This window comes from Thermobaculum sp. T2p, assembly GCF_059335935.1.
On the sequence record NZ_JANZYQ010000002.1, the window covers coordinates 114,715 to 161,966 of the forward strand.

Sequence of the window (47,252 nt, forward strand, 5' to 3'; positions counted from 1 at the left end):
TTCCTGGGCTTTGGGGAGTATTTTAGGGCGAGTGGCAGTCATCTGGATCACGGTGCAACCCAGATATTGAGACAACGTGGTGATAGTCTCGTGCACTAAGCTCCATTGCTCATAGGGTATGCTCTGGATCTCATCGAGGATGATAATGCTGCCAGCGATGTTGTGCAGCTTCTTCAGTCTACGGTTGGAGTTGGTCACCAGGGACTCAAGTAGCTGGACAAAAGTGGTGACTATTATCTCAGAGTCCCAGGACTCCACCAGGAGCAGCTGCTCCTCCGTGGGTACGTCCTCCTCCGAGCCACTGCGCTGCTGGATGGTGGCTAGGTGATGATGCTTGATTAGGTACCTCATGGGGTCCTTTGAGTACTCCGGCAGCTCACTGAGCACCTTTTGGATCACCTCGTGGTTCTGCTCGATGATGTTCGTGAACGGTAGGGCGTAGATGATCCTTGGTGTCCATCCAGTTGTATCCCGGACGCGCTCCCGCAGCTTGAGGGCAGCTCCCAGCACTGCCAACGTCTTGCCCGAGCCAGTGGGCGCTGTGAGACTGAATAGACCAGGAAAGAGATTCTCTAGGGGAGTTTCCTCGAAGAAGCGCGTGCTCTCCTGGAACACGCCGTCCCTGATCTTGAGCAACTCGGCTCGAGCCACACCCTGGTTCTCCTGCCGCATGCGCTGCACATATCGCTCAACCAAGTGGTAGGGGATATCGTAACGGGGCGCCTCTCGCAAGCCAATTCGCGAGGAGATATGCTTATCAGCATCTATCAGGGCCGAGAACAGCAGCAGTGCGTGCCAGTAGGTGCGCATCGTCTGCGGATCCTCTGAGGCAAAGAATAGCTCCATATAGGCCCCGTACAGATCTCTCATCAAGCCGGAGATCACATCTCCAGATAGGAAGTCTTCCACCTCAGGAACTCCCAGAGCACGCATCTCGGAGATTATCTGGTCCTTGTGCTCTCCTCGCATGTTGGCTATCTGGGCAGCTATCGCCTCGTACTCAACCTTTATGCCCCCGATCATGCGCCTGTAGAAGGGGTTATCCCGCAGCTGGCGTTTATCCGGTAGGAGGATGTCAGGATTTACTAGAGCACCGTGATGCCTCCATACCGCCAGAAAAGCCAACAGGGCCGCCATGGAGTCCTCTGGCCACCGCTGTCGACAAACGTAGGCGCCGAGCAGAGCGGAGACCGGTGCATGGTGGGTGTACTCGGGCTTGGGGGGAGTCTTCTCAAGGGGAGGAAGCTTCTCTTGAAAGAACGTAGTATACTTGCCAAAGTCGTGGGTAGCACCCGCTACCCACGCCATCTGTGAGAGCTTGTCGGACTCAGGCCAAGGCCCTATAAGGTAATCTCGAGCAGCCTCAGCCACCACCCTTAGATGGTCTGCTAGGAGCTCCTCTGAATACTCCCTACCTCCTCTGATCTCAGCTGGCCTGGCTATGAACTTCATTCTGACATAAATACTCCATGCTCTGTGAGTTGCCCTCCATCGAGGTCGGTGTAAGTGACGGTGAATACTGGCACGGACACCTTAGCATTGATGGGCCTGTTGTGACGTTGCTCGTACACGAAGTTGCCTATCTGCAGCAACCTTCTGTCGTTGTCCAGGGCGATCGGCATGCGCTCCTTGACGATCTGCATATCGGGCTCCGGCAGCGGCAGCTCCAGGATCTTCTCGGCGTTGATCACGGTCGAGATGGGTAGTACCTGCTCTCGAACCTCAAATTCCCAATTCTCGACCTCCGCTATAGGCTCGATCACCGCCGGGCATTCCGTCATCCCTAGGTATGGGGGGTACACTGCTCCTGAGCGCAAGTGGCCTGCAAAGCGCTCCAGCCAACCTTCATCGCGGTGCGTGAGGTACACGCGGTAGCGCAGCTGGGGTCTTCCTGACACCGGGAAGACCCACTCCACCGGAGTCAGGGTACGTTCCCTGCTGCCATCGAATCCTCCGGCGTTCTTGGACCACACGTTGCCCTCCGTCATCACGTAGTTGACGGTCTGCATCACACGACGCACTGGCACGCGCACCGACAGCGCTATGTCCGCCACACCAGGCGCCAAGTGATCAGCGTAAGTGTTCCTGTGATCCTGCCTCTCGTATCCCATGACCCCGGCGATTAGGCCCGCCAGCACGGTCCGCGGCGGGAAGGGATACGACAGGGACGAAGAATTGGTATAGAACTTGCGGAACATCGCATATGCACCGACTAGGTCGAATATGATCATCTTGTTGGGCAACTTTCCGTCCCTCTATGAGAGTGTTTGTAGCTTGTCTCCAAGCACCCCTGTCAGACGATCCAGCCCCCGGAACGTCACATCTGGATGTATGTAGAGCCTGGCTCCAGCTATACCATCCAGTCTGCCGGCGATTCGATCAGCTGCTCGCTCCAGGTTGATAACGTAATCCCTCACGTCGCGCAGCGTGTCCAAGGTCTTGCCCTGGATTGGCTCTAAAACCACATCCTCGCGTAGATCACCGACCCTATAGGGATAGCCCTCGCTGTACTCGAGACGCAGGTAGAAGCGAGGTGTCTGCCCTATCTTACTTCTGGAGGTGGCTTCTGCTGGGATAGCCTCCAGCATAGCCCTATCCAACGCTTCTAGGTCGCTCTCCCGCATGTCCGTATGCCTGGCTCTGTTGCGACTGATTATGCCATGAAAGCCTATGAGCGAATACAGCACGCGCCAATCTTTGCCGAACGTACCGTAGTCGCCTTTTTCTCCGGTATCCCTGCCGGCGAAGTGACTAGATATGGTCGCGGAGTTGTTGATCTCTACCCTGTGAAGGGAGTATCCCCAGCTGAACTGCACTGGTCCTGTGAAGGTGATGGAGCTGTTTTCCATAGGCATTGTGGCACCAAACAAGCGCACATCCATCAGACGATCGAGCAACCAGGAACGGAAATCGGCGCTGTTGCGCGCATCCTTTGTCGACAGCTTCTGCCCACTAGTCCGGGTGTACTCCTCCAACAGGGTGCTCATCCTGCCCTTGGCGTCGGTGGTGGTACCATCCTCGTTCTTGCGCACCCATATGTCGTTGCCTCCGTCCAGCCAGTAGTCTCGGATGTAACGTTTGAGCCGAACATCCGATACCAGGTTCCTTCCCGTGACGGAGTCCATGCGTGGCCGGTTCTCGTCGTCCGGATCGCCATTGGGATTAGTCAGTTTAGCATCGTATAGATAAAGGATGTCGCTGTCTAGTATAGGCATCTGTGCTTACTCCTCGTTAGTAGATGTAGTAGTAGCTAGCGCCTCCTCCCTTGTCTGGGATCGGGCATGCTTCATGGCCTGCAGGGTAGAGTGGCTGTAACCACTGAGGATGTAGTACACGTTCTCGGCGGGGGTGAGAGTCCAACGAGGGGCATGCTCGCTCAGGAGTTTCTGTGCCTCAGCGAAGGCCCTCTCGTTCCAGGAAGTTAGCCTCTTGTACTGTCGCATCTTGTCGAACAGCTCGACCGCTAGGCGCTGTACTCGTTGTAGGGTCATGCCCTCGTAGTTAAGCTTATTTAGGATGACCTTCTCCCCAGAACCGTTCCCACCTCCCATGGTAGCCTGTTCTCTCGCTATGTCGGCGATGATCGTGCCCAACAAGTAGAGTGCTGTCTGTTGAGGAGTGTACCTCAGCCTCGACAGGAACTCTCTCTGCTCATCCGAGAGCATGAGGTCTTGTAAGTAATCTTGATTCATCTCTTCCTCCTTCAACTGGCCCATGCTCCTCAGAAAGGCCAGCAGTACGTTCGTTTGTGCTAGATATCTCAGTATCGTCCGATCTTGCTCGCCTTCTTTAGGTAGGGTAACTTGGTAATTAGGATTACCAAACATGTAGACCCGCACGAGTTCCAGGAACGCTTCCACTAGCTCCCGTCTCTCCAACATCCCGCCTTCTATAATTGAGGAGTAGAAATCGAGCATGGACTTGACCAGCAGGTCAGTGCCGCTCTTGCGTACTGGCAACAGCCATCCAATGTTGCTCAGCGTCAGGCCGTAGCGGAAACCGTATAGCTCAAGGAACAGCTCAGAGATATCATCCAAGGCGCGTCTGATCTCCTGCAGCCTGTATTCCGGCACGTCCTGTATGAGGCGGAGCACCTTGAAGTTTTCCTTGCTCTGTTTGTAAAAGAGGAGGTTGATCATGTAGTTGCCCTCCTGAGCCTCCTGCCATATGGCGCGATCCACCTGCTCCTGCAGCCCTAGCTCGTAGTCCACCCGGCTCTTGAGGTCGCGGATGGAGATCAGCAGGTTGCGTGCGTATCTGTCTGATAGGTCGCCGGTAAATATATCCGGAATCAAATAACCATTGGTCCCGATGCTCTGCAACCTAAACCCTAGATGCCTTTGTATAAACCTCTCGCCCACGAGCAGCGATATATAGGCTTCTTTGCCTATGGCTAGATTAGATATAAATCCCTTTTTGGTGGCTCCAGATGCAAATCCAGGCTTATCGGTGATATAGTACTTGAACTTAAACTTGGTCATATCGGTAGTTACCTGTCCTCTATTGCCTGTCAGATAACATACACCCTCTACAGAGTTCTCGAAAGCCCCCTCCACATAGGACCGTTCTAAATAAGCTTGATAATCAGGATCATCAACTACCAACTCATCTTCTATAGAGAGTGTGAATAGAACGACGGTATTATCAATGTCAAAGGCCTTCATTACAGCCTCGGCTACCACATCCGGTAGCACCTTAGCATCACCTTTCTGCTTAGTAATCTCTCGTAGAGCCTCTCTATCTGGACCCTCTTTGCCCATCTTGCTTAGATCCCATAGCCTTCTATATCTGCGATAGTTGGACTCCGCGGGTATTCCCAGATCATAGGCATCGCCGACATCTAGATAGAAGGTGTCTAGCAGCTGCTTCAGTTTATCTCGCAAAGGACAGGGATCAGGCAACCTGTTTCCTAAAAGGAGATTAGGGATTACCTGAGATACTAAGTACTTGAGGTCCTTAGTGGTTACCCTGTCCTGGTCGTTCATCCCAGAAGCGTTACCTATCCAGAGGTACCTCTGAGGAGTTTCTTGACTAGCTTCCCTCAGATCTAATCGGACCTGCCCGGATCGGAGATCGAAATTGAATATGGCTATATGCGGCTTGCCTTTCCTGGGCTGTGGCACCTCGACGGCCAGCGACTCCAGGAAAGCGCGCGTGCCTTCCCCCTCCTTACGTACCGCTTCCCCTATCTGATATACACTCTCGATCAAAGGACTCTCCTATCCCCAGCAAGGAGCTGGAAATGCTGCGACCTAAGATGTCACATCGATCACCCCTAAATATAAGTTCCTTTTGGAATAGTGTCAATATACATGAATAAATTGTCATCTTAGTACTTATGTTAAATTAGGGATCAAGCTTGATCGAGGCTATCGAGGCTCAGGTAGACTGCCTAAGACCACCAGGTGGTGTCTAGCACGCGAGAAAGCTACGTACAGCACCTGTGAGACTTTCTCCCTATGGACGTGATAAGTCTCCACCACGATCGCCACATCAGCTTCAAGCCCCTTGTAGGCGTAGATGTTCCTGATCGCTACCTGTTGGGAGTTGGGACGTCCCCAGGTGAGCCTCAGCCCGTGGCCCACGTCGGTGCCCTCCCTAAAGTCGCTGTGCCTGGAGCTGCGAGGCGTGAGCACCACTATTTGGGAAGGCGAGATTCCCTGATCGCGGAGCTCTATGATCTCCCGACGCAGTGCTGCGACCTGTTCGCTAGGCTTGCACTCCACCACCTTCGGTGGCAGTCCTTCGGGACCCAAACAGCTAAGGCTTTCTGGATCGGAATGATACTTGGCCGCGAGGGAGTGAATAGCTTGGGTGTTGCGGCAGTTTTGATTAAGCATGAGGTGTGGCCTGGGAATGGGAAAGTCAACCTCCGGTACGAACAGGTTCTGGTTGCTGTCGTAGAATATGTATAATCGGCCCTCCTTGGAATCCTTCAGCAGCCCTAGCAGAGGCTCCCAGCGAAGAATGTGGAAGTCTTGCGCCTCGTCGACCACCACGGCATCGAACTTCTCCTGCTGGGGCATACGCCTGATAGCAGTATCCAGTAGCTCCGGCAGGGTCTCTCGGTAAAACTCAGCCTTCTGCCCCTCGGGCAGCTCCTCAGGATCAGGCGCCGAAACGCCATGGCGCCTACATAACTCCAGGGCCACGCCGTCGAACTCGTCCACGTGCAGGTTATCGGGTAAACCACCTAAAGTCTCAGCAAGGCTCTCGCGTACCCAATCGGCAAGAGCTCTGTTGTGACAGGTGAAAAGCACCCTGAGTCCCTGGCCCACCAGCCGGTAGGCCTGCTCCATCGCCAGGAAGGTCTTGCCCGAGCCCGCACATCCTGCAACCGCTAGCCTCTTGTACTCCGACATAGCTAAAAGGATATTCCTCTGGCCCTGCGTAAGCTCCTCGAACCTCCTGTTCTGCGCCTTGATCAGCGCTAGAAGCCCAAGCTGCGGGGGCTCCGAGGAGGCAGATAGCAGCCGTACCAACGCCGCCCGAGCCTCGGCCGAAAGCTGCCAGCGTGTGTCGGGTCGCCCCAGCGCCTTGTGCACCCAGGATGCTAGGTCGCCCAGGCCGCTCGAGTCCAGCACCTTATGCCTGGGCAGTGGCAGTACGTCCACTATATCCGGTAGAAGATAGCAATCGGGGAACGCTACTGCGTACTCAAACCGATAGGACCCTGCCCATCGAGCCGTGGTGTTTGCTGTCCTCACCCTCTGCATTAGAGAATACATATTGGACTTTGCCTGGTCGAAGGGACTCTCATCAAGAAGGTTTTCGTTGCTGTAATATCGGCCCGTATCGGGATCGCGCCACACCTGACCACCCTTCACCTCTAGCACGAGGATCCCACGTGATGGGTCCAGTATCACGAAGTCAGCCTCTCGGTCGCGGCTCAGCCCCCTACCATCCATCGGCGAGTCCTGCCAGCAGACGCTGTGGAACACCATGATCTCGTCCGGCAGCTGCTGCTTGAGCTCTTCAAAAAGCAGCCTCTCTGCAGCGCTAGTGGTGCTCCGCTTGATCTCCCTGGGGTACATCCGCGCCATGATCATCACCTGCCTATCAAGATATGTGTATTATAAACCTAGCCAGTACGACCCGATCTGTAGGCCGTTCCATAATAAGCTCTTGCCAGCCCATTGCCCCTGCTTGGCCTCCAGGTCCGGTGGTCCTCAAAGTAGCCCGTGAGGCTTACACCAGAGAGCACACACAACCGAGGGCAAGCAAGCATATCCTCAGTGCCTATCACGCCGTATGCTCTCAGGCATGTACGCAACTGGATGGGCTCGTCGGAGTGTGCCACCAGCATCAGTCACTGAAGACTCCTTGCCTAACCTCCGTCGGGGAGGGATCTAAGCTACGCCCGACCTCACCGCCTTCCACACCTCGCCCCAAGCGGGTGTGAGGGCCGCGGCCAGCTCGATCGCCCTGACCATGCTCTCCTCGCTGGCCATGCCCTTGCCAGCGATGTCGAACGCGGTACCATGGTCCACCGATGTACGCACCACCGGCAACCCCACAGTTATGTTTACTCCACGATCGAAGTAGATACTCTTGAAGGGCACATGTCCTTGGTCGTGGTACATCATTACCACGAAGCGATATCTTCCCTGCACGGCCTTGGGAAATAGCGCGTCGGCCGGCAGGGGACCCTCCACGCCAATCCCCTTCCCCTTAGCGGTCTCGACCGCAGGACGGATAACCTCCTCGTCCTCGCGCCCGAAGAGTCCCCCCTCACCCGCATGGGGATTCAGCCCCGCCACTGCGATCGTCTCCCCGCTCCTACCCAGGGCGGATGCAAAGCTGTGCGCCAGCTCGATCGTTCCCAGCACCCTGTCGACGGTAAGCAGCTCGATGGCCTCCCGCAGTGACACGTGGGTTGTCACGTGGAACACGAAGAGCTGGCCGGTGGTAAGCACGAGGGAGTACTTCCTAACGCCAAAGAACTCAGCCAACAGCTCGGTGTGACCTGGATAGTTGTACCCTGCCAGGTGCATCGCCGCCTTGTTAAGAGGAGCCGTGACGATGGCATCCACTTGGCCATCGCGCGCCAGAGTGGCCGCAACCCGCACGCACTCCACAGCCGCCGTGCCGGCATCGGCCGAAAGCTGCCCAGGTCGCACTCCTGAGACGTCCGTGGCTATCTGGAGCACATCCAGCGTCCCGTACTCGTAGGCGGCTTCCTTGGGAGCATCTACTCGATGGACAGCCTTCAGCTCTGAAGAGAACTGCAGGTGTCGCTCGAGAATAGCCGTATCCCCCACCACGAGCGGTCTACACAGATCGTACAGCTCCCGGTGCGACAGCGCCTTCGCTATCACCTCGGGACCTATGCCCGCCGGATCTCCCATAGTTATTGCAAGCAACGGCCTATCTCTCACCAGCCATCTCCTCCAGTTTGATAATTGCCCTCCACAGGGCCTCGGCATCACCAAAGCTGCCGGCCTTCGTCGCCACCGGCATACCCTCGTAATCCCCGCCGACCAGGCGTCCGTAGGGCAAGCCCGGCAAAGCCTCACCCAGCAGCGCCACTCCTGAGGCCCCAATGGCCTCTAGCACTGCCCTCGCCGAGTCTCCGCCAGTGACGACCATCCCGGACACCCGGCACGAGCGCACCACCTGCGCGGCTCGCTTCGCCAGCTCTCCAACATGATCCCCCTCCATGCCCTCATCTGGAGTAAGGAGCACAATCACCCTGCTGGAGTCATCTGGGCGCTCATCATTGCCAGTGCGCACCAGCGCGCAGGGCTCCCTCTCCAGAAGCAGGCGCACCTGTGCCCGAGCGGCAGGATGCAGCGAGCCCACCACCACGAGCACTTGAGGCGGTGGTAGCTCCCCGGCCCAGTGAGGGGCTAGCGCGGAGATCAGGCCCGCGGAGCCAGCAAGCAGGCAGCTGCGGCCCAGGACACGTGCTCCGTCGGCTATGGCCGAGAGGTCCTCACCGGAACAGGCATCGGCCACGACGATCATAGCTCCCGAGCGCCCCAACGCCTTCAGCTCCCGTACGATCGCATCAGGGCCACTGCGCACGGTCTCCAAGGGCAGCAGCCCCACCGCCAGCGAGGTCTGCACCCTAAGGATCTTGGGGACGTAGCTGGTCATACCCACCTCACGTCCCAGGGGTGTGGCGCTCACGGGTGCACCGTTCACTAGGAGGTGGCCACCGACTACCGTCCTGCCCTGCTCAGGGAAGGACGGGCAGAGCAGGGCGAGCTCGGCGCCGGCCGCTCGCATGGCGGCCTCTAGCTCGGCGCCCACGTTCCCCCTGAGGACTGAGTCCACCTTCTTGTACACCTCCATGGCCCCCATCTTCAGGCAGCGCTTCACAACCCCGGCGACGACCTCAGCAGCTGTCGCCGGGGGCATGTGACGAGTGGCAGCGTCTAGCGCCTCCACATCGTACCAAGCCGAGGCCCCGCCGCCCAGCGACACCCGTGCCCTCAGCCCCGCTGAGAGGCACCGCGCTGCGGAGTCGGCGGCACCAGTCAGATCATCAGCTACCACGGTGTAGTGCATACTCTACCTCTTCGTACCATCGTATTAGGTATTATGCCTGTTACGCCTCACTCGTCAACCGTAACCCTTGCATAAATGACGATATAATCCAGCACAAGGTCGTGTTGGTCGATAATAGGGAGCGATGTGGAAGCATCTGGATAGCAGACAGGGCAAAGAGGCTCATGGAGGCCAGGGCTGAGAATCGAGGCCGGCGTAAGGATCCTGATGGTACTGGATGAACCCCGCGGCCACGTCCTGGGGACCACTCGAGGGGATTTCCTGCGGCCACATCGTGGTCGTGGTGGCGGGCAACCTCTGCCCGAACACACCAACGACCTGTGGAGGCTAGGCATAGGGACCACGTTGATAGCTCCACCGATAGAGGCGATGGAGAACCTACTTCGCGCACGTCCGCAGCGGACAAAGGTTCCAGTCAAGCTCATCTCGTCGGGGATCTACGCGCTGGGGCACGTTACTGCCGGTGGGCCACCAACTGAATTCGATCGAGGGGTAGTAGTTACCATGGGTACTTCAGTATCTTAGGTCTCCGCTCCTTGCGGAGGATGCATCCGGCCACTACACTGGAAGGGACATCTCGCACAAGGGGGTGCATATGCGCGCATATGAGCTTAGGGACCCGCAAGGGAGGATGCCAACGCTCGTCGAGCGGCCTACGCCATCTCCAGGGCCTGGGCAGGTGCTGGTGAGGATGCATGCCGCGAGCCTCAACTACCGCGACCTGCTCGTAGCCCGCGGGAGCTACAGAAGGGGATCCCCACGCCTGCCGCTGGTACCGCTGTCCGACGGCGCCGGCGAAGTGGTACAGGTTGGAGAGGGTGTGACTCGACTTCGACCGGGAGACAGAGTAGCGAGCGCCTTCTTCCAGAGCTGGGTGGATGGACCTCCAGATGAATCCAAGACATCCTCAGCACTAGGAGGAGATCTAGACGGTGTGCTGGCGGAGTACGTCGTGCTCGCGGAGACGGGGGTCGCTAGAATCCCGGATCTGCTGTCTTTTGAGGAAGCGGCAACGCTGCCCTGTGCCGGCGTCACGGCCTGGGTGAGCCTGATGGTGCTGGGCAAGATTGCGCCTGGGCAGACGGTGCTTGTGCTGGGTACGGGCGGTGTGAGCATCTTCGCGCTCCAGATCGCCAAGCATGTGGGTGCCAAGGTCATAGTGACCTCCAGCAGCGACGACAAGCTAGAGCGAGCACGGGAGCTGGGTGCTGATGCGGGCATCAACTATCGGGAGCACCCCGACTGGGACCAAGAAGTGCTCGAGCTCACCGACGGCCTGGGTGTTGACCACGTGGTAGAGGTGGGAGGTGCCGGGACGCTGCCCAAGTCGCTCAGGGCCACGCGCGCGGGAGGCCACATCACGCTGGTGGGGTTGCTGAGCGGCGCCCCTGGGAACCTAGAAGAAGCTGGGAGGAACGACAAGGGCGTCCGCGTGGACTCCGTCTACGTTGGCAGCCTGCGACACCTCGAGGAGATGATCGAGGCGATCGAACGCTGGCAGCTGCATCCGGTAATCGACCGGGTGTTCCCTTTCGAGAACGCCCCAGAGGCCTACAGCTACCTCGAGAGCGGGAAGCACCTTGGCAAAGTCGTGATCAGGATCTAGCTCTCTGCTGAGTCTGTGTGCACCACCTCGCCGTCGTGCCAGACAGGGTCTGCTGTCAGCAGCGCCCGAATCATCTGGTACTCCTCGTCTTGTTCTGGACTATCGGCGTTGCGCGTATAGGTCTCCTTATCCTGGAATATAGCTACCAGCCAATACTCATCGGGATCAGCGTCGGAGCGGAAGACCCAGGACATCAGGTATCCTGGGATCTCGTGATGTCTTGCCCTCTGTCGATCGACGATCTCTGCCAGCGCATCCTCCATGCCCGCCCGCACATGCATCTCAGCTATGGTACCGTACATCCGTTTCCTCCTTGGCCCTACATGCCTGACCCTGCAAGCATACACCCCGGCCAAACCGGAATGGTTGACCGGGGGTATAGGGAGGGTAGAGAAAAGGTGGGCACCCGGCTAGCTATGCTCGTGCACCGCCTCTTGAGAACGGGTCTCAGTCGCGCGCAGGGAGGCTATCACGGAGGCGCCCACCAAGATGGCTATCACCGCTAGGGAGATCCAGATGGGCACCTTGTAAACGTCGCTTAGGAGCATCTTGGCTCCCACGAACACCAGGATGCCTGCCAGGCCGTATTTCAGGTACACAAACCGATGCATCATCCCCGCAAGGAGGAAGTAGAGCGCCCTTAGACCAAGGATCGCGAAGGCGTTGGATGTGAACACCAGAAACGGCTCCTGAGTGACGGCAAAGATCGCTGGGATGGAGTCGATCGCGAATATCACGTCCGTGGTCTCCACCACTATCAGCACGGCCAACAAGGGCGTGGCCCACAGCTTACCCCCCTCCCGCACGAAGAAGCGCTGCCCTCTGTACTCGGAGAGCATGGGGATGAAGCGGCGCGCCAGGCGCAGCAGGGGGTTCCTCTCTGGATGTACCTCGTCATGACTCCGACTGGCCATCCTCACGCCGGTGACCACGAGCAGCGCACCGAAGATGTATATGATCCAGTGGAAGGTCTCCAGCAGGGCCGCGCCCGCAGCGATGAACGCGGCGCGCATGAGGATGGCGCCCACCACTCCCCAGAACAGCACCCTGTGCTGATAGGCGGCGGGCACCGCGAAGTAGGAGAAGATCAGCGCGAACACGAAGACGTTGTCCACCGATAGGCTCTTCTCTATAAGGTAACCTGCTAGGTACTCGCCCGCGGCCGTGGGACCAAACCAGAACCAGACAAATGCACCGAAAGCTAAGCCCAAAGCTATCCAAACCACGCTCCAGGTTGCGGCCTCGCGCATGGAGACCACATGCGCCTCGCGGTGGAACACGAAGAGGTCGAGCAGCAGGAAGAAGGCTATAGCCCCTAGGAATATAGCCCATATCCAAAGGTCAACAGACATGAAAAAACCTCCAGCTAATTTCTAGCTGAAGGTCTCTCTTGGCCTCATCCAGCCGGCGGCACCGGGCCTTGCGGCCGTACTGACGATGACGCCTGACTAAGATACTCCCCCTCAGTCGTTGAAAGTCTAGCAAATCGCTAGAGAAATGTCAACCCCCCAGCGATCCATCGGCTTATCTGCCGGTGGCAGAGAAGTGCTGGTAGTCCTTGGGATCCGACCAGTAACCGCCCCACTTCCAGCCGATGCGCGCGAACGCACTGACAACTACGTCGTTTGGATGGATCATCCCGGGTAGGTCCTGCGTACGATCCAGGTAGCGCTGGCCGGCAGAGGGCAACACCACGCCATTAGCTGTGACGTAGGGATTCTGCACGGGGTTGATATCGATCGCCCAGCCGTAGGAGTGCTCAGACCACACACCAGGACGCCCTGTCACGGAACGGCAGTTGAATGCCGAGGTGTTGTTGGCGGCCATAGACCTGTCGTCGTCCCCGCCGTAGACGTCCACGAGCTGCATCCTCTCTATGGGATACCTAGCATCGTACAGCTCGTGCATCACCTGCACTATGGCGTAGGCGTATCGCTCGTGGATCACTAGCTCCCCCATATGCGGCTTACCATCGAACCCCCAGTAGCTGACCGTCACGAGCCTCAGCTCTTGCAGGGATACGGGACACCCCGGCCTCCAGGAGTAGCGCATGCGGTCGCGAGTGTTGGCGTCTATGCGCTGCACGTAGCCAACGAAGCCGTCGCGAGTGGGAGTAGCCGTCGGCGTAGGCGTCGGCGGTACAGGCGTTGGAGTCGGCGTTGGTGGCAGAGGCGTGGGCGTGGGGACCTGCGTAGGGGTGGGTCTAGGAGTGGGCGTGGGAGGCACCTTAGGCATCCTGCTCTCCCTATGCTTCCTCCTGGCGCGTGCGTAAGCCTTGTTCCCCAGAGAAGCTGCTTGCGTGGCCTTGGAAGCTCTAGCCGGAGCCTCTGTGGGTTTTGGTTCCTGGAAGGGCGTTGGGAGGGATGTTGGGGCCTCCGTCGGCAATACGCTGGTGGCTACGAGTGCCGGGGGGCTTGTGCTCCCCTCTGATCCCGTCGTGGTGGCTTCCCTCTGAGCTCCCGACCCTCTGGTCACTATATACCCTGCCAAGGTCACCGCCAAGAGTGCTGCCGATAGCAGCAACCATCCCGACAGCCGCCTGCGATCCTGCTTCCCTCTTCTTCTAACGTACAGCTCCCTCATACACGCACTATAATCCCAAGATGGCCCCTTTGCCACATCTGCCTTGGGCTTGTACGCAAAGTTGCATAATTATGTTAAACTCCGATTGGTGTCACAGGAGGTAAGGTTATGGATAGGCCAGCGCGGCTGGAGGAGCCCAAGCTATCGGCGAACGCCCTGATCGTGCTCGAGGAGAGGTACCTGCGACGCAATGCCAAACTGGAGATCATCGAGACACCGGCCGAGATGTTTTGGCGCGTGGCCAGGGCGGTCGCGGACGCCGATGCGCTCTACGGTCCGCGATCGCAAGTAGCCGACACTGCTGAGAGGTTCTACCAAGCGATGGCGCGCCTGGAGTTTCTGCCCAACAGCCCCACTCTCATGAACGCGGGCACACCTTCCTCTCAGTGCATGGCCTGCTTCGTACTGCCGATAGAGGACTCGCTGGAGGGAATATTCGACACGCTCAAGCTCGCGGCGCTGATCCAGCAGACCGGGGGAGGCACGGGATTCTCCTTCTCCCGTCTGCGGCCGCGCGGGGATGTAGTCCACTCCACCGGGGGTATTTCCTCCGGTGCGGTATCCTTCATGATGCTCTACAACGCCATGACTGAGACGATCAAGCAGGGGAGCAAGCGCAGAGGCGCCAACATGGGGATCCTGCGCGTGGACCATCCCGACGTAAGGGAATTCATCACGAGCAAGCGGGACAGGCGGGCCCTCAACAACTTCAATATCTCGGTCGGTATCACCGACGAGTTCATGCACGCCGTTGAGAAAGGCGAGAAGTATCCGCTAGTCAACCCGCGCGATCACTCGGTGTGGGAGCGCGAGGACGCCAGGAGGATCTGGGAGCTCATCGTCCAGGAGGCGTGGGACAGCGGCGAGCCTGGCTTGGTAGCGCTGGACACGATCAACAGGCAGAACCCCACCAAGCATCTGGGAGAGATCGAGGCGACCAACCCTTGCGCGGAGGAGCCTCTCCATCCTTACGAGGCCTGTTGCCTGGGCTCGATCAACCTCAACGCGGTAGTGACGGGCCCTCCGGAGCGCCGACAACTGGACTGGCGCAAGCTAGGGGAGCTGGTGGATCTCGGAGTGCACTTCCTGGATAACGTCATAGATATCAATCACTACCCCGACCCAAGGATCGAGGATATATGTCGCCGCAACCGCAGGATAGGGCTAGGAGTAATGGGCTGGGCGGACCTGCTCTTCCAGTTAGGCGTGCCCTACGACTCGGAGGAGGCCCTATCGTTGGCCGAAGAGCTTATGGGCTTCGTGGAGGATAGAGTGGTAGAGGCCTCGATCAAGCTCGCCGAGAGGCGCGGGGTCTTCCCTAACTACCCAGGGAGCGACTACGACCGTCGGGGTGGACCAAGAATGCGTAACGCCACTACCCGCACCATAGCGCCCACCGGCACGATCGGCATCATCGCGGACTGCTCTGCGGGCATAGAGCCCCTCTTCGCGCTCACCTACACGCGCCGTGCTCTGGGAGGCAGGGAGCTCAAGCAGGAGATACACCCCGTATTTCTCGAGGAGGCCCGCAGGCGAGGTGTGCTAGACGACCATCTCAGGGAGCACGTAATAGCCACCGGCAGGGTGAGGGACCTACCGACTCTGCCAGAGGACCTGCGGCGAGTGTTTGCCACGGCGCTAGAGATATCTCCGGAGTGGCACGTGCGGATGCAGGCCACCTTCCAGAGACATGTCGACAACGGCGTAAGCAAGACGATCAACCTGCCACAAGAGGCGACACCCGAGGACGTGGAGTCTGCCTACAGGTTGGCGTACGAGCTGGGGTGCAAGGGGATCACCGTCTATCGTTACGGTAGCCGCCCCGAGCAGGTGCTCAGCCTAGAAGGGTATTGCCTGACCTGCGCACGGGAGGACGGCCTCCCCACGGAGGAGCCCGTGGTGGATCTGCCATTGCATGGTTAGCAGCAGTGCAGGAGGGCTTAGTCCCGGCTCATCAGCGCGCGCATGATACTCTCCACCTGTGGGCCCCGAATCTCCGCCAGTGCCCGCACACCATCAGAAGTCGCGAGCATCGCCCTAAGCTTGCGCTTGCAGCCGCAGCGGGCGCACCAGCATAGCTTGCCACCAGCCAGACGCAACATCTCCAGGTGATCCACATGGTAGCCCCCGCAGTTGGCGCACAACTTCTCCATAATCCCTCCGTGCTCTCAATGCGCGTTCACCTTATAGGGACACCCCAAAAACCTTGGCGTTACAGCCAAGGCCAACCAATCCGAAGGCAAGTTCGTAGCGCTAGTCTAGTAGGGTGCGCATAACCTTGTCGGCCGTGCGCGGCGTCGTCCCCGAGGCTACGACGAGGTACACTCGGTCTCCCCGGCGCGCCAGGCGCACGCTGCTATCCGCACCGTCCAGATAGAACACCCCGTTGCGGGTGATGGGATCTCGACCGAACACATCGTCGTTGAGAGCTATCTGCTGCTGTCTGAGCGCATCCTCCGCTTCACGGGCGTCCTTAGTGGTATCCCAAACCGACTCCCACACCAACACTTTGCCCTCACCATATTGGTATATACGATAGCGGTCACCGTCCCAGCCGCTCGCTGCCTTCCTCGCTGCATCACTTCCTTGAGGAAGGAACATCGCCAGCACCTGGAGCTCCCCCATGGTGTTCTCGGTGACCTGCTGCCACATGGGCCCGAGGGCGCTGTCCAGCCGAGGCAGCTCTACCCACGTCGGTTGGTCGCGCCTAAGGTACTTTTCGGGGTGGAGCACCTGTTCGGTGGACTGTGGGGGATCGGCGTACGCACGGTCGACCGCGGCCCAGCCCCCTTTCCTGTACAGCTGTCCTACCCAAGACGCACCTTGTAGGTAGGGGAAAAGGGTCTTGAGTGCCAGCACAGCAGGACCGCTGGAGATGCTGGTGAAGGTGGTGCCGTCCTGGCGAGCAGCCACCTGGGCCTTGGACTCGTCGATCTTGGTATCCCCCACGTAGAGCATCTCGGCTAGGGTGGCGTCGCCCTCCACGAGCGCTCGGAGGGCCAGCTCCGCGTCCTCGTTGTCGCGAGCTCGCTCATACATGGATTGGATACGGAAGTGCTGATCCTGCAGAGCGTGTGTGAGCTCGTGAGCTAAGGTCACCTTGTTGGCCGGATCTAGATCGTTGGGTCGTCCGATAATGAACATACGCTTGCTGGCGAGCTCATAGAAACCCAGGATGGAGTCGCTGGGGTCATCTTCCAACACGCGGTTGATATTAAATGAAGGGGATGCCAGGCCGAACATGATGAGTGTATCCTCCTGAGCCTGACGCTGGGCCTGTGGCCACTCTCTAGCGAGCATGGCACGATAGTAAACCCTAAAATCGGCAGAGGTGAGGAAGCGGGGAGAGATGTGGCGCTCAAAGCGCAGGCCTCGCACCCGCTCTACATCCGCCATCAACGCGTTTACTTGCTTCTGCAGCGACGGTCGTATGGGCACTCCTTGAGGTACACGCACCTTGCTGACCGGCGTGGCTGTGGGATCCGGCAACACGCGAGCGATCTCTGTGCCCCTGACGGGCGGCAGCTTGACGAAGGGCAGCGCACGGTTGGTATCGTGCATCCAGGCGGCGTAGAGAGCCACAGCCATCATGAGTGTCAGCAGCATCCAGCGCAAGGAGCTTCCTTCCTGTTCTATCTTAGGATTACCCTTCTATCTTATTTGCTGGCCATGAACAACCAATGAGAGCCAAGTCAGGAATCCATGAAAGTTCTGTCATGCTACACCACAACTCAGGAGGATAGCTCTGGTCTGGGTGGCAAGCGGACGCCCCAAGTGCACGGGTGCATGGTCCAACATAGACCTTCGACTTAGTCCCAGGGCTTTACACTTACCGCTAGCAGAGGGACCCGCACGGGTCCCCGGCATCTAGATACCAGATTGCTCAGCAGCGTATGCCTCGGGGTTCTGATCGAACGTCTGCTTGCATCCGGGCGAGCAGAAGTAGTAGGTCTGGCCACCATATTCGCTGGTGAGGCCTGAGGTCTCTGCCTGCTCCTCATCGACCTGCATGCCACAGACTACATCAGTTGCTGCCATTTTATGCCTCCTACCGGCTGTACAACAAGCGACGCTCCCCACATCGCAAGAAGGATACCACCTTATTAGCTATTGCCCATACCATTGCTACCTCTTAGGAGCTTGGTATGCTTGTTGCTCAATGGGTCACTGGGAGATCCGTATGAGGAGGTGATCGCATGGCCAAAGATATACTGGGGGTAGCGGTGAAGGCGTTTGAGAGCCAGCAGTTGGCTCTGGACGCCTTGCGCGCCCTCATCGACGGAGGCTTCAGCACCGAACAGATCAGTGTCGTTGTGCCCCATCCCGCAGACCCGGAGCAGATACCTTCCGAGGAGGAGATGGAGGTGAGCCGCATGGGCTCGCTCGAGGTGGTGACCGATGAGAACGTTCCGTTTGGAGAGGGGATCAGCGTGGGCAGCACCGGCATCCTAGTGCCAGGTCTTGGTGCCGTCGTGGGTGGCCCGCTGGCGGTGTCCTATGCGCACCAGCCGGATGCGGCCATAGACGAGTTGCTGGAGGATCTCGGCGCCACAGATGAGGAGATAGACGAGGTTGAGGGGGCGATCGCCCAAGGGCTGACGGTGGTGGTTGTGGCCGCCGGCTCCTCTCGTGATGAGGCTCAGGGGATACTCAACAAGGCAGGTGCCTAGCCTAATTGACTATATCCTGGTCGTCCCTCAGCTCGCGCCTGCGAAGTGTTAGGTACCGGAGCTGATTACGGGTGTCGGAGATCAGCAGGTAGCGGCGTATGCTCGATAGCTCCTCCTCTAGTCTCAGCATCATCTGCTCGTACTGTGCGCACCGAGGACATCCTTGAGAGGGTTCCAGCCCCTCATCGCGCAGTAGATGGTGCCAGATCGGTGGGTCATCGGAGTGTTCCATGATGTTCTCCTTGCTTGCCCTTACATAATACAACAATTAGTGCCAGATGGGTTAATATTTGGTTAGACATTGGCAAGCGATTTGACGACGCCTGAGCTTTGGTGTAAGTTTCTTACATCCAAGGGGTTGGTCGCCTTGATAAGCGACCTGGAGAGAAAGGAGATCATGGTGCGGGAAGGTGACGACGGGCTGGATGTCTACCCGGGAGAGCGGCGGATCACGCCCACCAGCCTGGCTGACTTCGTACGCGTGGGTCAGTGCGAGCGCTTCCTGAGGTTGCGCTTACATGACCAGGGTAACACCAACGACTTCCTGCGCAGATGTGGTCTGTCACCTCACAAGGTACCACCGATGCTCACCTCCGCCGGCAACGTCTTTGAGCAGGAGATAATCCGCAAGATCGGGGAGCACTACCGATTGGAGTCCTTCTCAACCTTCCGGGGGAATGCCGATCACAGCGCTTATATCATCGAGTACATCCAGGAGCTCACGCCCACCGAAGTGTGCGTGCTCTACCAGCCTGGGATGATATTCTCCCAAGGCGATGGAGGATGGGAGATACCGGGCAGGCCCGACCTGCTGCGTCTGGAACGTGATCCTAACGGGGAGCTGCATATCCTGATAGCCGATATCAAGTACTCGGCGGTGGTCACAATAGACCATCGGCTGCAGCTGGCCTGCTACGAGCGGATGGTACGGCAGCTGTTGGATAGCGCAGGTATCAAGGCCAAATCTCTGTGCATGGGCATCCTCTATAGATGCGCGGAGACGGACGAGTCGCTGGATGAGGAGGCCAGGAGGCAACTTGAGAGGGAGAGAGAGCAGGCACTCCAGCTCTTTGGGCTCGAGGATGCCTGCCTACAGATCATGGAAGACCCCGACGTCTTCGCACAGATGCTGGACAGCCTCCTGCTTGGGGAGGACTCCAGGGCTGAGAGGGTGCTGGCCTCTCGCTTTGAGGATGTCTTCTTCCACCTGAACGCCAGCTGTGACGCATGCATCTACTCCCGCTTCTGCCTCAAATGGGCCTACGAGCACGATGACCTCTCCATGATCCCGTTCATTTCCACCACCGAGAAGTCAGCCCTGCTGGATGCAGGGCTGACGAAGGTCCATCAGGTAGCGAACCTCAAGAACATCGTAAACGGCCGACTGCAGACGCCCCCAGAGCAGAGGGAGCGAGTACGTAGCCTGCGGAGGTCCTGGGCTCTTGCTCCTCGGCTCGACGAGCTCATATACCGCGCCAAGCGATACGTGCGTCACAGGTACAAGGAAGGGGAGAGGGTGCGATCCGATATCCCAGACAGCGGGTACTCGTCCCTGCCGACCTGCTCCCCGGAGATGCATCCCAACCTGGTAATGATCTACATCGACTCCCAGTACGACTACATGCAGGACTGCATCTACATGCTGGGGGCGCGCATCGTCGCTCACAAAGGTGGTATGAAGCATAGGGCGGGCAACGTCGTGCGCATCACCCAGGAGCCACCCAACCTGGGTAGCGAGCGGAAGCTTTTCCTCGACTGGGTGCAGGCCCTCCTGGTGGCGCTCGACCAGCTCGCCGTGCGCAACGAGAAAGGTGAGGTGCCTATACACCTGGTGTTCTACGACCGAGAGGATCAGCGGCACCTGCTGGAGAGCCTTGGGCGTCACTTGGATGCCATTTTGGGAGCCACCAACTTACATGACTTCATCACTCAGGTGGCGGCTTTCGACTCGCCCATGGTCACCTCCCTGAGCGAGGAGATCAGGCGATTCAAGAACCTGCCGTTCCACTGCCAGAGCTTGTACATGGTAGCTAGCGATCTAAGGGTCAATGGCAAGCACTTCCGATGGGACGGGGATCCGAATTTCAAGGAGATCTTCAGGGTGGGCATATTTGACTGCTGGGGAAAGCTCTCAGACCAGGAGGACTCGTCATGGTACATGTCACGCCCGCGCTTCGGCAGCGATATCCCCTTGGAGTACGCCTATGCTGCCTGGGGTAGACTGGATCCCCCGGAGTACTTCCAGGGGAGGGGAGATCCTTACGCGGGATACAGAAAAGGCATCACGCTAGAGCTGCTGCGGGCGTTCGAGATCAAGCGCCTGGAGGCGATAGAGTACATCGCCTCCTCGCTGGAGCCCAACAAGTACACCACGAAGAGGGGATTTCGGCTGCCCGAGCTGACGGACGTGGAGTCGGCCCACACCCTAGCGGATGCCCTGGAGGAGTTCCTTACTATGGAGCGCATGGTGGAGCTATCCACATGGAAGGAGAACGTGCAGAGGCGACCCGAGGACCGGGTGCTCGCAGGCGCCTCGCTGATCGTGCGCTACGAGGAGAGCTTCCAGCCACCCGAGATGCTCGCAGAGCAACAGGAGATGCTGGCCGAGGGCAAGCGCCCAGCCCGCTACAGGCTGAAGGTCGACAACTCCGACCTCGACCTCAGTGTGGACGAGATACTGGCGCTGGTCGACATCGAGGAGGGTTCCCAGGTCATCATCTCCCCACGATGGACACGCGACACGCGCCCCGATGCTCCTAACAAAGAGCCCTTCGCCCCGACCTTCCGGCAGATCCTGTACGGTCTGGGAGCCAGGATCGACCACATCGAGACGTTGGGTGACGAGCAGGGGCAAGTGCGCGAGGCTTACATCGACGTGACGGTGAGCGAGAGGCGCAGCTCCAAGGATTGCGAGATCAAGCACTACGTGTTCGCTACCAACGGCCAGTCTGATATGGCTGCCCCCCTGCAGGACGGTCAGCAGTACGTGCTCGATCAAGATCCCAACGACTGGTACGGCCTGTACTGCGCGCTCGTCGTGCGTGGGCTGCGCGAGGGCAGGAACGCCCTGTATGAGCGGCTGGTGGCCCCGGGCAGGCAGAGGATGTGCTGGCCACAGGAGGCCGCTCAGGCGCAGGCGCGTTTCCTGCAGGGACTGGAGTGGCTGGCGAGCATCGGACACCTGGACGAGATGGAGCCCTCCAAGCGGGAGTACGTAGGGCAGCTCGGGGAAGCCCCTCTGCTGCTCGTACAGGGACCTCCGGGCACCGGCAAGAGCACCACTACCGCATACGCCGTGCTGGCACGCATCCAAGGAGCTATGGCAGCGGGCATGCGTCTCAGGGTGCTCCTATCTTGCAAGACGCACGCCGCCACCGACGTGCTCCTTGGCAAGGTAGCGGAGGTGCTCGACCAACTGGAGGGCATCAGGTCAGAGCTGTCAGTCGCCGATCGGGAGCGCTTCTCCGAGTACTTTGACGAGCGGCTGTGGAACCTGCCGATGATGCGGGTGACCACCAAGGAAGACAGTTCCTCCCTCAAGCACTCACGCATCAAGCTCTACACGAGCAAAAAAGATTGCCGGAACGCTGCTCGGGAGCTCGAAGCCCTCATGTGGGCCGTGGTTGGGGCCACGCCGGCGTCCATCAGGCGCATGATATTCGAGCGCTGGGGATGCAAGCTGGGGAATCCCGGATGCCTCTTTGGCCATCAGCTCTTCGAGTGCCTGGTGCTGGATGAGGCATCGCAGATGAACATTCCAGAGGCGATAATGGCCGCGCTGCCCCTAAGGCTAGATGGCCAGCTGATCGTGGTGGGCGACCACCGCCAGATGCCTCCCATCGTCCAGCACGACTGGGAGGGCGAGCTCCGTCGCACGTTCCAGCAGTTCAAGACCTACCGCTCCCTGTTCCAGACGCTCGCAGAGATGCAGCCCAGGCCGAAGATGATCAAGTTCGAACGCAGCTATCGCCTGCACAAGGACATCGCGCGGTTCCTCTCCGACCAGATCTACAGGCGGTACGACGACCTCAACTTCTACTCTCAGCGCCAGGACGTCCTCCCGCCACTGGATGTGGACGATCCCTTCGTGCGGGCCGTACTCTCACCCGAGCATCCGTTGACGGTCGTGATGCATGACGAGAGCAGCAGCCAAACGCGCAACGAGTTCGAGTGTAGGCTGTTGGAACCCGTACTACAGGTCCTCTCATCTCCACCGCTGGAGCTTGATGTGAACACTGGTCTGGGCGTAGTCGTGCCTCACAGGATGCAGAGAATGGACCTCAGAGAGCACGTGCCCTACTTGGTACGGCGGGATCCGGAGACCGGACAGATCCTTAGGTCTGCGGTCGACACCGTCGAGCGCTTCCAAGGGGATGAGCGGGACGTCATCATCGTCAGCGCCACCGAGAGCGATCCCGCCTACCTGCTGCAGCGCAGCGACTTCATCCTGGACGCGCGCAGGCTCAACGTCGCCCTCAGCCGTGCACGCAAGAAGCTCATCCTGCTGGCATCCCGCTCGGTGTTCAATCTGCTACCCCCCGAAGAGGAGCTGTTCGAGCAATCGCTGCTGTGGAAGGCGCTCCTACGCCCGAGCTATACGCGGCTCATATGGGCCGGAGAGCGCCACGGGCATACGGTAGAGGTCTACGGCAGCGTGCCGCCAGCAGGCCCTTGCCCCCACGAGCACCTGCCCTAGCCATGGGCAAGAGCTGAAATGGACGTATCCATCACCTGGACGCATGATCTTCCCTAGCAGGAAAACGCCCTCAACTTCCAGGACGTTCCGATACCGTAACTCAACCTAACCTACGCGGTCTCCACATATATCGGGCGTAACATCACTAGGTCGTAGCCTAACGTGTGTTCGACCCACAGGGTAGACGCTGTTAGCGTTGCCCCCAAAGTCCTATCTCTCCGCTAGGCCTAACGCCCAGATCACGAGGGGTGATAAAGGAGGTGATATGCACTCAGCATCCGACCTTAGGTCAATATTCCATAAGGAGTACGTAATATGCCAGGTAACAAGTATGTTTTGCATAGGCTATTTATAATCACCCTGCTTCTGATAGTATTGGCGTCACCTATAGGTCATGCCCAGGCTGCCACTATGACGGTCATAGCCAGCGGGCTGAACAACCCCCGCCACCTGACGATCGGCGCAGATGGGGCAATCTACGTGGCTGAGGCTGGCAAAGGAGGCACCGGTCCTTGTGCCAACGCGCCAGAGGGCAAACTCTGTTACGGTACTACGGGCGCGATCACCAAGGTCTGGACCGGCCACCAGGTAAGGATCGTCAAGGGGCTTCCCTCTGCTGCGAATCCCGATGGCTCGTTTGCCCTCGGTCCGCACGATGTATCCACTACCTGGTCAGCTGTTAGGGTAGATGGCCACCACGCACTCGACTACTTCGTGCTCGTTGGTGGGAGCAACCTCAGGCCAGCACTGGGCAACAAGGGCATCAACTTCGGCAGGCTGCTCAAGATCAGGCCGGATGGTGTGATGCGAAGCAAGGCTGACCTATGGGCCTACGAGAAACGGCATGACCCCGCACACGACGGCATCGACAGCAACCCCTACGCATTGCTGACGCTCCCGGGAAGACACATCGTAGTTGACGCGGGCGGGAACTCCTTGTTGAAGATAAGGCGCTCAGATGGGCGTATATCTACCCTGGCAACTTTCCCCAAGAGGATGGTCCCGGGGCCAAACGGCAGCCTGGTGAGGATGGATCCGGTACCAACCTCCGTGGACCAGGGCCCCGACAGAGCTTATTACGTAGGCGAGCTTACGGGGTTCCCGTTCCCCAAGTATGGTGCTAGGGTGTACAAGGTAAGATACGGCCACGAGCTCGGGATCTACGCACGCCGCTTCACCAACATCATAGATGTGGCATGGGGGCCGGACGGTAGCCTCTACGTGCTCGAGATGTTCAAGAACAGCCTAGCCAACGCCAACCCTCAAGATCCTTCAACCCTACAGGGACGGTTAGTACGCATTCGGCCTGATGGCACTAGAACGACGGTGATATCCGATGGATTATATGCCCCAGGGGGGCTGGCCATCGCCAAGGACGGCACCATCTACGTGACCAACTGGGCCATACTATCGGGGAAGGGAGAGGTGCTGCGCATCCAGCGCTAGCCCGCGATCCTGTATGAGCGGTGGGAGTCTCTCCCACCGCCATCTGCCTGCACACAGCGTACCCTATGTAACCTTTTGCCACACATCCTAACTGGTTTGTGCCATCATTATATGTCCTAAGCCCTATGGCACGCCTGGCGCTAGATGACTGTCGATCCCGCAACAAAGGCATGAGCGGGTTATGTATAAAACAGCAAAGACCTAAGACAGCCTTATGTACAATGGCTCAAGAAGGGGCCATGGCTCTGTGAGGCATGTCTTGCGAACTTTTCAGTCCACCACGAGTTGGATGCTGCATCTAGATATCTACCATGCTTCCCTGCCGTATATGGGAGCTCGGCGACACCCTATCTACGGGCAGGAAGCCAGAGCTCCAAAGCGAACTATCTCTATGTCCACTAGAGAACGGTGAGTAAGCCTGGTGCCAACGACGATAAGGGTTTTGTACCCACCGTCCCATGTAAGCCATTCTTAGGTGGGCCATATGTGGACGTACGTATCGGCCTATGGCGGCGACCACGAAACCGTGATGCCTCTGACCTGCACTTTAATGCAGGTCAGAGGCATCCAAAAACTACACTTTGGAGGATTGTGCGAGCACCTATCGGGAAGTAAACTCAGCACATTACGGCTGGTGCTTTGCCGGCAGGAGGAGGATGTCGATATGGAAAGGTTTCCAAGGGAACTCATACATGGTTCTGGTGCCTCCATGGTTCTGGATCCCACTCATCTATTGGTGGCCTTCAGGGAGCCAAGGCCTATGGAGGAGGTGGAGGAACGGGTGAGGGAGTTTGGGTTCGCTCTAGAGAGCGGACAGCTAGCTTCACCCCCGGGATTTGAGCGGGGTTTAGAGCGTCTACCCCGTCCCAGCAGCCCCTTCGAGGTAGTCAACCACACCGACCGTCTTTACTGGCTGCGATCACAAGCTGGTCAGCCCGTCGAGCAGGAGAGGTTCACGGCGTTACGGAACGCACTTGGAGAGCTCCTAGAGTGGATAGGGCCGGTGTATAGGTTGGGCAACGTGCCTGGTTTGGGAGGACTGGTCTGTCCTCTGCCACACGTGCTGCTATTACGGTTGCGGCAGCCCGAGGAGGAAGTGCAGCGCAACCTCGATCGCAGGCTGAAGCGTTATGGGCTCTCCGAGGCACGTGAGAAATCCCAGTATCTGGGAGATTACAAGTACTACCTGATCGATCGTCCGGAGGAACGTAACGCCTATGAGTTGCAGAGGATGATTCTGGAAAGTGAGCGAGAATGGGTCAGCGAAGCGCAGTTCGAGACCATGCCTATGATCAAGCCGCTGACGGTAGTCCCTAACGATCCGTTCTTCCCTCAACAGTGGAATATGACACGCATCCAGGCTGGTGGCCCGGGCACCACGGGATGGGATCTCTCCACCGGCGCGGCAGGGACGATCGTCTGCGTGCTCGATCAGGGCTGCGACCTGACCCATCCAGATCTGCAGTTTGCTCCCGGCGCAGCCGGGCAGGGCATCAACCTGGGGACGATGACTCCACCGGGATCTCCCACAGGTCCGCACGGCACGGCGTGTGCAGGCATAGTTCTAGGGCGCTTCAACAACTCCGCGGGCGTGGCGGGGGTCGCGGGAAACTGCAGCCTGATGCCCGTGGCGTTCCAGAATTGGACGGATGCGGAGTGCGCCGCGGGCATCAACTGGGCGGCCAACAACGGCGCGCGCGTGATCAGCATGAGCTTCGGTGTCTACGCCCCAGGTGACGGCTTCGGTCCCACTGGGTGGAACTTCGCGATAATCGATCCAGCGATCAACAACGCCGTCAACACCAGAGGATGCGTGCTGGTGGCGGCCACCGGCAACGAGAACACCGGCGTGATCAACCGCTATCCGGCCCGCAATCCCCTGGTGATAGCTGTAGGGGGATCAGACCAGGCGGATAACCGCAAGAACCCTATGAGCGCTGACGGCGAGTGCTGGGGCGCTAATTTTGGTCCAGGCATATCCGTCGTGGCCCCCTGCGTGCAGATCCCCACGACGGATATCCAGGGAGCGGGGGGATACAACACCAACAACGGTGGTCCTCGGATGGTAGCGTGCGTGAACTACCCCAGCTGCGGAGATGCCGCTGGCGACTACTTCTTCCAGTTCAACGGCACTTCATCAGCAACCCCGCACGTGGCTGGACTTGCGGGAGCCATCCGTAGCCTCTACACCTCCCTGACCCCTCAGCAAGTGCGCGATGTCATAGAGCGCACGGCGGACAAGGTCGGAGGTGCCTATGCAGATGCGCCCGGCTTTCCAAACGGCACGCGCAACAACCAGATGGGGTACGGGCGGATCAACATGTTGCGCGCACTCGACTTCTCCGACGTGTTCATCAAAGACTGGACTGGAGATGCTGGGGTTGAACCCTCTACCCCTCCTGGCGGTAACTTCTGGACTTTCTCCGACATCGTCGTGCGCATCATGGACGACAACGTGTTCGATCCCGGCGATCCCAGCAGGTCGAGCAACGTGGAGCGTGGACAGACAAACTATCTGTACGTAAGGGTGACGAACAACGGCCCGCGCGATGCTCGTAACGTGACCGTGAGCGCGCGCATCACCCCCTACGTGGGATTGGAGTTCGTCTACCCAGCCGACTGGACATCGGTAGATGCTACGCACGTAGCTCCTACGCCAGTTACTGCCACTTTCCCCTCCATCCCCGCCGGAGGATCGGCGATTGCTAAGTTCACGATATCCTCCTCACAAGTGGATACTTTGTGGGGATGGATCAGCGGCATGAGCTGGCATCCCTGCTTGCTGGCGATGGTGAACGCCGATAACGACTATGCCTTCGCAACTGTGAGCACCGCGGGAGGGGGACTTGTCGTCAGGCGCAACAACCTGGCACAACGCAACCTCTCGGTAATCGACGTGCTCTCAGCAACGACGCTTGCCTTCCCGTTCCTTGCGGGCAACCTATTCAACTCCGAGCGCACTATGGAGATCCTGGTGGATCGGAGCCGGCTACCGATGACGATTCCCCTCTACCTGGGGCTTGATGAGGACGGCAAGGCTTTCCCGCAGGTGGACCTGACTTCCAAAACTTCGGGTGATGAGCAGAGGGAGGGGGGCTTAGTGTTCATTGAGCGCACACGCGTGGAAGCCATGCTCGGTTGCTGTCGCGGTATCCTCACCTTGGAGAAGGGATCGAGGTTCGACTGCCCATCGGTAACGGGTATCGGGGAGGTAAGCGTGAAGGGAGGAGAGGTGATCATCCGCGGTGGCAAGCGGTTGGTGGAAGTACGGGAAGAGCAAGCGGTTATCTGCGTGGAGAAGCAGCCTAACCAGCTTCACCCGATGGCGCTGCGGTTGGAAGTACCACGCGAAGCACAAGGTGGCGAGGAGTATCTCGTGAGCGTCGCGCAGCGCAACGAGGCGGGGCAGACCGTAGGTGGCGCGAGCGCGGTCTACAGAGTCAGGTAAGCGGCGACGCCTCAGCTCTTACACCTGGAAGGAGGCCGCTGTGAGGGTTCGGGGAGATGTTCCCGGGCCCTCTTTACATGACCCCGGTTGGGTACCATGGGCTCCCGCCTAGGCCAGCTTTGCGCGGCCAGAGTTGGAGCAGCATATTTATATCTATAACACTTGAAGTAACAGTGCTTTTGGGCCTGTACATCTTGTATTTAACCGTATAACTCTGTTATCCTGCACGCCATGGACGTGATCCAACAAGTTTTGCAGGAGGTCAATCAAATGGTAGGCAGAAGGTTGTGGTATCTAGGCCTAGCGCTCGTCGTGGTGTTAGTGTCTGTAGCCTACGGCTCATCAGGTGTGGACGCGCGCTCAGGGCAGGAGAAGAACCTGCGCCGGGCTATCGCTTCCTATGAGGCGATGCAACGCTACTTGTACTTGCCCGACGTCAAGCTCTACAAGGAGCAGTACCCGGAGCAGCCCGGACAGAACCCTTATTCTTACGTGTGGCCGTTCTCCCAAGCGATGGCTGCAACGATCGACCTGGCTGGTATCCGTAAGATAGGCACCCAGTACAAGGACGCCGTAAGCGACAGGCTGGAGGGGGTAGAGCTCTACTGGAACAACACCACTACCCCGCCAGGCTACGACTCCTACGTGCGCCCACCGCTCGGAGGTGGTGGGGACAAATTCTACGACGACAACGAGTGGATCGCTCTGGAGCAGGTGCAATGGTACAGGATGACCGGCGACCAGCAGGCACTAGCACGCGCCAAGCAGGTCTTCGACCTGGTGGTGTACGGTTGGGATAACGATCCCACGCACCCCTGCCCAGGAGGGGTCTTCTGGACGCAGGCTTCCTGGAGCCGAGACCGTAACACCGTGAGCAACGCCCCTGGGGCTGAGCTTGGACTGCACCTCTACGAGATCACCGGCGACCGCTACTACCTTCAGTGGGCCAAGCGCATGTATGACTGGGTGAACACCTGCCTGCTGGCACCTAACGGCCTGTACTGGGACCACATAGACCTGGCCGGCAACATCGAGAGGACCCAGTGGTCCTACAATCAGGGCACCATGATCGGTGCCAGCGTGCTGCTCTACAGGATCACCGGTGAGAGGCGATACCTGCAGAGGGCTGAGTCGATCGCCAACGCGGCTCTGGAGTACTATGGAGGTGCTGGCAGGCTCTATAGGCAGGACCCGCCCTTCAACGCTATCTTCTTCAAGAACCTGCTGCTGCTGGAGTCGGTCAACCACGACAAGCGCTACCGCAAGATGATGCAGGACTATGCCGATGAGATGTGGCGGTCCGCGCGTGACCCAGAGACCGGTCTGTTCGTGTTCGACGCCACCAAGCCCACCTCGCTGCTATACCAAGCAGCCATGGTGCAGATATATGCTGCTCTAGCTTGGTCGCCACGGGACTACGACCTGATGGCTTAGAGCGCTCAGTCGCCCCTGGGAGAACTTGCCGAGACCTCTCAGGGGCGGTACAATCCTCGAGAGGTGAGGCAATGCGCTACAGGTGCCGGAGCTGTGGTCATGTGTTCTCAGCGAGAGCTGCCAAGTGGAACAGGTGGGGTGACGCCGTGTGCCCGGTATGTGTCAGCCCCAACATAGAGCGGGAGACAAGTAGGCTCCGCGAGATCATCCGCACTTATGTGCTCTTCAACGCCATATGAGGAGCACCCCAGGCGTGTCAGGTCGACACCAGCAACCACATCCTCAGGTCCACCATAGATGATCTGGGATAATGAGATCCATGCCGCTCATACCCAATGCCTGCATAGCGACCGTCATCCGCGGCAGCAACTTGCCCCTAGCGCCAGGTCTGGAACGACCGCAGGTTCACGACCTCGCCCCAGAGGACAGGGTATAGGTACCAGCACCCGCACGGATACCCATTCATCCCATCGTCCCGAGGTCCCTATAGGGTGGGCAAGAGCGCCCTATCGCCCTAGGTAGCCGGGAGAGCCCTTATCGGTGTACTGCCCAGGATCGGGGCCTCTCTCCTCCGAGCCCTCCGTTTGGCTTCCTCCTGGCTCGTCATCGAAGGTCGCCTTCTCAGTTGCCTTACGGCTCTTCTCCTCAGCGGTGTTCCTTTCAGGTTGGCTTTCTGGCCTCTTATCCTTGCGCGACATATCGTATCACCTCCAATAGCGGATTGCGCAAGGATCACGCCAAGGGCTACTCCCATTTGAAGGCGGACACGGCTGCCCCAGGAGCAAGGATCGTCCAGAAGAGGAGGATCGCTATGTTGAGGGGGCTAGGCCTGCCACCCGCTGAGAGGGACTGCCGCAACAGCTCCGCCAGCGCCGCCGTGGGCAGGAACCTGACGACCGAGGCGATGGCATCTGGCAGCCTGCTCAGAGGCACGACCACTCCCCCAAGCAGCATGAGCACCAGGTACAGTGCGTTGGCTATCGCCAAAGTTGCCTCCGCCCGCAGGGCTCCAGCCATCCAGAGGCCCACGCCCACGAACACCGCAAGGCCCAGGAGCAGCCAGACCGCGACCAGCCACACCTCACCATGGGGACGCCAGCCAAAGGCCCACCAGCCCACCATCCACAACAGGAACACCTGACAGCACACCGTCAGCAGGGTGGTCAACCCCTTGGCCAGCAGCAGCTGTGGGCGGGTCAGGGGAGTTGCTCCCAGCCTCTTGAGAAAGCCGTACTGCCGCTCGAAGGCTGTTGCTATCCCCAAGCTCACCATGCCGGTGGACATCACCGCCAGCGCCAGCAGCCCGGGCATGACCTCCGCGACGCGCCGGCTGCGATCGGGCGAGAAGAACGGGACGCTACCCAGGAACACCAACAGGAGCAGGGGAATGAAGATCGTCACCAGCAACCCCTCTCCCCGGCGGAGTGCCAGCTTGAGCTCGAACTTGAACTGCGCCCACGTGGCCCTCATAGCTCAGCCTCCTCCTCGCCCGTGAGCTCCAAGAACGCCTCCTCGAGGGATGCACTGCCGGCGCGCATCTCCAGCAGGAGCACGCCCTGCAGCGCCAGATCCTCAGCTAGTACCCTGATCGTCTCCGGCGTCGCCTCTATATGCGCGATGTACCAGCCATCTGCACCCGGCTCAAGTGGCACCCGTACACACGCAAGATCCAACGGTCGGTCGGTGCGACAGGCTATTCGACTCTTGGAGCCCGCCCTCAGCGCCCCCGGAGTATCCACCGCTACTAGCCTGCCTCGATCGATGATCGCCACCCGATCAGCCAGCTGCTCGGCCTCCTCTATGTAGTGAGTGGTGAGCATGATCGTCGTACCCTCGGACCTAAGCTCTCTGAGCATATCCCACGTTGAGCGCCTGGTGTGGGGATCCAGCCCAGCGGTGGGCTCGTCCAGGAACAGCACCGCCGGCCTACCCATCAGGGCGAGCGCCAGCGAGAGGCGCTGGCGCTGTCCACCGCTCAGCCGTCGGATCGGCGTGCGGAGGAACTCACCTAGGTCCAGCCGCTCCGCCACTGATTCTGGTCTCTCGGCGTTGGGATAGAACTCGTAAAACAGCTGCAGCAGGTCGATCGGCCTAGCGGTGGGGTAGAGTCCCCCCTCCTGCAGCATCACCCCCACCCGCCGGTACAGCCGCCGCTTGTCACGGATGGGGTCCATGCCCATCACACGGACCTGCCCGCTATCCGGGCGCCTGAAGCCCTCCAGCGTCTCGATCGTTGTGGTCTTGCCCGCACCGTTGGGGCCAAGCAGCGCGAAGAACTCTCCCTCACGCACCTGGAACGAGAGATCGTCCACGACCAGCCTGGGGCCGTAGCGCTTGGAGAAGTGCGTCACCTCGATAGCATAGCTCATGACTCGCCCTCCAGCAGCTCGCGCAGGACCTCGGCGTTGCTGTGCTCGACGTCCCTAGTAGACGTGAGTAGCACCAGGCGACCATCCCTGGCCTTCTGCCTGAGACGCTCAAGTACCTGTGAGTGGTCCCTCGACAGCAGTTCCTCTTGGTACCTGCGCCTGAACTCCTCCCACTTCCCAATGTCGTGGCCGTACCAGCGGCGCAGCTCGTCACTCGGCGCCAGATCCCTAAGCCACTCGTCCAGCGGCAGGGAGGATTTCTTCACCCCTCGCGGCCACAGACGGTCCACGAGCACCCTGTAACCATCCTTAGGTTCGTCGTACACCCTGCATATCACGACCATAGCCTTCAGGTACCTCCTTCCATAGCTAGTATATACCCTTGCACACCGATGGGAGCCTTGTGAGATACTAGCTCTATACCAGTCCGCGAAGGAGGCGATATGGTAGCTTTCTCTTCACCCGAAAGGGTAGCAGATGGCTTAGGTTTCCCCGAGGGCATCAACTTTGGCCCTGACGGCACTCTCTACTGCGTTGACATCTACCGAGGCAACGTCTGCATCATGCCCCCGAGAGGCGAACTTGAGGTGCTGGTGCACACCGGTGGTGGGCCCAACGGCTCGCGCTTTGGCCCTGATGGCAAGCTCTACGTGGCGGATAAGGGCCTTAGGGCCATCCTGCGCGTTGATCCCCAAACTGGCTCCTGGGAGCTCGTAGCGGACGGATACGAGGGCAGGCCGTTCCTGGGTCCCAACGACCTGTGCTTCGATGCCGACGGGACCCTGTACTTCACCGATCCCATGGGGTCAAACCCTTCCAACCCCATAGGATGCGTCTACTCGCTCTCTCCACGAGGAGAGCTGAGGCGTGTGGCCGCGGGGCTGGCTTTCCCCAACGGTATAGCCGTCACCCCGGGCGGAGGGGAGCTCCTGGTGGCGGAAACCCACACAGGCATCCTCCATCGCTACTCCCTACAGCAGGACGGAACCGTGCTGGAGGTCGAACCACTAGCCAAGCTGTCGCCCGCGTCCGATGAGAGCTCAGGGCAAGAGTGTGGCCCAGACGGCATCCGCTTCGGTCCCGACGGCCTGCTGTACGTGGCCCACTTCGGAGCCGGTGTGGTGAGAGTCCTAACTCAAGAGGGGGAACTCGTCTGCAGCATCCCATCGGGAGGGCCCACGCCCACCAATCTGGCATTCTGGGGAGAAGACCTCTATGTAACCGATGGTACAGCGGGCTCTATCTTCCGCATCCATATGCTTTGGAGCTAGGTATCTATATGCCCCCGGAGAGATACCTACCTATGACAACAGGAAGGAGGTTGCCCCCTAGCTCTCGCCACTCACCTGGGCATGCCCAAAGATCAAGTACCCCCACAACGTGATGTACAACAGCTCCCGCGCTATCTCCAGTGTCCCTTCATCGGTCAAGAACAGCCCCAGGATCTGCCCAGCAAACAGGTACACTCCCAACACCAGCAGCCCTCCTATGGCATAGTTGAGCCCCACACCACTGCGCAGCACCCTGCGCAGCCTCTCCAGCTTGCCTGCTCCTATCGCCTGGGCCCCAAAGATCGATACCGTGATCCCCAAACTAATGGCCGCATGGTTTTAACGAGGGCTGCCTATATGATAAGGAAGCGCGTTGATGCTATACTGCCAACTATCCTGCTAGGGAGAGGTAGATGCGGCACATAAAGTGGCTCTTGATAACAGCTTGCATACTGCTGGCTGCCTGTGGGGGCAGCGCACCCACGAGCACAGCACTGTTTCCCACACCCACGGTCCCTAGGAAGGGGGGTAACATGAGCACATCGACAGGGAATTTCACCAACCCGGTGTACGACAGCAACTTCCCGGATCCGTTCGTCCTCAAAGAGGGAGATACTTACTATGCCTTCTCGACCACTTCGGGAGGCAAGCACTACCCCACTCTTATATCAAAGGATCTCGTGCATTGGGAAGAGGGCCCGGATGCGATGCCCGAGATGGCCGATTGGACGGCTGGCAACACCTGGGCACCCGAGGTGCTCAAGCTGCACGATGGTCTGTACCTCATGTACTACACGGCGGAGTGGATCGAGGTCGGGCTGCAGTGTATCGGCATAGCGGAGAGTCGCAGACCACTAGGGCCCTACGTGGATCGTAACAAGAGGCCATTCATCTGTCAGCAGGATGAGGGCGGGTCTATAGACGCAGACCCATTCCGAGATGACGATGGCAGTCTGTACCTCTACTGGAAGAACGATGGCAACAGGATAGGGCTGAACACCTACATCTACGGCGTGAGGCTCTCACCCAACGGCCGTAGGATGGTCGGCAAGCCCAAGCGCCTGCTAGCTGGAGAGCCCAACTGGGAGATAAATTGGATCGAGGCGCCTTTCATGTGGAAGCACGAGGGGCGCTACTACCTCTTTTACTCCGCCAATGCCTACAACACCCCGGACTACGCAGTGGGATACGCCATCTGTGAGGGCCCACTAGGGCCCTGCAGGAAGGGACCCGAGAACCCCATACTAAGGTCCAAGTGCGCAGCCGCTGGCCCAGGCCACAACTCCGTCACGGTAGACAAGCACGGCCGCCCTTGGTTCGTCTACCACGCTTGGCACCCTGACGCTATAGGTTCGATAGAGCCCGGGAGGGTGCTCTGGATCGACAGGCTAGTTGTAGAGCACGGCAAGGCCAAGGTGTTGGGGCCCACATGTCACCCGCAGCCCATCCCCTAAGCGTGCTCGGGGTCATCCCTCACTATCCTGCCGGATCCTAAGTCGTACCTGTAGCCCCGTGGGATCCGTCCTACCGCTATAGATTGGACTATACTTGGCAGCAAGCTAACATCTCCCGAATAGTTGAATCCCGCACGACTTAATGCTGAACCTTGCTTCAGTGCCACATCATAACGCTTGATGCTTGAAGCGAGACATGAGCAGAGATGCCATTTGTAGAAGTAGATCATCTGTTGAGGGCGCGTATCCCTCATTCTGCCCCGTGGCTATTTCCACCGTGGGTACAACCTGGATCACGCGGTGACCATCCTCTTCAAGGCGCTTCTTGTTCCTTTGAAAAGCTGGTTTATTCCACATCAACTGGTTCATTGCTGGAGCAAAGACTATAGGTCTGGGGTAAGTCAGTATAGTGGTGGACAACAGGTCATCTGCGATGCCATTGGCCGCCTTAGCGATGATGCCGGCTGTGGCCGGTATCACGACAAACAGATCTGCCCAACTACTTAGTTGCACATGAGCTACTTTGTCTATAGAATCTGAGGTGTCCCAAAGGTTGACGAAGACACGATCACCTGTATGTATCTCCAGGGACTCAATACTGATACCATTACGTACTAGCAAATCGGCAGCGTTTGTCGTGAGGATTATTTTTATATCACACTTTAGAGAGCTCTTGAACAGATCAATATACCAATGAATGCTCGTGGCATATATCGAACCTGTAACCCCGACCAATAGATTGCAGCGACTAGAGATGTCCATACCCTCGCCCTTTTGTAAGCGCTCTTAGCGCTGCATCCGCCACCTCATCGACTCCTAGGCCAGTCAAGCAGTCTCGAGTAGCACATCCCAAGGGGTTACCGATCTCATGGTCTCTAAAGAAGCAAGGCATGCACGATAAGTTCCGGTGCACGACCGTTACCCGCTCTGTATCGGGTTCATCACCTAGATAGGGGCCCCAAGCTCGATGGTTAGATAACCCGAATATCGCTACCGTAGGCGTTCCAGCGGCAACCGCTAGGTGCATAGGACCCGAATCGTTGCCTATGAACAGATCCACAGAGCCCAACAGGGCCGTAGTTACCCTTACACCACATGCTCCTGCCAGGCTCGTCCTGGGCATATTAGTGCACATCAACTCAAAGATGCGCGCATGCAGGTCGGCTTCCTCCATACCTCCCAGCAGCAACAAATGCCCACCTACTCTTTGATATAAAGTGTCGGCTAAGGCTGCAAACTTGTCCTCTGGCCATCTTCTCGCGTGGCTGATGGGCCCAGATCCAGGGTGCATAGCTATGAGAGGTCGTACAGCCCCAATCGTGCCCAATAGCTCTCCGGCCTGCTCGGCCTCGGCGTCAGTGAGGGGTACTACCAAGCGTCGGCTCTCTACCTGCGCGCCAAGTGCTTCCACTAAGGCTATAAAGTAATCTGCCTCATGCTTGGCGCCGTATCCATGGTCCTCTACCCTCACATTGAGAAAGTCTTGATTCCCGTTGTCCAGACCCACTCGCCAGCGGGCGCAAGTGGACCTTACTATGTGGCGAAGCTTGAAAGTTGTGATGGGTTCGAAGAGGTGTGCGAACACAATCACAGCATCGTATTCTCGGCATCTCAGGAGGTTGCTTAGAGGAGGCTTGGAGTTCGGCTTACCGTCTCCGTCGCTGGGGAGATATCTCTCCAGCTCTATGATGTCGTCCAGAACTTCCCAGCCAACAAGCAATTGAGCAGCACGTGAAGATGCTAGCAAATCTATGTGGGCCCTTGGGTACGTCCTTCGTAACCCTGCTAGAGCTGGCGTGGTGAGTAGGAGAGTTCCCATAGAGTAAATTTGGACCCCCAATATGCGGGCTTCCGGCGGTAGCAATACCTGCTTGTGACCGTTTCTCTCACCACCCAAAGCATGATAATTCATCGCGACCATGCCCCCTAAGTTTAAGCTCGCTTTCCGCTACCTATACCTCCTGGCCTGTAGCTCAAAGAGCCCGGCGTAAACTCCCCCTCTCCCCACCAGCTCCACGTGAGATCCCACCTCCACCACTCTGCCACCATCCAGTACCACTATCTGGTCGGCGCTCTTGACCAACGATAGCCTGTGGCTGATCACCAGCACTGTTCTCCCAATCATCAGTTCCCTCATACATCGCAACACCATTTCCTCCGCCTCCGCATCTAAGGCACTGGTGGGTTCATCTAGCAGCACCACCAGTGCCCCAAGCTCCACCCTCAACACCCCCCTGGACAGAGCCACCCTCTGCCACTGTCCTCCAGATAACTCGAGCCCTCCCTCAAACATTCTTCCCATAGGCGTGTCGTACCCAGACGCCAGCCCCTTGGCCAACTCCTCCACACCAGCAAGCCTGCCAGCATGCTCTATCATCTCCCTGGGTACACTCACGGGGTCTCCACCCCCCACACCTATATTCTCACCCAGAGTGAGGGCAAAACGCGCATGATCCTGGTAGACTACAGCTAGTCCCCTCCTGTAGGCCTCCAGATCGTACTTCCAGATGGGCACCCTATCTAGCAGGATCTCCCCATCAGTGGGATCGTACATACGGCTTAGGAGCTTGATGATAGTGGACTTTCCTGCTCCGTTAGATCCCACCAAGGCCGTGATCTTACCTGAGGGTATCGTAAAGCTCACCTCTGAGAGCACGGGCTTGGTGCTCCCAGGATAGGTGAAGGTGACGTTCCTGAGCTCCAGCCCGGCCCGGAGCCTTGCCGGCATGGGCAGACCCTTGCCCTCCCCAGCCATCTTGATCCTCGGCCTAGCCCCGTCCAGCATCGCAAAAAAGTCCTGCATGTGGAGCAGCGTTTGATAAGTACTTCTAAGGCCATCTGGAAGCTGATGCAACAGCATCTGGGCTTGCACTACGCTATTGACGTACAGTCCCACATCTCCAATCGTCAGGCCGCCACTGCCTGCCTGTGTGGCCACATACCATAATCCTCCACCCACTGCCAAAGCGTAGAGGATATTGAGCCCGAACGAGAGAGACAGTTGCCTCAGGCGGATGGATGTCATCTCCTTCAAGGCTCGCCAAGAGCGGTCCCGAAAGCGTCCCAAGAAATACTCACCCAGGCCGAATACCCTCAGCTCCTTGGCGCTCGACGGCTCGGTGACCACCCTTAGGCAGTAGTCCATCTCACGTGCTGCCCGTGAGTGTTGGAACATGGTCCAATACAACAGCTTTATTGAGCGCACCTCCAGCATGATGCGGGGCACGGTGAGGGCTGCAAGGAGGATGGGTAACAGTGGATTCAGGGAGACCAGCAGCGCGAGCAGCCCTATGAATGTGACCAACGAGCCTACGACAGTTCGGAAGTCGGAGATCATCCTAGGTAGAAGCCCAGGTATCTCCTGCGTCATCCGCAGCTGATCGTGGAACGATGGTTGTTCCAACTTCTCAAGGTCTACCAGGTTCATTCCTGCCCTCATCAACCGCAGATCGACCTCCGCAGTAGCCCTTGCTTCCAGCCAGGACGATAGAGCTTGTTGCACGGGATCCAGCCCCAGGGGTAGGACGATCGTGACCGCATACAGCAGTGCTGCCAGCAGCGCCGCCTCATACTGCGCTGCTAAGAGGTCGAGCATTACCTTGAAGATCCAGGCTCCCAACACTGGCAGGAGGCTGGAGAGAAGTACGAGCAGGAAGTAGGCTATCGCCGCGGAGGGTGCTGGAGACGTCAGCAGGGCGATGGACCGTCGAAGGAGAGCAGCGCCCCTAACCCACGTCGACCACATGTTGCTCACTCTAGACACTGTCTACATCCTCTTCCAGGTACCTACTTGCCTGCAAAGTGTACATCCGGGCGTACCTACCTCCCATCCTCATCAACTCGTCATGAGAGCCCGCCTCCACCACTCTGCCTCCCTCCAACAGGAATATCCTGTCGGCCATCCTCACGGTGCTCAACCTGTGGCTGATTAGCACAACCGTCCTGCCCTCTCGCAGCTCTCCAAACCGCCTGTACACCTCATACTCCGTTTTCACGTCCAAAGCAGCGGTCGGCTCGTCTAGCATCAACAACTGTGCCTCCCTCATGCAAGCCCTGGAGAGAGCCAACCTCTGCCACTCTCCTCCTGATAGCTCCCTACCCCCAAAATTCCTCCCCAGAAGCGTCTCCAACCCCTGTGGCAGACTCCGCACCACCTCCCATCCACCTCCCTCCCTAGCAGCCTCTGCTACCTTCCTATCATCCCACAGCCTTCCTACATCCCCCAGACCTATGTTCTCCCTGGCGGTCAGCTCGTAGCGCACGTAATCCTGAAAGATCACGCTGTACTCCTTCCGTAGCTGCTCTGGATCATACTCCCTGAGGTCTACCCCATCCAGCAGGATATTCCCTTTGGTGGGATCGTACAGCCGTAGCAGCAGCTTGATCAGAGTAGTCTTGCCTGCTCCGTTGTGCCCTACAAGCGCCACGCACTCTCCAGGACGAATCTGCAGTGACACCCCCCGCAACACGTACTCTCCTTCCTGGTACTTAAACCACACATCCCGAAGCTCTATCCCCTGCCTAATAGGCCTGGGCACAGCTCTGGGCCTCTGGGGTAGCGTCAGGTCAGGGGGCGGCTTCAGCACCCTCGCCACACTGGGCAGGTACACAAGGTTCATCGGCAGCATGCCCAGGCTCAAGGCGATGGATCTTAGCTCCGCGAACAAGGAAGTAGCTGCGCCCCCATACAGAACGACATCGCCGATCGACGTCTCCCCTCCTACCGCCCTCCACACTATATAGACGTAGAGCAGGCCAATTGTGCCCATCGAGAGCATTCCAGACAACGACACCTTCAGGGCAAGCTTCCTCCGCTCCTTATCGACCCTCCCAACGGAGCGCTGGAAGGTGTCCTTATACATCCTCAACAGGAAGTTCCCCAGCCCATAGAGGCGTACATCCTTGGCAGGCTCGGGGGACAGCATCAGCTCGCGGTAGTACCACAACTTGCGGGACTCAGGCAGTAAGAAATACAGATGGGTTCCCATCTGGAAGAGGTAGCCCCAGTAGCTCCTTATGAAGGGCACCGCCATCAAGATCAACAGTAGCGGCGCCAAAGGATGGAGGCCCAGAAGCAACAAGCATAAGCCCAAGGCGGTCAGTACCGACAGGCAAGCCTGTGCGCCGTTCACTATCAGTTCCACCCCAGCTAACTGAGCTCGCTCTCGGATCACCCTTAGGTCGTCTGCCAGCTTGGGGTCCTCAAGACGCTCTAATCCCTGCCAGCGGTTGACAGCCTCTATCACGTTCTCTGAAAGGTGCTTGGTCACCCTGTCGCTTACAAGACCACGTAGGGCATCCAGCACGGACTGCAGCAGCGGGGCAAGAGAGAAAACCGCTGCCGCCATCGCGATCAAGGCCCACAACGGCAGCCCTTCGAACATATTCCTCGAAGCTACACCCAGGCGAGCCTCCAGGGCTATCTTATCCACTACCGCTCTGGACAACACCAGCTGGATAGGGGACGTAACTGCCTGCACCAGTAGAGCTATCACCATGAAGGTGGTAAGCCACGGGCTTGAATGCCAGGTTAGCTCCAAAGCTAGATACAACAGTTTCAACTTCGAGTAAATCGTTTCTTTACTCATGTATTAAGCATGATAAACAATATGTGTACGTATACCTACAGATATTGTAAACCCTCGACTTCTCCCGGCGGCCACTACTACGGCCGCCGGGCTGGGTGGGGCAGCGCTGTCTAGTGGTATTCTACTCTGTTAGCAGGTCGGTGGATATCCCGAACCACCGTTGTAATCTCGGATCCAATTGCCTCCGCTTTTGACAAGTTCTAGGGCTCGGCCAATATAAATGAGTTGTGGCCGGGTGTAAGGGCTATCGTAACCTTGCTCTGCCCTCTCCTGCTCTTTACGCACTTCATCGTTCTTCATAGTTACTCCTCCTTTTACCTGTTCTATCTCAGACAAAGTGCACTAGGTCCATTTGACGCACTTCCCACCCAAGCTTACGTGAACTCACATTCGTCTGACGTAACCATGATTCCGTTGACAACAGAGAACACATCTGTGGCAAGAAATCCCATATCCCGATCTGCCATGACTTGATGAATTGTTCCAATCTGCATTGCTCTACGTAACCACGATCTACAACTTCCCAAGTCCTACTATTCAACAGCTTGAGTAACTCACAACGTAGGCTCAACGCCAGATCACCACCAAAGTTCGCCCTATCCCTTCTTGTCCTGATAGCTTCAGGCAAGATACCATGCATTGCCTCCCTCAAGATAATCTTTGTTACCACAGTGCCGTCGGTATCAAATCCCTTCTTCCACTGAGATGGAATCATAAGAGCCAGCTCAATGAAGCGTTTGTCCATAAAGGGCATGCGGGTTTCGCATCCCTTAGGCATAAATACATAATTGTCCAACCATAGACTAAAGTTATTCTGACGCAACCATGCTAGTTGCTGTGCCCTAGAAGGGAGGGAAGTATAGTGCTCTGGAAACTCCTTCCATACTCTATCGAACACCCCTAGCTTGATACATCTTTGCACAGAAAGCCAAGGGGGAACTTGAGGGTTACACCACTCCGTCTCAGAATCCCAAGGACTGTTGCCTCGCTTATTAATGCCGAGCCTCAGAAACGGGGTAGGCATTATCGGTAGTATTCCGTACCTAAGTATTGAGGAAAATATATTCAGGTTGGGGACACGAGATTCAGACCAGATTCCACTTATCAAATCCTTTATCTTTAGCTGCCTCAGGTAATCACCTAAGTAGTAAGGGGTACCTTGCATTAGCTCGTCGCCCCCAAATCCAAAGATCAAGACATTACAACCGAAGCGCCAAGCTATATCAGCACACATCTGCATCTTAGCGCTCATTAGGTACTCTCCAAAGGGTTCGTCAGCTTCTAGAGAGGTATCATCCTTCAGGTCATCTGCACTTCCCTGGTAATCTCTGGAGAACTCTGTCAGCTCCAGGTTGTACATATCTATCACAGCTCTTCGGAAAAATGCTTCGTCTGCAGATGTGCCTGTCTTGTAGGTCTCAGATATACACCTAAAGTTCTCACACAGTAAACCTGACTCACTCTGCAACAGCGCAGCCATGCACGCTATACTTGATGAATCTAAGCCACCGCTAAGTGTAGACATTACTGTAGCGCAGGAACGAGATTGACTCCTTACAACCTCTTTGAAAGTAGCACGTACTCGCTCGATTATCTCCGGTCGAGGACTTGAATATAGTACTGGGAGCTCTTCCGGTCTCCAATAACGAGTTGTGTGTTGACGACCATCGATGTCAATCGTAATCACATGACCAGGTAAAAGCCTTCTTATGCTGGTGTAGGGTGTCAATGATGTAGGATGCGGCAGGGTGGACTGAAGGCATAAATTGGCCATGATAAAGGTATCATCGATCTCACCGGATGTGTTGGGTGTCTGCAAGATCTGCTTTATGGTTGATGCGATGGCAAACTTCTCAGTGCTCAGACTGTAGAACAGGGGACGAGTAGCCAGGTGGTCCACAGCACATAACATGCTCTTGACCCTATCATCCCAAATGATAATTGCAAAGTTACCCACCAATTTTTCAAAGCAACGCTCTCCCCAACGTTGATAGGCCATAGCCGTAAGCTGGCAGTCTGAGATGCTACTTTGTTTGGGCTTAACTGCCAGGAGGTCTAGCAACTCATCTCGGTTATCTAGCCTACCATCCATGACCACCCAGGAAAGTCCACCATCAATGCTTAATGGTTGACCATTTTGGAAGTCCTCACGTGTTATCTTCAGCTCTGCACACCCTAGCGCAACCTGCCCCATATACTTAGCCGTTGCTATATGTCCGCCCCGGTGCATCCCGCTGACAACCATACGTTTTAGCAGGTCAATGGACAAGGGATCAGTAAATGCGATAAGTCCAACAATAGCGCTCATAGTTTCAACCCAAACACCTGTCAAGTCTTGGACGGTAAATCACAATCGACAGATCACTAAGAAACTCTGCTTTATTAGAGGCGTGTCGTTAACTACCTGATCGTCAACCTCCACCCAAGCATGGAACATTAGCGGTGGCACCCTTGTCATACCTATACATAGATCAGAATTTATTCCCTTCCGACGCAGCATAGAACACACTGTAAGAGATCGCTCCAGACATTCTGTCCTCGTCGGCAGGAGACGAGCGGCGATGTTACAAACCCGAGTGATATGCTCCACGCATTCTGAGCTATGCTTATAATTGGGGGAAACCACCTTGGGTATTTGATCTTGGAATGCCTCCCAGCTACCACTTTTAGTTGTAAGTTTGGCTCGGATAAGTAAAGAGAATGCTCTAAGAAGATCTATGGTGGAGCTCATAGCTGTTGACTCTCATGGCGAGATACAAGTTTGTTGTTTATCAGTTCGGAAATAAACAAGGCCATATCGTTGGTTGCTACTTCTGGTTCAATATCATAGACGCTGACAAGGGCATCTATAGCATCCCTAATCAACCCAGACTGCATAAGTGCCTTCCAGGCAATGGCTGCGCTTTCGTCTAGACCATAGATATCACCCGTCTCCAGGTTAATTACTATGACCTGCTGTAATTCATTTTCAATCCATTTAATGCCGCCAGCTGGAGTTACACGTTGACCAATGATCTTTAAATTCGCCCATCTCTCGGCTTCCATACGCCAACCCCCGGGAATTACAATAGAGTCAACAGGGTGTCAAGCAATCTAATTCTTCCCCTAACACAATTGCTACGATTACTATTTAGTAGTCGCATTATGCGGGGCAATTATTAAGTTAGTATTAAGTTAGTATTAAGTTAGTATTAAGTTAGTATTAAGTGGGATGTAATGATCTGCTGGTCAAAGATCGAGAGAGTAACTAGCGAATTGCTCTAAGCTTATTTATCTCAATTATTCTCGGTGTTGTACCCCAAAACTAATATAGGTCTATTCCTCGCTTGGCCCCTGTGGTTGGCAGGTTCCAGGAAGCTGACGCTGGCCTCTGGTAGGGGTAGATCGCTCATCCATTAGCTTATAGCATGCAATCGCAGTTGCCTCATTCCAGGTCAGATATCGATCCCTACGGTGAGCTTATACTTACTCCTCAGCAAGTGCTCTGGATCGACAGATTGCTTTTCTAGTATGGTAGGTCGAGGGTGTTGGGGCCCACATGTCACCCGCAGCCCATCCCCTAAGCGTGCTCGGGGTCATCCCTCACTATCCTGCCGGATCCCAAGTCGTACCTGTAGCCCCGTGGCATCCTGGCAACGTAGATGGGTATCTGTCTGTGCCGTAGCCCTTGGAGAAACAACTCCAGCATCTTCGTCTCGTAGCGGGCTATCCTATCCACCTTGTCCACTATCACCGCCTCAGCCCTCCCCTCGACCAACGCTTGCATCAGCGCCATCAAACCTGGCCGGGAGTCGCTGGTGGGTGGCCCATCGTCCACAAATGTTAGATCCTCGCTAGTATCGTACCCAAGCTCTGTCGCAAGCTGCTCGCACAGCTCAAGCTGCCTGTTTACCGGAGTCTTATCTCGGTCGGAGCCCACGGGCTTCCTGGTATAGATCGCCGCCAGGCGGCCGGCGCCGACCTTGTGCGTGTCCTCCTTCTGTGTGCTCATGCTATAGATTGTAGCCTCCAAAAACCTATATGTCTAACATGGGTAAGGATTAGGTCGCTTGACTTACAAGACGGCCATTGTAGAATATCCACACCTGATACTCTCTCTGGGGGAATGAGTGCATGAAAGATACTGCTAACACAAGGTTGTTTGCTGCCATAATCGAGGTGCTGCTGGGATGGATGGGGTTTCTCGGAGTGGGGCATATAATCCTGGGGTTCAGTGAGCAGCGTCGCAGCTCCATCATGCTGGGGGTAGTGCTGATGGTTGCGTGGTGGGTTCTGGCCATCCTGGTGGTAGGATGTGTCTTCCTCACGCTGGGCTTGGGAGCTCTATGCCTTTTGCCCGCCTTTCCCATCTACATCCTTGTGCCAGTGCTGTCAGGTTTCGCTATCCTACGTCCCGACTCTGGTCCAGGTAGGATCGTGGAGAACTTGGAGGCAAGGTTTAGTAGCTAGCAACTAATATCATGCTGTGTGCAAGGAGCGGCGTGTCCACTAGCTACTTGGGATCACCCAACATGTGTATCAGCTGATCTACCATCCTCCGCAACTCCTGGCTAGATAATACTGAGGGGGACTAAGTCCTATATCGTACAGCCCCTCCCTCAAGGGATTTGCGACTTGCCGCCAGCACCGATGACCTTCGGCTGCGGGGGTAAAGCAGAGGCTACATAGGTCTGCTGGGCCTCACTGTCGTGTGGCACCAGTCCATGAGGAGGGGCTACGACTGCTGGATATCCACAATCTTGGGCCGACCCTGAACGCGGGCCACTCGGAACACGGCCTTGGTCTGTAGCCGCTGCACCTCGACCTCCGCTACCCCCAAGTCGACGTAAGCCCCGACGGTGGCGTACGCCTTCACCGGCCTTACGTTGCCCTTAGCAGGCATAGCTGTCAGCTGCAGCTGGGTCACCCTGATATCGGCCTCTTGTCCGCTCGCCCTCTCCTGGGCCCTGATCTCCTCCACGATCTTCGAGGTCTGTTCCCTAGCGCTGCCGTGGGTCTGCGATAGAGCAGCGTCGTAGTTCTCGGAATCCATGGCCGTAAAGTAAGCACGCACAACCCTCTCAGCCTCCTCCGCTGAAGGAACTGTCGGTTGCGTGGGAGTAGCGGTGGGTGTTGGCACAGTCGTGGGGACTGGCAGCACGTGAGTTGCTGCTGGCAGGATCTCGACGGGCGTTGGGGAGGGAAGATCGGCGCTCGGTAGGAGCACAACCGTAGGTGTAGGTGGACGGTACAAGTCACGGGATAGCTCTTCAGTATCCCTCCTTGCGATGTAGAGCCCAGCAGCTACAACCAAAGTCCCTATGGCCATCACCCACAGCCATCTCGTGTTCATCTCTCAGCCTCAGCCCCAAGATCGCAATAATCTGACCACGGCATTTGGTGGCAGGCTCATAGGTTGATCAACCATACAGCTGGTTGTAACCTTCTCTAGTCCAGAGCGTTTAGCTCTATAGAGACAGAGGAGGAAGCCTATGCGCACAGCATGTAGGAGACCGTGGATTGGGGTTCTCTTGACCTTAGCCTTTCTCATGACGCCGACGCCCGCTTGGGCGATGATGGAGTTGGACGATACCTTCTCCGGAGACGGTAGCAAGATCATACGTTACAGCTACCAAGACGTCTTGACGAGCGTGCTCGTGAGGCCAGATGGTAGGATCCTGCTCACGGGCACGCTGCTCACCAGCAGCGGCGACAGCTTTCTGGCAGCTACCCAGCTACATCGAGACGGCTCCTTCGATCGCGGCTTCGCCGTGGACGGTAGGCTCACGCTAGATCCCTCTTCGGACCTGGATCTACTGATGAGCTCGGCATTGGACTCACATGGGAGGTTGGTGCTTATTGCAAACAAGCGAGATCGCTATGTAGCAGGGCGGGTACAGAGGTTCAGGATCTTCAGGTACAACGTCGATGGCACTCGCGACTCCTCCTTTGGAGAGGGGGGAAGAGTGATCAGCGACCTACGACCCAATATCTATCTATGGGATGCATCGGTTGATTCCAAGGACAGGATACTAATAGTGGGCACATCTGGCTCGCAGCTGACTTTGGTCAGATACAGAGCTGACGGTGAGCTGGATCGGGGCTTTGGAGCATGCGGGACGTTGCTTACCGACGTGGCTGGGGGAGTGGATAGCGCCGTGCTCGCCCTACAGGCTGATGGCAAGATCGTAGTGGTCGGTGCGGCGAGCGGGAAAGATCGCAACAAGGTGGGGCTGTTCGTGCTTAGGTTGACCCCCAACGGCAGCCTCGACCGCAGCTTCGGCAATGGAGGTAGGCTGGTGATCTGGATGCCTCCTAGCTACCGGGATGTGCCCGTTGGCGTGACTGTGGACGGCAAGGGCAGGATAGTGATCGGAGGCACACGCCTCGGATCTCGAGAAGGCGAGTCTTCACGCTCCCTCTTTGTGTATAGGTTGCTGAACGATGGCAGCTTCGACCAACGGTTTGGTAGGCTCGGCAAGGTCGTCAGCAATGTGGGGGATGAGGACACCGCCATGTACCTGCAGGTGGATGCCACAGATCGCATACTCCTTGCTGGTACTGCTGTTCCACACAGCGATCATCGACATCGAGGCATATTGCTGCGTTATCTCCCAAATGGTGCTCCAGATAACACCTTAGGGCAAGATGGGATGTTAGTTCTTGCTCTGGGTACCGCACCATTACAGCAAGCCAGGAGCTTAGCCCTCTGGAGGGATAGGATAATAGTCGGCGGCAGTGTCGGAGAGCTAGAGTACGAGCCCAGTGCTCTGGACTTCGCAGTGGCGGTATATAGACCAAGATGAAGACCCACTTAGCATCAATTGACTGCCAGCCCACCTGACCTTAAGATAGCTGCACAAACCGCGAATGGAGGTGAGAGGATGCTAACGGAGAGGGAGTACAAGGAGGCGCAGGAGAGGGCAGCGAGGATGCTGGAGGAGGCGGGCATAGTGCTCACCCCGCAGGAGCGTGCCCAGATAGAGGTGGCCGACTTTGGCTTAGGGGATCTGGAGCACACGGGTTTGCAGCTGGTGACCTACATCAACACCCAGAGGGTGTGTGCCAAGGAGCTGGTGCTCTTTCCACACCAGACCTGTCCCGAGCACAGACACCCCCCGGTGGGAGATGACCCAGGCAAGGAGGAGACCTTCAGGTGCAGGCGTGGGCTGGTGTACCTGTATGTGGAGGGGGA

43 protein-coding genes and 1 pseudogene (1 of these 44 running past the window's edge) are annotated in these 47,252 nt (G+C 57.6%); 14 read left to right on the forward strand and 30 right to left on the reverse strand.

All coding sequences use genetic code 11. The features are described 5' to 3' along the window. The 8 genes from N2245_RS01035 to N2245_RS01070 all read right to left on the reverse strand — a co-directional run. A protein-coding gene (locus N2245_RS01035; protein ID WP_494534872.1) for a CRISPR-associated endonuclease Cas3'' crosses the window boundary here: on the reverse strand, positions 1–1,452 show its 5' portion. The gene continues 1,125 nt to the left of window position 1, outside the view; only the first 1,452 of its 2,577 coding nucleotides appear in the window; its start codon is at positions 1,450–1,452; its stop codon lies off the left edge, out of view. Beyond that, positions 1,449–2,243, reverse strand: a complete 795-nt coding sequence (cas5, locus tag N2245_RS01040) for a CRISPR-associated protein Cas5 (protein ID WP_494534873.1) — start codon at positions 2,241–2,243, stop codon at positions 1,449–1,451. The genes N2245_RS01035 and cas5 overlap by 4 nt, the downstream gene beginning before the upstream one ends. Before the next feature lie 12 nt (positions 2,244–2,255). After that, positions 2,256–3,215: a type I-B CRISPR-associated protein Cas7/Csh2 gene (gene cas7b / locus N2245_RS01045; RefSeq protein WP_494534874.1), complete on the reverse strand. Its 960-nt coding sequence runs from the start codon at positions 3,213–3,215 to the stop codon at positions 2,256–2,258. A gap of 6 nt (positions 3,216–3,221) precedes the next feature. Continuing rightward, positions 3,222–5,210, reverse strand: a complete 1,989-nt coding sequence (locus N2245_RS01050) for a TIGR02556 family CRISPR-associated protein (RefSeq protein WP_494534875.1) — start codon at positions 5,208–5,210, stop codon at positions 3,222–3,224. Between the two features lie 159 nt (positions 5,211–5,369). Then, the gene (locus N2245_RS01055; protein ID WP_494534876.1) at positions 5,370–7,043 is read right to left on the reverse strand and encodes a DEAD/DEAH box helicase; all 1,674 of its coding nucleotides are present in this window, start codon (positions 7,041–7,043) and stop codon (positions 5,370–5,372) included. Between the two features lie 38 nt (positions 7,044–7,081). Next, entirely contained in the window at positions 7,082–7,306 is a 225-nt protein-coding gene (locus N2245_RS01060) for a hypothetical protein (RefSeq protein ID WP_494534877.1), read from the reverse strand. A 43-nt stretch (positions 7,307–7,349) separates the two neighbouring features. Then, the gene (gene pdxA / locus N2245_RS01065) at positions 7,350–8,426 is read right to left on the reverse strand and encodes a 4-hydroxythreonine-4-phosphate dehydrogenase PdxA (RefSeq protein WP_494534878.1); all 1,077 of its coding nucleotides are present in this window, start codon (positions 8,424–8,426) and stop codon (positions 7,350–7,352) included. Next, positions 8,368–9,513, reverse strand: coding sequence for a four-carbon acid sugar kinase family protein (locus tag N2245_RS01070; RefSeq protein ID WP_494534879.1), 1,146 nt, complete (start codon positions 9,511–9,513; stop codon positions 8,368–8,370). Before N2245_RS01070 ends, pdxA begins: the two co-directional genes overlap by 59 nt. A gap of 207 nt (positions 9,514–9,720) precedes the next feature. Between N2245_RS01070 and N2245_RS01075 the strand changes: the two genes are divergently transcribed. Both N2245_RS01075 and N2245_RS01080 read left to right on the forward strand, forming a co-directional pair. Continuing rightward, positions 9,721–10,038 carry a hypothetical protein gene (locus N2245_RS01075; protein WP_494534880.1) on the forward strand — a complete coding sequence of 106 codons (318 nt, stop codon included), beginning with the start codon at positions 9,721–9,723 and terminating at the stop codon, positions 10,036–10,038. Positions 10,039–10,108: 70 nt separating this feature from the next. Beyond that, positions 10,109–11,119 (forward strand): zinc-dependent alcohol dehydrogenase family protein, encoded by a 1,011-nt coding sequence (locus N2245_RS01080; protein ID WP_494534920.1) that lies wholly within the window; start codon positions 10,109–10,111, stop codon positions 11,117–11,119. On the opposite strand, the gene N2245_RS01085 is transcribed toward N2245_RS01080, so the two are convergent. The 3 genes from N2245_RS01085 to N2245_RS01095 form a co-directional block, all read right to left on the reverse strand. Beyond that, a complete protein-coding gene (locus N2245_RS01085; RefSeq protein ID WP_494534881.1) occupies positions 11,116–11,421 on the reverse strand; it encodes an antibiotic biosynthesis monooxygenase family protein in 306 nt (101 codons plus the stop codon). The genes N2245_RS01080 and N2245_RS01085 overlap by 4 nt on opposite strands. Before the next feature lie 108 nt (positions 11,422–11,529). After that, entirely contained in the window at positions 11,530–12,471 is a 942-nt protein-coding gene (locus tag N2245_RS01090; protein WP_494534882.1) for a TerC family protein, read from the reverse strand. A 172-nt stretch (positions 12,472–12,643) separates the two neighbouring features. Then, positions 12,644–13,702: a M15 family metallopeptidase gene (locus tag N2245_RS01095; RefSeq protein ID WP_494534883.1), complete on the reverse strand. Its 1,059-nt coding sequence runs from the start codon at positions 13,700–13,702 to the stop codon at positions 12,644–12,646. Between the two features lie 108 nt (positions 13,703–13,810). Between N2245_RS01095 and N2245_RS01100 the strand changes: the two genes are divergently transcribed. Further along, entirely contained in the window at positions 13,811–15,625 is a 1,815-nt protein-coding gene (locus N2245_RS01100) for an adenosylcobalamin-dependent ribonucleoside-diphosphate reductase (RefSeq protein ID WP_494534884.1), read from the forward strand. A gap of 17 nt (positions 15,626–15,642) precedes the next feature. On the opposite strand, the gene N2245_RS01105 is transcribed toward N2245_RS01100, so the two are convergent. From N2245_RS01105 to N2245_RS01115, 3 genes are all read right to left on the reverse strand, one after another. Continuing rightward, on the reverse strand, positions 15,643–15,855 hold the full coding sequence (locus N2245_RS01105) for a hypothetical protein (RefSeq protein ID WP_494534885.1): 213 nt from the start codon (positions 15,853–15,855) through the stop codon (positions 15,643–15,645). Positions 15,856–15,955: 100 nt separating this feature from the next. Continuing rightward, a complete protein-coding gene (locus N2245_RS01110; RefSeq protein ID WP_494534886.1) occupies positions 15,956–17,308 on the reverse strand; it encodes a hypothetical protein in 1,353 nt (450 codons plus the stop codon). 261 nt (positions 17,309–17,569) lie between these two features. After that, the gene (locus tag N2245_RS01115) at positions 17,570–17,740 is read right to left on the reverse strand and encodes a YHS domain-containing protein (RefSeq protein WP_494534887.1); all 171 of its coding nucleotides are present in this window, start codon (positions 17,738–17,740) and stop codon (positions 17,570–17,572) included. Between the two features lie 158 nt (positions 17,741–17,898). On the opposite strand from N2245_RS01115, the gene N2245_RS01120 reads away from it, so the two are divergent. After that, the gene (locus N2245_RS01120) at positions 17,899–18,372 is read left to right on the forward strand and encodes a hypothetical protein (protein ID WP_494534888.1); all 474 of its coding nucleotides are present in this window, start codon (positions 17,899–17,901) and stop codon (positions 18,370–18,372) included. Position 18,373: 1 nt separating this feature from the next. Here the strand turns inward: N2245_RS01120 and N2245_RS01125 are convergent, their stop codons facing one another. Beyond that, positions 18,374–18,604 (reverse strand): hypothetical protein, encoded by a 231-nt coding sequence (locus N2245_RS01125; RefSeq protein WP_494534889.1) that lies wholly within the window; start codon positions 18,602–18,604, stop codon positions 18,374–18,376. 135 nt (positions 18,605–18,739) lie between these two features. Between N2245_RS01125 and N2245_RS01130 the strand changes: the two genes are divergently transcribed. The 5 genes from N2245_RS01130 (at position 18,740) to N2245_RS01150 (ending at position 29,635) form a co-directional block, all read left to right on the forward strand. Beyond that, positions 18,740–23,068 carry a bifunctional RecB family nuclease/DEAD/DEAH box helicase gene (locus tag N2245_RS01130; RefSeq protein ID WP_494534890.1) on the forward strand — a complete coding sequence of 1,443 codons (4,329 nt, stop codon included), beginning with the start codon at positions 18,740–18,742 and terminating at the stop codon, positions 23,066–23,068. A gap of 315 nt (positions 23,069–23,383) precedes the next feature. Beyond that, positions 23,384–24,514, forward strand: coding sequence for a ScyD/ScyE family protein (locus N2245_RS01135; RefSeq protein WP_494534891.1), 1,131 nt, complete (start codon positions 23,384–23,386; stop codon positions 24,512–24,514). A gap of 484 nt (positions 24,515–24,998) precedes the next feature. Continuing rightward, positions 24,999–27,962 (forward strand): S8 family serine peptidase, encoded by a 2,964-nt coding sequence (locus tag N2245_RS01140; RefSeq protein ID WP_494534892.1) that lies wholly within the window; start codon positions 24,999–25,001, stop codon positions 27,960–27,962. A gap of 270 nt (positions 27,963–28,232) precedes the next feature. Beyond that, positions 28,233–29,396: a glycoside hydrolase family 76 protein gene (locus N2245_RS01145; protein ID WP_494534893.1), complete on the forward strand. Its 1,164-nt coding sequence runs from the start codon at positions 28,233–28,235 to the stop codon at positions 29,394–29,396. Between the two features lie 71 nt (positions 29,397–29,467). Further along, entirely contained in the window at positions 29,468–29,635 is a 168-nt protein-coding gene (locus tag N2245_RS01150) for an FmdB family zinc ribbon protein (RefSeq protein WP_494534894.1), read from the forward strand. Positions 29,636–29,902: 267 nt separating this feature from the next. Here the strand turns inward: N2245_RS01150 and N2245_RS01155 are convergent, their stop codons facing one another. Genes N2245_RS01155 through N2245_RS01170 form a run of 4 tightly spaced genes read right to left on the reverse strand, consistent with a single transcriptional unit; the run spans position 29,903 to position 32,109 of the window. Next, positions 29,903–30,094 (reverse strand): hypothetical protein, encoded by a 192-nt coding sequence (locus N2245_RS01155; RefSeq protein WP_494534895.1) that lies wholly within the window; start codon positions 30,092–30,094, stop codon positions 29,903–29,905. Positions 30,095–30,140: 46 nt separating this feature from the next. Next, the gene (locus N2245_RS01160; RefSeq protein ID WP_494534896.1) at positions 30,141–30,866 is read right to left on the reverse strand and encodes an ABC transporter permease; all 726 of its coding nucleotides are present in this window, start codon (positions 30,864–30,866) and stop codon (positions 30,141–30,143) included. Further along, a complete protein-coding gene (locus tag N2245_RS01165; RefSeq protein WP_494534897.1) occupies positions 30,863–31,765 on the reverse strand; it encodes an ABC transporter ATP-binding protein in 903 nt (300 codons plus the stop codon). The genes N2245_RS01160 and N2245_RS01165 overlap by 4 nt, the downstream gene beginning before the upstream one ends. After that, positions 31,762–32,109, reverse strand: a complete 348-nt coding sequence (locus tag N2245_RS01170) for a DUF488 domain-containing protein (protein ID WP_494534898.1) — start codon at positions 32,107–32,109, stop codon at positions 31,762–31,764. The genes N2245_RS01165 and N2245_RS01170 overlap by 4 nt, the downstream gene beginning before the upstream one ends. Before the next feature lie 99 nt (positions 32,110–32,208). On the opposite strand from N2245_RS01170, the gene N2245_RS01175 reads away from it, so the two are divergent. Further along, complete coding sequence (locus tag N2245_RS01175; protein ID WP_494534899.1) at positions 32,209–33,036, forward strand: SMP-30/gluconolactonase/LRE family protein; 828 nt, start codon at positions 32,209–32,211, stop codon at positions 33,034–33,036. Between the two features lie 72 nt (positions 33,037–33,108). On the opposite strand, the pseudogene N2245_RS01180 reads toward N2245_RS01175, so the two are convergent. Then, positions 33,109–33,366: pseudogene (locus tag N2245_RS01180) on the reverse strand (MATE family efflux transporter); the annotation flags it as partial. Between the two features lie 83 nt (positions 33,367–33,449). Between N2245_RS01180 and N2245_RS01185 the strand changes: the two are divergent. Continuing rightward, positions 33,450–34,490, forward strand: a complete 1,041-nt coding sequence (locus N2245_RS01185) for a glycoside hydrolase family 43 protein (protein ID WP_494534900.1) — start codon at positions 33,450–33,452, stop codon at positions 34,488–34,490. A 168-nt stretch (positions 34,491–34,658) separates the two neighbouring features. Here the strand turns inward: N2245_RS01185 and N2245_RS01190 are convergent, their stop codons facing one another. The 9 genes from N2245_RS01190 to N2245_RS01230 form a co-directional block, all read right to left on the reverse strand. Continuing rightward, complete coding sequence (locus N2245_RS01190) at positions 34,659–35,252, reverse strand: flavoprotein (protein WP_494534901.1); 594 nt, start codon at positions 35,250–35,252, stop codon at positions 34,659–34,661. Then, positions 35,239–36,402, reverse strand: coding sequence for a glycosyltransferase family 9 protein (locus N2245_RS01195; protein ID WP_494534902.1), 1,164 nt, complete (start codon positions 36,400–36,402; stop codon positions 35,239–35,241). The genes N2245_RS01190 and N2245_RS01195 overlap by 14 nt, the downstream gene beginning before the upstream one ends. 36 nt (positions 36,403–36,438) lie before the next feature. Then, positions 36,439–38,235 carry an ABC transporter ATP-binding protein gene (locus N2245_RS01200; RefSeq protein ID WP_494534903.1) on the reverse strand — a complete coding sequence of 599 codons (1,797 nt, stop codon included), beginning with the start codon at positions 38,233–38,235 and terminating at the stop codon, positions 36,439–36,441. A 10-nt stretch (positions 38,236–38,245) separates the two neighbouring features. Then, positions 38,246–40,078 (reverse strand): ABC transporter ATP-binding protein, encoded by a 1,833-nt coding sequence (locus tag N2245_RS01205; protein ID WP_494534904.1) that lies wholly within the window; start codon positions 40,076–40,078, stop codon positions 38,246–38,248. 129 nt (positions 40,079–40,207) lie between these two features. Further along, a complete protein-coding gene (locus N2245_RS01210) occupies positions 40,208–40,378 on the reverse strand; it encodes a hypothetical protein (RefSeq protein ID WP_494534905.1) in 171 nt (56 codons plus the stop codon). 28 nt (positions 40,379–40,406) lie between these two features. Then, positions 40,407–42,386: an asparagine synthetase B family protein gene (locus N2245_RS01215; protein WP_494534906.1), complete on the reverse strand. Its 1,980-nt coding sequence runs from the start codon at positions 42,384–42,386 to the stop codon at positions 40,407–40,409. A 39-nt stretch (positions 42,387–42,425) separates the two neighbouring features. After that, positions 42,426–42,809, reverse strand: a complete 384-nt coding sequence (locus N2245_RS01220) for a lasso peptide biosynthesis B2 protein (RefSeq protein ID WP_494534907.1) — start codon at positions 42,807–42,809, stop codon at positions 42,426–42,428. Continuing rightward, positions 42,806–43,123 carry a PqqD family protein gene (locus N2245_RS01225; protein ID WP_494534908.1) on the reverse strand — a complete coding sequence of 106 codons (318 nt, stop codon included), beginning with the start codon at positions 43,121–43,123 and terminating at the stop codon, positions 42,806–42,808. The genes N2245_RS01220 and N2245_RS01225 overlap by 4 nt, the downstream gene beginning before the upstream one ends. A gap of 514 nt (positions 43,124–43,637) precedes the next feature. Beyond that, complete coding sequence (locus N2245_RS01230; protein ID WP_494534909.1) at positions 43,638–44,069, reverse strand: recombinase family protein; 432 nt, start codon at positions 44,067–44,069, stop codon at positions 43,638–43,640. A 122-nt stretch (positions 44,070–44,191) separates the two neighbouring features. Between N2245_RS01230 and N2245_RS01235 the strand changes: the two genes are divergently transcribed. Beyond that, complete coding sequence (locus tag N2245_RS01235) at positions 44,192–44,527, forward strand: hypothetical protein (protein ID WP_494534910.1); 336 nt, start codon at positions 44,192–44,194, stop codon at positions 44,525–44,527. Positions 44,528–44,792: 265 nt separating this feature from the next. On the opposite strand, the gene N2245_RS01240 is transcribed toward N2245_RS01235, so the two are convergent. Beyond that, positions 44,793–45,410, reverse strand: coding sequence for a hypothetical protein (locus tag N2245_RS01240; RefSeq protein WP_494534911.1), 618 nt, complete (start codon positions 45,408–45,410; stop codon positions 44,793–44,795). 139 nt (positions 45,411–45,549) lie between these two features. Between N2245_RS01240 and N2245_RS01245 the strand changes: the two genes are divergently transcribed. Together N2245_RS01245 and N2245_RS01250 are read left to right on the forward strand one after the other, a co-directional pair. Continuing rightward, positions 45,550–46,863 carry an NHL repeat-containing protein gene (locus N2245_RS01245; protein WP_494534912.1) on the forward strand — a complete coding sequence of 438 codons (1,314 nt, stop codon included), beginning with the start codon at positions 45,550–45,552 and terminating at the stop codon, positions 46,861–46,863. Positions 46,864–46,941: 78 nt separating this feature from the next. Then, positions 46,942–47,252 (forward strand): cupin domain-containing protein (locus N2245_RS01250; protein WP_494534913.1); only part of this gene is annotated, 311 nt, incomplete at its 3' end.

What these genes read in the sequence shown, in the direction of transcription:
- N2245_RS01150 (WP_494534894.1), top strand. Translation starts at nt 29,468, where the DNA reads ATGCGCTACAGGTGCCGGAGCTGTGGTCATGTGTTCTCAGCGAGAGCT.
- N2245_RS01125 (WP_494534889.1), bottom strand. Translation starts at nt 18,604, where the DNA reads ATGGAACACTCCGATGACCCACCGATCTGGCACCATCTACTGCGCGAT.
- N2245_RS01145 (WP_494534893.1), top strand. Translation starts at nt 28,233, where the DNA reads ATGGTAGGCAGAAGGTTGTGGTATCTAGGCCTAGCGCTCGTCGTGGTG.
- N2245_RS01235 (WP_494534910.1), top strand. Translation starts at nt 44,192, where the DNA reads ATGAAAGATACTGCTAACACAAGGTTGTTTGCTGCCATAATCGAGGTG.
- N2245_RS01195 (WP_494534902.1), bottom strand. Translation starts at nt 36,402, where the DNA reads ATGAATTATCATGCTTTGGGTGGTGAGAGAAACGGTCACAAGCAGGTA.
- N2245_RS01135 (WP_494534891.1), top strand. Translation starts at nt 23,384, where the DNA reads ATGCCAGGTAACAAGTATGTTTTGCATAGGCTATTTATAATCACCCTG.
- N2245_RS01170 (WP_494534898.1), bottom strand. Translation starts at nt 32,109, where the DNA reads ATGGTCGTGATATGCAGGGTGTACGACGAACCTAAGGATGGTTACAGG.
- N2245_RS01165 (WP_494534897.1), bottom strand. Translation starts at nt 31,765, where the DNA reads ATGAGCTATGCTATCGAGGTGACGCACTTCTCCAAGCGCTACGGCCCC.
- N2245_RS01095 (WP_494534883.1), bottom strand. Translation starts at nt 13,702, where the DNA reads ATGAGGGAGCTGTACGTTAGAAGAAGAGGGAAGCAGGATCGCAGGCGG.
- N2245_RS01175 (WP_494534899.1), top strand. Translation starts at nt 32,209, where the DNA reads ATGGTAGCTTTCTCTTCACCCGAAAGGGTAGCAGATGGCTTAGGTTTC.
- N2245_RS01080 (WP_494534920.1), top strand. Translation starts at nt 10,109, where the DNA reads ATGCGCGCATATGAGCTTAGGGACCCGCAAGGGAGGATGCCAACGCTC.
- N2245_RS01220 (WP_494534907.1), bottom strand. Translation starts at nt 42,809, where the DNA reads ATGAGCTCCACCATAGATCTTCTTAGAGCATTCTCTTTACTTATCCGA.
- N2245_RS01155 (WP_494534895.1), bottom strand. Translation starts at nt 30,094, where the DNA reads ATGTCGCGCAAGGATAAGAGGCCAGAAAGCCAACCTGAAAGGAACACC.
- N2245_RS01190 (WP_494534901.1), bottom strand. Translation starts at nt 35,252, where the DNA reads ATGGACATCTCTAGTCGCTGCAATCTATTGGTCGGGGTTACAGGTTCG.
- N2245_RS01200 (WP_494534903.1), bottom strand. Translation starts at nt 38,235, where the DNA reads ATGTGGTCGACGTGGGTTAGGGGCGCTGCTCTCCTTCGACGGTCCATC.
- N2245_RS01110 (WP_494534886.1), bottom strand. Translation starts at nt 17,308, where the DNA reads ATGCTGCTGACACTCATGATGGCTGTGGCTCTCTACGCCGCCTGGATG.
- N2245_RS01060 (WP_494534877.1), bottom strand. Translation starts at nt 7,306, where the DNA reads ATGCTGGTGGCACACTCCGACGAGCCCATCCAGTTGCGTACATGCCTG.
- N2245_RS01105 (WP_494534885.1), bottom strand. Translation starts at nt 15,855, where the DNA reads ATGGAGAAGTTGTGCGCCAACTGCGGGGGCTACCATGTGGATCACCTG.
- N2245_RS01230 (WP_494534909.1), bottom strand. Translation starts at nt 44,069, where the DNA reads ATGAGCACACAGAAGGAGGACACGCACAAGGTCGGCGCCGGCCGCCTG.
- N2245_RS01210 (WP_494534905.1), bottom strand. Translation starts at nt 40,378, where the DNA reads ATGAAGAACGATGAAGTGCGTAAAGAGCAGGAGAGGGCAGAGCAAGGT.
- N2245_RS01075 (WP_494534880.1), top strand. Translation starts at nt 9,721, where the DNA reads ATGGTACTGGATGAACCCCGCGGCCACGTCCTGGGGACCACTCGAGGG.
- N2245_RS01240 (WP_494534911.1), bottom strand. Translation starts at nt 45,410, where the DNA reads ATGAACACGAGATGGCTGTGGGTGATGGCCATAGGGACTTTGGTTGTA.
- N2245_RS01245 (WP_494534912.1), top strand. Translation starts at nt 45,550, where the DNA reads ATGCGCACAGCATGTAGGAGACCGTGGATTGGGGTTCTCTTGACCTTA.
- N2245_RS01160 (WP_494534896.1), bottom strand. Translation starts at nt 30,866, where the DNA reads ATGAGGGCCACGTGGGCGCAGTTCAAGTTCGAGCTCAAGCTGGCACTC.
- N2245_RS01225 (WP_494534908.1), bottom strand. Translation starts at nt 43,123, where the DNA reads ATGGAAGCCGAGAGATGGGCGAATTTAAAGATCATTGGTCAACGTGTA.
- N2245_RS01090 (WP_494534882.1), bottom strand. Translation starts at nt 12,471, where the DNA reads ATGTCTGTTGACCTTTGGATATGGGCTATATTCCTAGGGGCTATAGCC.
- N2245_RS01140 (WP_494534892.1), top strand. Translation starts at nt 24,999, where the DNA reads ATGTGGACGTACGTATCGGCCTATGGCGGCGACCACGAAACCGTGATG.
- N2245_RS01055 (WP_494534876.1), bottom strand. Translation starts at nt 7,043, where the DNA reads ATGGCGCGGATGTACCCCAGGGAGATCAAGCGGAGCACCACTAGCGCT.
- N2245_RS01115 (WP_494534887.1), bottom strand. Translation starts at nt 17,740, where the DNA reads ATGGCAGCAACTGATGTAGTCTGTGGCATGCAGGTCGATGAGGAGCAG.
- N2245_RS01085 (WP_494534881.1), bottom strand. Translation starts at nt 11,421, where the DNA reads ATGTACGGTACCATAGCTGAGATGCATGTGCGGGCGGGCATGGAGGAT.
- N2245_RS01100 (WP_494534884.1), top strand. Translation starts at nt 13,811, where the DNA reads ATGGATAGGCCAGCGCGGCTGGAGGAGCCCAAGCTATCGGCGAACGCC.
- N2245_RS01070 (WP_494534879.1), bottom strand. Translation starts at nt 9,513, where the DNA reads ATGCACTACACCGTGGTAGCTGATGATCTGACTGGTGCCGCCGACTCC.
- N2245_RS01205 (WP_494534904.1), bottom strand. Translation starts at nt 40,078, where the DNA reads ATGAGTAAAGAAACGATTTACTCGAAGTTGAAACTGTTGTATCTAGCT.
- N2245_RS01215 (WP_494534906.1), bottom strand. Translation starts at nt 42,386, where the DNA reads ATGAGCGCTATTGTTGGACTTATCGCATTTACTGATCCCTTGTCCATT.
- cas7b (WP_494534874.1), bottom strand. Translation starts at nt 3,215, where the DNA reads ATGCCTATACTAGACAGCGACATCCTTTATCTATACGATGCTAAACTG.
- N2245_RS01185 (WP_494534900.1), top strand. Translation starts at nt 33,450, where the DNA reads ATGCGGCACATAAAGTGGCTCTTGATAACAGCTTGCATACTGCTGGCT.
- pdxA (WP_494534878.1), bottom strand. Translation starts at nt 8,426, where the DNA reads ATGCCGAGGCCCTGTGGAGGGCAATTATCAAACTGGAGGAGATGGCTG.
- N2245_RS01120 (WP_494534888.1), top strand. Translation starts at nt 17,899, where the DNA reads ATGGCCAAAGATATACTGGGGGTAGCGGTGAAGGCGTTTGAGAGCCAG.